The organism is Nonomuraea sp. NPDC049684 (assembly GCF_044465345.1).
Classification (GTDB): Bacteria; Actinomycetota; Actinomycetes; order Streptosporangiales; family Streptosporangiaceae; genus Nonomuraea.
Window position 1 is genome coordinate 1 of sequence record NZ_JBITLO010000005.1, and the last position, 55,045, is coordinate 55,045.

Below are 55,045 nucleotides of genomic sequence, written 5' to 3' on the forward strand. Positions count from 1 at the left end.
GTTGGTTCTTCTTGGTCGTTGAACCCTTTACCGGAGACCTCTCTGCATGTCCGGCTTCGACACGCCGTTGATCAACACTTCGAAACAGGCCCTAGAGCGCGGAAGCGGCGGAACAGCCCACAATCGAGGACTCAGGCGAACGTACGCCCTGTTCCCAGCAAACTCTTCAGTGATGCAAGCCCAGCGGAGTCGCGCGTAGGCTGACGTGTGGTTGTGGTGGTATCTAACTAAATGGCGCTCGCTCCGTGAGCGTGGATACGGCAAGATGGGTGTGTGAGCGATGACATCACTCTCCCAGGTAGTGTGCGTGCGATTGTTGTCGACACGAACGCGACAGGAAACGGGCAATTTGATATTGAGATGTTGGGCACCCTTGCCAAGGCTCTCACAAAGCTTCCAGAGATAGAGATTTGGATTCCTGAGCCCGTAATGTGGGAGTGGGCCGCTCACGCGCAACAGATTTATAACGAGTATGTCGAAAAAAATAATGCCGCCTCGAAGCGGCTTGGCCGCACCGGCATTGCTCTCCGGCTATCACGAATCCAGGATGCAGAACGACAAGACATCCAGCGAGCGATTCTCCGACGCATCGAGGAGCTTGATCACCCCTTCAGAATTTTGCAACTAAAGGACTATCCGGAGATTGCAATTACTGCATTGCAGGATCAAGTATTGTTGCGGACGCCGGCGAAACGAAAATCTGATGTAAAAACAGGAGCTGCAGATAGCGCATCCCTGCGTCTGGCGTGTACAGCGGCCGCTAATAGAGACATTGATTGGGTAATCGTCAGTGCCGATCCAGACATTTCGAGAGCGCTGCAGGAATGGCAGATATCTACTGCGAAGATTTTCCCAAACATCAAGGCACTTCGAACCGCCATCCTTGCCACTGAGCCCATAGAAATCAGATTTGTGCGCTCTATTTATCAAGGCGCATGGCAGCAGTTGGGTGACTTCGGTACGGGGGTTGTCTCTCTAGGTGAAATCCATGATGCCGGCATCTCAGACAAGGTTCTTGGCGGATCCAATCGATATCTATCCCTCGATCTACAAGTCGAATCGCTTCGCCATATTGTCTCCCTCCGTTCCGTGGAGGTTGACCACGAAGCGAACCTCGGTACGGCAGAGATCGTAGCCTTGGGCGACGTCGAAGTCGCCGGCTGGAATATGGACCATTTCGGCGACAAGCTAGTCGCCGATTATGGTACTGCGTACGATGGGTTAATTACTATCGCCATGACCTTCACTGTAGCCGCGGAAGATGCCGTCGATGTTAGAGTTGAGGATTGTCGGGTATCGCCGCGTGAGACACGCTTTATAGATGGTATTGATGCACTAGAGAACTTGTTGCGCGCGATCTCCGAGATGCCCGGTTTTGCCGAACTTCCCTCGAGTCGATCAGGAATCCTTGCTGGCCCTACCTGGGTTCGGACGATTAACGGAAAATCAGTCGCTATCATCTTTGATGGGTCTGGCGATAGGAACAATTTCTGTGAGTGGACCGTAACGTCGAAAGTAGGAAGCAGCAATATATCGATCTCCGGCCACTTTGAAGAGCCGGGGGTAAATGGAGAAATTGGAGACGAGGTGAGACCTTCATTTGTTATATCGAGTAACGACGGGCTTGGACTTCACGCCATGACGCGCTTCTTGCTTACCCGAGTGTATGATGTCCAGGACCTTCCCGAAGCCGTTATTGACGACCACGGAATGATCCTCACCATGAGCATAGATACACGTGAAGGTCCTGTTGAAGAGGACTGATTGTCCAGGACTCCACTTGCCAGGCCAAGTGCGTTGATGTTCCCAGCGCGTGCTCAGGAATCCGCCCAATCTCAACCGCCATTCGACCTTCTGATCCGTAGTCAAGCGGAGGGCTGTGGTCGAGGGCCAGCGCTGCAGTTCAACCGTGTGACGCCGTACGGGACGATCAGGCTGTGTGAGGCCGCGTTGCTGTACTTCTCTGCTGTACAGCCGAGAAGTACAGCAACCGTGTATCCGGTGGCGAGCCGACCCGTAGCGCAGGGCCGCCAGGCCCGAGCACCGGAAGCGGCGCGGCCGCCTGACCGTCCACTCTCAGGCGGAATAATCCCCCTGCTCCCCCGGTCCGCGCCGAGGTCAGCGGTGCTGCCCAGATGCCGACGTGTGCTCATGGTGGCCGACGTTGTCGTCACAGTTAGCGTCACATTAGCCGTGGGTCTCAAGTATCTCGATGGCTTGCAGTACGTCGGTAACCATGTGGTCGGCCTAGTGGTCGACTCCGCGCCAGATCCCTCGGTCGAACCAAACTGCCCGGAGGCCGCGGCTCCTCCGCCGGCTATGTCAGCGGTCAGGTTGTCACCGATCACCCATCCGCCCTCTGAGAGAGCCGCGCCGCAACGCTTGGTCACGACCTCAAACAGGCCGACGTCGGGCTGGCGGACGCCCTCCTGCCCCGACAGCGCATAGGCGTCGATAGCCTCGGCCAGCCCCGTCTGCTAGATCTTGCCGAGCTGGTTGTCCGCTGCCCTGTTGGTGACGATCGCAACTCGCCACCCGGAAGCGCGTAGGTGCGTCAACCCCTCCAGGACTTCAGGCCGACGGTGCACGAAGTGAGGCATGCGCCTCCGGTACTGGCCCGTGATCTATACGGGTTCCAACACCACAACACTTTCTCGCAAGAACTCACTATCAGCGTTTCGGCGAATAAGTTCCCTTGCGACACGAAGCTCTGCTACTCGCCAGCCAACCAATTCCGCCAATGCACCCATGACTACGTCTGCCGCAATTATAAATGAATCATCCCCCGCCCCGTGAGCGGAATTGCCTACAATAAACACCAAGTGACCCTTGGGCGCGATTGAGCGACGACAGGATTTCAAGGTTCTAAACATGTCATCAGCATAACCCTTCACCACTTCAATCCTGCCACTTCGATACCTATCGTCCGGTATCGCTGCAATGATTGGATCGATGACTGCGTCTACCTCTTCAGACACGTCGGTACTTAGGTAGGAATACCCTTGATTAAAGCGGATGCTAGGGTGGCTGCGTACCGTCAACTGTCGCTGAGCCTTCATATCATCCGGACTTTCGTAGCAGCCGAGTACCCAAGCTTCCGTCTTATAGACTTCTGTGTAGTCGATGTTATTAGGATATGGTGGAGAGAAAACAATCCAATCGTATTCGCCAGTCCCTCGGCTTCCTTCCCTGCCGTCGCCAAGGATGACAGTTCCGGATCCCTCCAGTGGCTCAGAGACCTCCATATCCTGCAGAACTGCTGCGGCACGCTCGCTGAAGGCACTCCAGGCAGTCCTTGGCTGTCGATTCGGAACGAAACGCAGCGCACGTCCATCTCTGCGGAGACGCCCGCAGGCTTCAACAGAAGCAGCAACACAGACTCTAAGAAGGGAGCGTGTCAAACCTTCCGAACAAGCATCGATCGCAAGGCGAATAGCGATGAGATCCTCGACGTTTTCCCTCGGAAAATAAGCCTCGTTCCGCAATGTAGCTTGCTCTGGCACCTGCAACGGCGAGTTCCGTAAATCGCGAAAGATCTTCTCAACTGACTCCAACGCAACTTGAAAGCTCTTGGCGGCCTCTCGCCCCGAGATCCTGCCAAGCACCTTGGCATTCGAAAGCTCCCACAAGAACGGATTTCGCTCAACGCCCCTCACATCGCTGGGGATGTTCTTATCCGCCGAGAAGTCGAGAGCGCTAAGAAGAGTAGTACCGCTACCGCTATAGGGATCGAAAACCCGCAAGGGATCCTTCGTCTTGAAACCACTGTCAGCGACCAATTGGGCAAACAGCTGCGAGGAGTAAGCCTCTTTCAGATGAAACCATCGGTGAAACGGCGTTGAAGCATTTCCGTTGGGAACGACGAGTCGCCGGTACGTCTCGCTGGATGTAACTTTCCATTCCTTTTGAAGGTTGCGGTAATGAGTGGTCAGCGCGCCGGCGCCGGCCTGAGCCATAGGTACTCCTCGTGGTCCCCGGTGGCTCCGGTTGCCTTTGTAGGCAGGGCAACAAACACCGCTGGCGCAAGCACGAGCCACACAACTAGCGGAGGGTACCACAAATAGCGCCACCTGTCTCTGTACCAGGGGCGCTGTAGGACGCAGTATGTACTAGGGCTCCAGACTGAGTCCATCGATCCGCGACTTCAGCCAGAGCGTACCTGGCGAAGGTCCCTCCAAACCAGTACAGTCACGAGGCGTGAGGGCCATTCAGGGAGGCTTGGATGAGTGAGACCGCGACCGGGATACTGCTACCGCAGGTCAAACGTCTAAAAATCTCTCATTTCTCTCTCTACCGAAACCGCATCGAAAACATAGTTTCCTTCGACAAAGACGTTTTTTGTTTGTCGGGCGCCAACGGACTTGGGAAATCTACTTTTCTTGCGATTCTGAATTTTGCTCTCACTGGAGCAGTGGCCCCTCCAGATGTCAAGGTTCTATCGCTCTCTGAGTATCGCCAAGGTGCTCGCTCCTACGCGTCTGACTACTTCACCGGAAGAATCAAGACGAGCGACCGCGAAATCGCCGACGTAACAATCGACTTCTCCGTCGGCCCATACGACTACACTGTCCGTCGCGGCTTCTTCCAAGTAGATGAGCTTAAATACCTGAGAATTCACGGGCCTGGGTACGAGGTAGAGCGGGCGGCCGAGATCGAAGAGACCGCCACTTGCAAAGAGATTTTTTATGAATATGAGTCTCATATCCTGCAGCACACTGGCCTAGCTCAATTTGACCAACTGGTATACATTCAGCATCTCTTGGTCACCTTTGATGAGCGTCGCCATTTGCTGTTCTGGGACCCCGAAGTAGCTCGATTCTCTCTCTTTCTTGCTTTCGGTCTCGACACTTCCCGCGCAGACGCAGCTGGCGAGTGGCAGAGAAAAGCAGATCGACTTGAGTCGCAAGCCAGAAACGCCCAGTATCAAGCGACATCCGCACGTTCGCAGATCCAGGACCTTCTAGAGAGGAGCGGTGCTCCAGCTGAACTGAATGAGGATCTGGAAGAGAAGCATCGCCAACTGACAAACGCTCAAGAGAAGTGCACAGCCGCCGTGAATTACAGGCTCGCACAAGAAAAAGACGCGAGACTCAACGTCGGCATCGCTGCTGCAGAGCATCATGCACTCATGGCTGAGTACGATCGTGTTTTCAACGAGCGCCTAAGTCCTCGCAGTGGCGCTATCGAGCATCCGCTGATAACGAGGCTGATGCATGAGCAAAATTGCGGAATCTGTGGCAGTACAGACATCAGTGAGCTCAGTGAGCTGGAAAGTCTTATTGCCTCAAACAAGTGTCCTCTGTGCCGAAGCGACACAACGGCGGCGACTGATACGGACGAGGACTTTGACGCCCTGCGCCAGTTGGACTTGAGGCTTCAGCAAAGCAGCACACGGTTGAAGTCTGCCCAGGAGGATCTCGAACGGACGGCACAGAAGCTTGCTTCGACGCAGGAAGAGCTTCGGGCCGCCACACGTGCCGTCGAGCAATTCGAAGAGGAAAATTCCGAGTGGATTCGGAATAAGGCAGCACACTCAGGCGTCTCGGAGGTCATCAAGCAGCTAGAAGCCGAATATCGAAACGCTCAAGAGAGAAGAGATCGGTTCCGCGAGAAGCGTGATGAATACTACGCTCTTCTTAACCCGGTTAAGCGCGAGCTTGCTGACAGGTACGCGGAAGCAGAAACTGAATTCCTGCCACGGTTCCAGAGTCTGGCGCGTGCATTCTTGGGGATGGACCTGCACTGCCGACTTGAGCCACGAGCTCGCGGGCCTGAGCTTGTAGTCACTGTCGACGGGCAGACTCGACGAGAGCAGAACATGCTCTCTGAGAGCCAACGGTACTTCATAGATATAGCCCTGCGGATGGCTCTTACAGAACACATGCTTGGAGGACGATCGCCGGCATGTCTTCTGATCGATACTCCCGAAGGCTCACTTGACATTGCCTACGAAAGCCGTGCTGGCGAAATGTTTGGGGCGTTTGTACGCCGATGCAACCGGCTTATTATGACAGCTAACTTGAACTCTAATCGCCTGGTTCTAGAGTTGGCACATGTCTGCAGTCGCGAGCTTATGCATGTTGAGCGTATGACTAACTGGTCCGTTCTTACAGAAGTTCAAGCCCGTTCCGAAGAACTTTTCGACCAATCGTATGCTGCCATTCAGGCCAGCTTGGACGGGAGAATATTTTGATCCAAGCATCACCAGAGGCGTCCTTTGATGCCTTGTTCGTGGTCTCGGAAGTTTCAGGTGAGCGAGGGGGCATCTCGCTAAGCGCAGTACAGATTTTCATATACCTGGCTTGCCTTCTTGGGCTATACGACAGAAAACCAGTGGCTAGTTGGGGATACACGTTTTTTTCTACACCTGCTTCGTCTCCCTTTAGTTTGGAACTATTCCACGCTGTCGAGTTTCTCAAGTCTCGACACCTGCTTGCATCAAACGAAGACAAGCTCCAGATCACGGAGACTGGTAAGCGAGAGCTCAAGCGGTGGCTAGAACTCGGGCGTTTCAAAGACCGCATTCCTTATTTGCGTGGATCCACCGGCGCCTCTGCTGCTATGCCCGTTTCTTCCGTCGAAGAAGGAGTCTCTCACGAACCGCACCTTGCCCGAGCTGTGCATCTCGATGTGCCGCAAGAACTTTTGGAAGATGCCAATCTGACGCAGGTTTATGATCAATTTGCAGTACTTAAAACGACGCTAGGGAACGACATTCCTGACTATATGGTTCCGGCGGTGGTATGGCTCAGTTTCTTGCTAGAGCAGGCCTCTAGCGCTGGGAGCTAGTGAGGGGATAGCGTGAACCAGACTCAACTAGAGCGGCTTGCTGAACTGGCTCGCGGGCACTACATCACGGTAGCAGCGGAGAGTCTGGGGGATTCTGCGCCAGATGTCTTACGTGATTTCCTGCCGAAACTTAAAGAGATCCATCGAGCAGTGGATTATGAATCCATCAACGTTGCTCTCACCGTCTTCTATCGCACCGACGGCAATGCGAATCCTCTTGACTACTCTCGTGCCTATAAGGTAACGGAAGTTACTAGCCTCGCCTTGCACAACGACGGCGTATTGACGGTCGAAGTTAGTGATGACGATGTGTTCTGGGTCTGGAAGGAGATGTATGGCCCGGCAGAACTCGGCCAGGGTATCGTTCTCTATCATTATGTACCTGGCAAGGGAGAAGAGTTCTGGGTTAACGGACACCTAGGCAAGGTTCCTGCAACCGTCGCCTTCACTAAAATCTTCGGCATATCTAAGTTCAGTGAACTGGCCGAGTGCCTCGATCGCTATGCAGTGCGCCTCGCCCGCTCCAGCCAATGTCATATCCTAGCGTCTCTGTGGCGTGAAGAAGCTCGGATCATTTGGCAGTCCGCACCTGAAGCTCACATGCGTGATTCGCTAGTACAGCATCTGACTAGCAGTCTGGAAGGTAATCCAGACATCAGGCCAGAGAGCAATGTAGATGACCGCAACCCGGTTGACATAGAAATTAAGTGGGAAAACTCTAATCGCATTGCTATGATTGAAATTAAGTGGCTCGGACATAGTGGTGTGCTGGGCGACAACCCAAGGATAACGAGCAGCCATGCTGAAAGTCGGGCACATGAAGGGCTCAGACAGCTGGCGGAATACCTCGACAGGACACGCGAAAGAAATGCTACGTACGATCGACGAGGTTTCCTTTTTATATTTGATGGTCGGCGAGCCAGGGTTAAAGCAGAAAGTGTCACGCTATCGGAAAAAGATGCTTGGGCCTTTCGCGACAAGCATATTGTGTTCGACGCCGCACTAGTCGGCCGAAGTGACATGGCTGATCCGATCCGTTGCTTCTGCGAGCCCCGGATTGGACGTGCGAGTAGCCCAAGTCGAGCATGACTGCAACGAGCAGAGGCCGGTAAAAGTATTTTGGCTTGAGGGGCGTTTTATGTCCTCATAAAACATTCGGCGCGTTGGGTCGGTCTACGGACCTGCTCGTCGTCTTTAACCTGCGACATGAGGACACCGGGTAATTCGGTGGCAAGCCGACCCGTACCGCAGGGCCGCTAAGGCCCGAGGAGCGGAAGCGGCGCGGCAGCCTTACGGGGGATCACATCGACTACCAGAAGGCATTCCCAGCTGTGGTAGTCCGCCTGGTGGAACTTAGCGCGTGGGCGGCGCCGGCCGGGACCGGCCGAAGAGCCGCAGCCCGGCCGGCTGGCCGACCGGCGCGCGATGCGGACCGCCGTAGGCGGGCCGCTTTAAAACCGTAGGGAAAGTTCTCATCCGGCCGTGAGGCTCTCCGTCTGACCTGCTGTTTTGTTGACTTCTCTCGTGCTGGCGATGCTGGTCAGGCTGGGGCTGGCCCCTCGGTCCCAAGCCGAGCTGACTCAGCCGGCCTCTTCGACGTGCGACGCCAGGTTGGCCAGCGAGGAGGCGATCCCGGCTTCATGCACCGCCTGGTCGATGCCGAGTGGTACGCCCGTGGCGGTGACGGTTACCTCGGTCCCTTCGCCGACGGCAGTCAGGTGCCAGGTCATCGTCATGGTGCCCGCGTACGACGGATCATCGGCCTCGAACACTGCCCGCTGCACCACGCGCTCCGGTGGAACCAGGTCGACGAACGCGACATCGACGACGTCCGTCGCGTCTGACGTCTTGCCGGGGCTGTCGGTGGGGTCGAGGTACGTGAGGACCATCCGGAACCCGCCACCAGGCCGGGGATCCCACCGCTCGATCCGCCCGCGCATGCCGTCCGGCGGCAGCCAAGCTTCGAGCGACTCCCGGTCGAGGAGGGCGCCGTAGACAGTCGCCGATGGTGCCGCGATCAGCCGGCTGGCGCGGTCAGTCCTGGCCATAGCCCGAGTCTAGGACCGAAGCTCCCCAGGTCCATCCTCGCATAACGACAGGCCGGCCCAGCGCCTGTGAAGGTGCCGTGGATAGCCCCCATCAGGTGTCGCCTCAGATGCTGCTGTTGAGGGGGCAGGCATGACTACTGTGGGGACACGATGGAGCCCTTGCCGGGCTTTGTGGTGATCAGCTCTCGTTCTCTGAGTGCTTCCATCGCCTTGCGGATGGTCACTCGTGCGACGTCGAACTCCTCCTGCAGCTTCACCTCGGAGATGAGGGTGAGGGGCGGGTAGGTGCCGTCGCCGATGCGCTCGGCCACGACGTTGGCTATCTGCTCCCACTTGTAGAGCCGCGGGTCCCATTCGATCACGGGACGACTCTAGGTATCCCTGCACCTAACGGCATAGAACAGGCATTGCTAGGAATGCTATAGACAGGTTAATATAGGCTGGGATAGGTTGCGGGCATGGCGTTGGTGAGCGGCTGTTCGGAGTCCCTCCGGGTGGGGCTCCGTTCGGGCGCTTCGGTCTGCCGCTCCACGAGGATGCGCTGTGCGACTGGAGATAGCTCCTCGCTCACCAACGCCTGTTCATCGGTCGGGACATCCGCGAGCAGTGCCGGCGCCGAGCTGGCGATCGCGCGTTACGAAGGACGGTGAGCCCGGTGGCAGACTTCGGAGACTTCCACGGTACGCACCCTGCCCCGCCTCGCCCTCATGCGGTGTCGGTGAGGTGGCTCCCGGTCGAGCGGTCTCCGGATCAGGCCCGGGTCGTGCACTACACCTGCGAATGCCTGCCGCTGGTCTTCGAGCAATGCATGGCCGGCGGCCAGGGCTTCGTCCGGCGACACGACCGGTCCGTCTTTCCCTGGGGTCTGGCAGAGAGCCCGCGCATGCGGGTCGTCGATGCCATGACGCTGTGGCGACAGCTCATGTGCGGGGAAGCGAGGTAGCGACACACAGTCCCGGCGAGTCATGCACACGTAGCGTCACTTTCTGAAGTCGATCAGTGACGAACGTTTCCGCAGGTCGACGGCCGACCTGCGGTTTCGCATGCCCTCCGACTGGCAGTTTTTCTGCCAGTGACGCAGGTCACCCGTCTTATCGTCGAAGCAGGCGACGACGAGAAGGAGGGGCGGCGACGTGGCAACAGAGTACGTGACGCAGGGCCAGCGGATCGCGCGGGCTCGTCACCGCAAGGGCTGGGATCAGGCAACCCTCGCCGAGAAGGTCGGCCGATCTGTCTCCTGGCTGTCGAAGGTGGAGAACGGGCGGATGCCGCTGGACCGGATGAGTGTCGTCGGGCAGCTCGCCGAGGCGCTCGGGGTGGAGGTCGGCGAGCTGACGGGCCAGCCGTACCAGCACGAGACGACGGAGCTCGACTCCGGGCACGCGGCTGTTCCGGGGCTTCGGCTCGCGCTTCAGCGGGCGTCGTTGCCCAGCGGGATCGGGCTGCCGGCGCGCGGGGAGCCGCGGACGTTGCAGGAGTTGGAGGCGAACGTACGCCTGGCGGAGCAGCTTCGTCAGGACGCCAAGTTCACCGCCCTCGGTGAGGTGCTGCCCAGGATCCTCATCGACCTGATCGCGATCACCAACGGTTCCTCGGCCGATCGCGACCGGGCCGAGGCGTTGATGCTACGGGCCTGCCACATGGCGCGGGTGTCGTCGAACCTGCTGGGGCACCATGATCTCGGCTGGACGGCGGTACAGCGCGAACTCGTGGCCGCGCAGCACGTGGGCTCGCCTGATCTGATCGCGGCGGCGAGCTGGGACCTGTGCGGGGTGTGGCTGCACGAAGCGCAGCTCGACCCGGCCAAGGACGCGGCTCTGTCGGCACTGGACCAGATCGAGCCGTACGTTAGCGGAGACGACACGATCAAGGCGATGTGGGGTGCCCTGCATCTGCGGGCCGCCGTGGCGTACTCCCGGCTGTGGGACCAGAGAGAGGCGGAGAGCCATCTGGACGAGGCCCGCCGCGTCGCCGAGGTCCTGCCGCGGGACGGGAACGCGTTCCAGACCCAGTTCAACCGGGTCAACACCACCATTCACGCCGTCGAGGTCAGTATGGAGCTGGGCCGGCCTCGTGAGGTCATCTCGCGGGCGGAACACGTCGAGATCGCCGAGATCGCCTCGTCCGAACGCCAAGCTCACTACTGGACCTGCACCGCGGCGGGCTACCACATGAACAGAAAGGACAACGAAGCCGCAGACGCTCTGCTCCGTGCCGACCGGATCGCGCCTCAGCACGTCCGGAACCGTCCGTTGGTCCGCAACATCGTGCGCGACCTGCGAGACAGCGGCAAGCTGCATCGTCAGCGCGAGATCCTCAACCTCGCCAAGGTGATGCGGCTGCTCTAAGTACGACAAGCGGAGGGCTATCCGCGCAATGGCTCCCCACCCAGCAGGTAACCCGGGGGCGCTTCGGCGTCCTGCCTACACGATGGGGTGATACATGGGTCTTAGCGAGACTGAACGACAGATCTTGCTTCGCGAGCTGGCGGAGATCGCGGTCGACCTGACCGAACTCCAGCGGCGTGCGACCAGGGTCTCTACTCGGCTTGATCAGGGCGAGTCCGAGCGTCCAACTCGTCCAGCCTGACCGTCAGCTTGTTCATGTGCTGACGGATCTCGCGCAACTGCTCGGAGATGATGCGGAACTCTTCGCTGTGCTCGCCAGGGGCGGGGACGGCCTCGACGTCATCAGGGGTGCGGGTGACGAAGCTGCCCGCCCCCTGGCGGGTCTCGATGAGCCCTTCGTCGCGGAGTACGGCCAGGGCGTTGCCGATGGTCATCATGGCCACGCCGTACTTCTCGGACAGCTCACGCGCCACGGGGAGCTGCTCCCCCACTGCATACCGGCCTGAGGCGATGTCGCGCCGAATGTCCTCGGCAATCCGCAGGTACGGCCGGCGCCGGTCAGTGGTTGCCATGACTCAACTTTAGCGGTTCTAGATGCCTAGGTCTCTGGGCAACCTGTAAGGAATCTCGAAGCGATTTAGCTATCTCGGTTTACAGAGCTAGTTACCTAGGTATCTTTGTAACTAGCTCAGTCACTCTGAAGGAGACCAGCTCTCATGCGCACCATCCCGATCCCCGTCGACACCTCCAAGCTCGTCATCACCTGCGTTAAGGCACCGAAGCCGCGCCTGGTCAACAAGGACACCGGCGAAATCAAGACCGACAAGAACGGCAACACCGTCTACGAGATCACCGTCTCGGTGGAAGACGAGTTCGGCCGGATCGAACTCGTCAAGATCGGCACTTCGGGGGAACCCCCGATCGCCGCCGGTCAGCAGGTCAACCCGTCCGGCATGGTCGGCTACGTCTGGGAAATCGCTGGCCGGTGGGGCATCTCCTACCGCGCCGCCGCTCTCCTACCGGCAGACACGGAGCCGCTTCGTGTCTGACACCACGCTCCTCATGCTCGGAGTCCTGGCCGCTGCGGCGGCCGGGCTCTGGGCCTGGCGCCGCTGGCACTACCCGTCGTTCTGGCTCGTGGCCGCCTTCCCGCTGGTCGCGGTGAGCGTACGGGCGAGCTGGCGCAAGGTCGCCCTCGGCTGTCACCTGACCAAGAAGCGGCAGCGCTTCTGGTTCACCACCGTCCCCGGCCTGGTCGCCTCGACCGGCGTCGTCCGCGTCCGGCGCAAGTGGCAGCGCATCGCCGTGGACACCAAGCCGTTCATGTGGCTGCCCAAGCCCACCCGCTACGGCTGGCGCGTCACCCTGCACACCCTGGAAGGGCAGATCCCCGGCGACTACGCCGACGCCGCCGAACGACTCGCCCACTCCTGGGGAGTCCACGCGATCCGCGTTTCCTCCCCTCGTCCCGGACGGGTCGTCCTGTCCGCCACCGTCCGTGACCCACTCGTCCGGGTCGAGACGCTGCCGACCTCGCCCGAACTGCTCAAGGTCACAGTGGGACGCCTGGAGACCGGCGGCCCCTGGACCATCGACTTCAGGACCGTCCCGCACTGGCTCAATGCCGGAGCGACGCAGTCCGGCAAGTCCAACCTCGCCAACGCCCTGGTCCAAGGGCTGGCTCCACAACCGGTCGCCCTGGTCGGGTTCGACCTCAAGGGCGGCGTGGAGTTCACTCCGTACAGCCCTCGCCTGTCAGCGCTGGGCACCACACGAGCCGAATGCGTCGCCCTGCTGGACGATCTCGTGGGCCTGATGACCGGCCGCATGGCTCAGTGCCGGGAGGCCGGCGCACGCAACATCTGGCAGCTCCCGGACGATCAGCGGCCCGTACCCGTCGTCGTCCTGGTCGACGAACTGGCCGAGCTGTACCTGATGGCCGACAAGTCGGAGAAGGACGAGATCGCCAAGACCTCGACGGCCCTGCTTCGGGTCGCCCAGCTCGGTAGGGCGTTCGGCATCTACCTGTTCTGCTGCGGCCAACGCATCGGCTCCGACCTCGGACCCGGCGTCACCGCTCTACGGGCCCAGTGCTCCGGGCGGATCTGCCACCGGGTCAACGATCCCGAGACCGCCACCATGACGCTCGGCGACCTCGACCCCGCCGCCCTCGCATCGGCTCGCGCCATTCCCGCCGAGACACCGGGCGTCGCCATCGTCGCCTCACAGGACGGCCAGTGGTACCGCGCCCGCTCCTACTACGTCAGCGAACAAGCCGCCGAACTCGCCGCCTCGACCTACGCCGACCGCTCGCCCGTCTGGGCCGACGTCGTCGCCGGCCACGCCGCCCACGTGAGCGACACCGACCTCGCCGAGTTCCTCAACTCCATCCCTGACCCAAGAGAGGCATGAACTCCGATGCGACGCCTCGCCCACTGGCTTCTCGACACCGGCCCCGTCCTCGTCCTGGCCCTCATCGCCGGAGCCGGGTCCTTCACCCACATCCGCGACACCGCCAGCGACCACGGACAGTCCGGCTGGATGGCCTGGGCGATCGCCGTCTGCATCGACCTCACCTGTGTCATGGCCGCCCGCGAGCGGCAACGCGACAAGAAGACCGCCCGTGAACGACGCGGCCTGATCTCCTGGCCCGTCCTCGTCCTGACCGGAGGCATCGTCCTGTCCCTGGCCGCCAACCTCCAACAAGCCGACCCGACCGCCTGGGGCTGGATCACCGCAGCCACCCCGGCAGCCGCCTTCCTCATCGCCGTCTCCATGCTCGAACGGCGGACGTCCGGCCCGCGTCCCACCTCGTCCCCAGACGTCTTCGGGACGTCCCGGAAAGACGTCCCCGCGTCCCCTCCGCGTCCCGACGCACCCGTAGCCGTCCCATCCGCAGACCGTCCCGCCCTCGTCCCCGCCCAGGACCGCCAGGACGAACACCCCGGACCGTCCCCGGCACTGGTCGACTACGCCCGCCGCGTCGCCGACGAACACCACACCCGACACGGCAAGCCCATCACCCGCGACGTTCTCCGCGCCCGCCTGGGCGTGTCCGACCAGCTCGCCTCCGACCTGCTCCACACCCTGCGCACCGTCCCTGAAACCACCTGAAAGGCGCACCACCATGAACAACGACCGAGACGCCCTCATCGCCGGACTCATCGCCATGGCGGGCTTCCTCAAGGCCCACCCTCAGATCCCGATCTCGATAGCGCCCGTCACCCTCCACGCCTTCCCCGACAACGGCTCCGACGACGACATGCGCACCGAGGTCGACAAGGTCGCCGCCCTGCTCGGCACAGAGATCGACCCCCACCACCTGCCCCATGACCACTACATGACCGGCATCGGCTTCGGACCGGTCCGCTACGAGTTCATCGCCATCCTCGCCGCCGCCCGCGCCCGTCACGCCGCCGATGACAGCTACCGCGGCTGCATCCAGATCGACACCACTCAGGAGCCCTGACCATGCGCATCCGCCTCGAAGGCAACCGCGCCGAACTCACCCTCGGCATGATCCACCTACGCCAGTTCTTCACTGTCACCAGCATGTCGCGGGCCTTCCCCGACAGAAGCCGGCCGCGGAACTACCGCCTCTACGTCACCATCACCCCGCGCAAGGACCACCGCCCATGACGACCGAAGAACCCTGGACCCACTGGCCCGCCATCCTCGCCCCCGTCCCGCTCGCCAAGAGCCGCTGCTGCACCTGCAACGGAACGGGCCTCGACGGCGACAGCGACACCTGCCGCGACTGCGACGGCAGCGGCATCGACAACCACGGCGCATAGCCGAGATCCCCTCACCTGGCCACACAACCGCCAAGTTCCGCGCCAGGTGAGGGGCCATCCCACTCCAGAACGCATCCGGACAGGACGGATCCATCTTGCACCACTCACACGCCATAGCCGGGATGATCGACCGGCTCCACCAACCCGACTACGACCGCTGGGCGCATCAGATCAAGCGCACCGGCGGCTGCCGACAGCCCATCCACCTGCGTGGCAAGGTCGAGCACTTCGACCAGGCCACCGGCCAACTGCTCCACCGCTACAGCACCAACCGCGAACCGGGCGGTGTCCTGCGCGTCCCGTGCAAGACCCGCCGCGCCTCCCGGTGTCCGGCCTGCGCCGAGGTCTACCGCGCCGACACCTACCAACTCGTCCGCGCCGGCCTCGTCGGCGGCAAGGGCGTCCCGGCGACGGTCAGCTCGCACCCGTGCCTGTTCGTCACCCTAACGGCACCATCCTTCGGGGCGGTCCACGTGCGGCGGGAGATGAACGGCAAGGTCCTGCCCTGCCACGCCCGCCGCAATGCGCACACTTGCCCGCACGGACAGCTCATGTCCTGCACCGACCGGCATCACGCCGACGACCCGCGTCTGGGCGAACCGCTGTGCCCCGACTGCTACGACTACGACGGCTCGGTCCTGTTCAACGCCATCAGCCCCGAACTGTGGCGCCGCTTCACCCTCGCCCTGCGCCGCCGCTTCGCCCGCCTCAACGGCCTGACCGTCAAAGCCCTACGCGACCAGGTGACCATCGCCTTCGCCAAGGTCGCCGAGTACCAGCGCCGCGGTGTCGTCCACTTCCATGCGGTCATCCGCCTGGATGGACCCGACGGTCCTAACGCACCTCCACCGGGCTGGGCCACCGCTGACGCCCTGGCCGACGCTGTCCAGCACGCGACAGCCGCCGTGACGGCCGAGGTCAAGCCGCTGAGCCGAACGTTCCGGTGGGGCACCCAGCTCGACGTCCGCCGCATCTCCATGGACGGCGACCTCACCGAACAGGCGGTTGCGGCCTACATCGCCAAGTACGCCACGAAGGCCGCCGAGTGCGTCGGCACTCTGGACCGGCGTATCCAGCCACTCGACAATCTCGACGCCCTCCCCGTTCGCGACCACGCCCGCCGGCTGATCGCCGCCTGCATGCGGCTGGGCAGCGACGAGGACCTGGCCGACCTACGGCTCACCCAATGGGCCCACATGCTCGGCTTCCGCGGCCACTTCTCCACCAAGAGCCGCCACTACTCCACCACCCTCGGCGACCTCCGCGCCGCCCGCGAAGAACACATGCGCACAGAAGAGATCAGCCTCGGGCGGCTGCCGCTCTTCGACGAGGACACCATCCTCGTCGTCGCTCACTGGGAGTACGCCGGACAGGGCCTCTCCCTCGGAGAACAACTCCTCGCCGCCGCCATCACAGGCCACCGCGTGCCGAACCTGGGGGAACCACATGACGCCTGAACTGCTCACGGTTCCGCAAGCCATGGCCACTTTGCAGGTCAGCCGGTGGACCCTCTACAACCTCATCCGCTCCGGCGAACTCAGCTCGATCCTCGTCGGCGTCCGCTGCCGCCGCATCCCCGCAACCGCGCTGAACGACTACATCACCCGACTCTGCGAGGAGGCCGCCTGATGCCCGCCAAGAGCACGCTCGCCTCCCCGGAGGAACCCAAGCGTTCGCGTACGAGTCGCCGTACGCGCGCCAACAACGAAGGCTCGATCTTCCCGTACAAGAACGGCTGGGCAGGCTACGTCTGGGTCACCACGCCGGAAGGCAAGAAGACCCGCAAGTGGGCCTACGGCAAGACTCGCGAGGAGACCCACGAGAAGTGGCTCAAGCTCCATGAGCAAGCCCGCAGGGGACCGGTGGCCACCAAGCACGAAACGGTGGCCGCCTTCCTCAAGCGCTGGCTCGGAGAAGTCATCGAGCCCAACAGGGAGCCCACGACCTACGTGGCGTACGAACCGCTCGTCCGGCTGTACATCGTCCCCGGCCTGGGCAAGAAGCGCCTCGACAAGCTCACCGTCCGGGACGTGCAAGCCTGGCTCAACACTTTGCCCACGCTCTGTACCTGCTGCGACCAGCGGAAGGATCACAAACGGCCGGAGCACAAGCGACGGTGCTGCTCGATCGGCAAGTGCTGCAAGGGCTACCTCTCCCGCAGCAGCATCGCGGGCATCCGGAGGGTCCTGCGCTCGGCGCTCGGCCACGCCCTGCGGGAAGAACTGGTCACGAGAAACGTCGCCTCGCTGACCACGCTCCCGAGCGCCAGCAAGACCAAGAAAAAGCGCCAGAACACGGTCTGGACTGTCGACGAGGCCCGCAGATTCCTGGAACACCTACGGGAGGTCGAAGACCCTCTCTACGCGGCGTACGTGCTCATCCTCGTCCTGGGCCTTCGTAGGGGAGAGGTCCTTGGTCTCACGTGGGACAGTGTGGATCTCGTCGGCGAACAGCTCTGGATCTCCCACCAGCTCACCAGGGTCGGTGGCCGGCTCCTCCATCGGCACACCACCAAGACAGAGGACTCGACCGCTTCGCTGCCACTCTTCGGCCTGTGCGTTTCCGCACTCAAGCACCGCCAGCGCATCCAGGAGGAGGCGCAGAAGATGGCCGGGGACGCATGGAAGACCTCGGACATGATGTTCACGACCCGTACCGGTACGCCGATCGAGCCGCGCAACTTCAACCGGGCCTTCGAGAACCACTGCCGTCGAGCGGGCGTCCCGCGCATACGTGTGCACGACACCCGGCACACCTGTGCCTCGCTCCTGGCCGCCCTCGACGTCCACCCGCGTGTGGCGATGCGCATCCTGCGGCACTCGCAGATCTCGATGACCATGGACGTCTACACGCAGATCCCGAGCCCCGAGACCCGCAAGGCGCTCGACCGGCTGAATGAGCGTCTGACCGCCGAATCAGACGGTTAGGCTCGGCGGCGTTGCTGTACAACGCTGCTGTACGCCCACGAAAAAGGCCCTCCGGGATAATCCCGAAGGGCCTTTGACCTGCTGTGCGGCCGGAGGTACTCGAAACCCCAACCTTCTGATCCGTAGTCAGATGCTCTATCCATTGAGCTACGGCCGCTCGCTGCGTAAGCAAGCATAGCGGGTTCTGTGCAGTGCATCGAACCGAATACCGCGATCACTGGCGAGCCGGCTCGTCCTTCTTGGGCCAGAGCGTGTAACTCACCGGCCAGATCAGGGCGATCAGGGGGACCTTGAGGAGGTTGAGCATGAAGTCCACCAGGGCTTTTGTGCGGGAGGGGTCGTTCACGAGCCAGATGAGGCCGAAGAGGATCAGGCATGAGATTCCGTACGCCAGGAGCATTTTCAGCCAGAACGCCCACTCGTAGCGTGTCCGGGCGGGTCCGCCTGCTGGCGGTTTCCAGGGCGGGGGGCCGCCGGCGAAGCGGTGGTGGAAGCGGGCGTCGGCCCAGCGCATCGTCCGGTGGCCGAAGACGATCGAGTAGGCCAGGTAGGCCGCAGCCAGGCCGTGGCGCAGGTCTGCCGTGGCGCCGCCGCGCATGTCGATGACCGCCGCGGCCAGGAGGACCACGTCGAGGAGCGGGACGCAGAGCAGCAGGGCTGTGCTCAGCCGTCGGCGCTTCCAGAGGTAGCGGCAGGCCAGGCCGAGGCCCAGGAGGAGCCAGAAGCCGATTTCGCAGCCGATGAGGATGGCGACAATCACGTGTACCAGCTTGCGGCGATTCGTGGCCCGGCACATCGTCGGCGAAAACGAGCCTGTGGATACATCGAAAGGTGTATCCACAGGCTGACCCTCGGAGGACGGCGGCGGCGTCCGGGAGTGGTGAGATGAGGACATGACACGAGCGGCGGTGAGGGGCTGTGGCGCCGGGGCGCGGGCGGTGGCGGGTCGGGCGACACTGTCCGGGGCGCCGCTGGGGGCCGGCTTCGGCGGTTCTGGGTGTGGGCGGGGCCGGAGCAGGCCGGGTGGTCCGGGTGCGTAGGGGCGCTGACCGGCCGCCGGCCTTGACGCGGTCGGTGTCGGCCTGGTGGCGGTCGGTGTCGCTGCCGTGGCGGGCCGGGGCGCCGGTGGGTTCGCGGTGGTTGAGGCGGTTCGAGGCGCGACGGGCCTCCGGGGGCGGCGGTCAGGAGAAGGGCAGGGTGCCGCCTGGGGTGGCGGCCGTGGGGGCCTTCGTTCTGGGGGCGTTGCTGATTCTGGCCGGTGGATACCTGCGCCGTGGCGTGCCGGTGTGGGTGTTGCTGGTGCCGTTGGCGATCACCTGTTCGGCCGTGTTGCTGCGGCAGCGCGCCCCGTTGTGGTCGCTGGCGCTGGGGGTGGCGGCCGTCACGATCGACGCGCTGGTGGGGCCGTCGCTGGCGACCGTGCTGGTGTTCACCGACAATCTTTACGCCGCGGCGCTCTACGGGCCGGTGCGGCTCGCTCGGTGGCTGCTCGGGATCACGACGGTGCTGGCCGTGGTGGGCGGGGCGGTGGCGGCGTTCATCGCGGCGGACTGGCGGTTGCTGGCCGTCATGGGGATCCAGGCGGGGCTGGTGCTGGTCACGCCGGTCACCACGGCCTGGGTGCTGCGGGAGCAGCGCGACCGGGCGGCCGCGGAACGCGCGCGGGCCGAGCAGGTCGCGCATCTGGCCGAGCTCGATCGGCAGGCCGCGATCGCGGCCGAGCGTACGCGGATGGCTCGTGAGCTGCATGACATGATCGCGAACCATTTCAGTGCCATCGCCATCCAGTCGACGGCTGCTCTGTCCCGTAAGGACCTGGATCGGGAGACGGTTCGCAAGGTCATGGAGTCCGTACGGGAGAACAGCGTCAAGGGCATGGCCGAGATGCGGGACATGATCGGGCTGCTGCGGGACGCCAACGGCGGGCGCGAGGGGGACGGGCCGGAGCTTGAGGCCACCCGGCCTCGGCTGGCCGACGCGGAGAGCCTGGTCGAGCGTACGCGGCGGGCTGGGATGGAGGTCGAGCTGCGGGTCGACGGGGAGGTGCGTGAGGTTCCGGCTTCGGTGGATCTGGCCGGATATCGCATCCTTCAGGAAGGGCTGACGAACGCGCTCAAGCATGGTGAAGCGCCGGTCGTCGTCTCGCTGACGTACGAACCTCGGGAGGTTCTCCTGACGGTCGAGAACCGGGTCGGGCGGCGGGGAGCTCGGCTGCCAGGTTCGGGGGCGGGGCTGATCGGCATGCGCGAACGGGCTTCGCTGGTCGGAGGGTTCTTCGAGGCTGGGCGGTCGGGGGAGGGGTGGCGCATCGCGGCGGCCTTTCCGACGTCGCTCAACCCGGGAACACAGTCGCTTGACGCCCGCCCGTCGGACGGTCGCGCGTCAGGTGGCCGGCCTGTGGGTGGGCGTGCCCCGGGTGATGGCGCTTTGGGCGGTCGTGTCTCGGGTGACCGTCCTGGGGAGGGGCGTGGTTCTGGGGAGCGGGCTTCGAGCGGGCGGGGTGCGGGGGTGCCGGTGCCGGTGTCGGTGCCGGAGGCTGGGGTTGTGGATGGGCGGGGGGTGCGGTGGCGGGCGGTTGGAGGGGCGGCGTTGGCGCCGGTGGAGGAGTGCGCTGGTGATGACGGTGAACATCTCGGGGATGGTGGTGGTGAACGTCCCGGGGAGGGGGAGTGGTCCAGGAATGGCGATGGCGGAACGGGCGTGGCATGAGCATCAGGGTGTTGGTGGCTGACGATCATGCGGCCGTACGGGCCGGGATCGTGATGATTCTGGACGGCGCCGACGACGTCGAGGTCGTGGGTGAGGCGGCCGATGGTGAGCAGGCGGTTCGGTTGGCTCGCGATCTGCGCCCTGACGTCGTCCTCATGGACATCCGCATGCCTCGTCTCGACGGCATCTCCGCCACCAGGGAGCTGGCGGGGGTGAGTGACGTCCTGATCCTCACGACGTTCGACGTCGACGAGTACGTCTTCGGTGCTCTCCGGGCGGGGGCGGCCGGTTTCCTGCTCAAGAACACCGAGGCCGACGCCCTGGTGGAGGCCGTGAGGCTGGTGGCGGGTGGTGAGGGGATGATCGCGCCGGGCGTCACCAGACGGTTGATCGCCGCCTTCGCCGACCAGCCGCCCCGCCGTGAGGCGCCCGAGCCGGAGGCCCTGACCCCGCGCGAGCGTGAGGTGCTGGCCTGCATCGGTCGCGGCCTGTCCAACGCCGAGATCGCCAAGGAGCTCGACATGGCGGAGGCCACCACGAAGACGCATGTCAGTCGGCTGCTGAACAAACTGGGGCTGAAGAGCCGTGTGCAGGCGGCGATTTACTACTCAGAGTCGCTTTAGCCCCGTAGGGTGAACGCCGTGACCATGCCGCCGCCCCCTCCAGCCGGGGAGCCGCCCTCCGAGTGGCCTCCGTCGCCCTCCGAGCGGCCTCCGTCCGGGCAGCGTCCGCTCGGGCCGCCCGGCAGCCAGCCTGCGTCCGGGCAGCCTGCGTCCGGGCAGCCTTCGCCTGGACAGCCGCCTTCCGGGCAGCCCTCCGCCGGGCAGCCTTCGTCTGGGCAACCGTCGTCTGGGCAGCCCTCGTCCGGGGTTCCGGGACAGCCGCCGTCTGGGCAGCGTCCCTCTGGGGCGTCTGGGCAGCCGTCGTTCGGGCAGCCTGTGTCCGGGCCAGTTGGGCAGCCGCCTCATGGGCAGCCTTCGTTCGGGGGGCCTGGGCAGTTTTCGGCTGGGCAGCGTCCGCCTGGGCCTCCTCCTCCCGGGCAGCCGCCGTTCGGGCCGCCGACCGGGCCTCCGGTGGGGCCGTCGCAGCCGAGGCGGCAGGCTGGGCTGACCGTGGCGTTGGCGTTCGCCGGGAGTTTCGCTTACCTGGTGATCAACCTGGTGGTGGGGCTGCTCGCGTTGAGCTTGGAGTCCTCGGCGGCGATCGGTGTCGCGGCGGGGTTCCTCTTGCTCCTGGGGCTCGGGGTGGGCATCGTGCTGGTCGTTCTGCGCAAGCCGTGGTCGTTCGGGCTGGGGCTCGGGTTGATGATCGGGTGGTCGTTGGCGTCGATCGTCTCGGCCGGATATTGCACGGGGCTGAACCCCAGCCTGTACGCATAGGTGACGGCATTGATCGTTCGGCACGTAGCGTCCCCGGCCGGCCAGAGGTAGCGGGATGACGACACCACCGCCACAGGGTTCACCGCGGCCGTACGAGAACTGGCCACCGCCACTGTCGCCGTCACAGCTGGGATCGATGTCGTCACCGCCGGAGCCGTTGCCGCTGCCCGTGTCCCAGCCAGGCTCGTCTCAGGTGGGGCCGTTGCCGTTGCCCGTGTCGCAGGCGGGATCGTTGCCTCTGCCGTCGTCTCAGCTGGGGATGTTGTCACCGTCCCTGTGGCAGCCGGGATCGTTGCCGCCGCCACCGTCACGGTCGCGGGCGGGGAACTCCTCGCCGCTCCCGTCGCCACCGCAACGACCGTCGCCGTCAAGGCATCCACAGTCACCACCATCCAGCAGCAGTCGCGGCTCCACGATCCTTCTCGGCGCGGTGCTGGTCGTGGGCGTGGTCACCTACACCGCCGTCAACGGCACGAACAAGGGAAGCATGCTCGTCGCCGCGGAATTGCTGGCCCTCGTCGGCCTGGGGGCCGGTCTGGTCCGTAGGTCGGGGTTGCGGGCGCCAAGGCTCGCGATCGGCTGGACACCGTGGTCGATGCTGACGGCCGGAAGCCGTACCGCCCTCAACCCCAGCCGGTACGGCTGAGCCATGCCCTACCACGAGATATTCGTCGGCTTGGGCGTCCTGGTGGCCTCGGTGGTCTTCGTCCGTGAGGCCAGGGCCAGGGGCGCGCTCAACGAGCAGTCACTGGTCGCCGTCACCGGAGCCCTGGTCGGAGGCGCGATCGGCATGCGGCTGGCGGGCTGGCTGGACACGCTCGACCTCGCCGACCTCTGGCTCTACGGCTCCCGCAGCATCCTCGGCGGCCTGACCGGCGCATACGTCGGCGTGCTGGTCGCCAAGAAGGTCATCGGCTACAAGGAGCGTACCGGTGACCTGTTCGCCCCGGCGGTGGCGCTCGGCATGGCGATCGGCCGCATCGGCTGTCACCTGACCGAGGCCCCCGGCAGGCCCACGGACCTGCCCTGGGGGGTGCACGCGCCGCCGTCCACCCCGGAATGTCCGGGATGTCTGACGGGTCAGGCCATGCATCCGTCGTTCGTGTACGAGATCGTCTTCCAGCTCGCCGCGTTCGTCGCGCTGCGGTGGGCGCGCAAGCGGCTGACCGAGCCCGGGGAACTGTTCACGCTCTACCTCGCCGGATACGCGGTCTTCCGGTTCCTGGTCGAGTTCACCAGGGCGAACGAGACGTTGTGGCTCGACCTCACCGGGCCGCAATGGTTCCTGGTCCCCGGCCTGACGTTGCTCGCGCTCAGGCTCGCGTACGGCTGGCGTCGAGGCCACTACGATGCCCTTTTCGGACGGAAGGTCACGACATGAGTGCAGGGATGGGGCTACGGGGAGACCGCATCCTCCGGTACGTCAACGCGTTCTGCCCGAAGTGCCACGGCCAGGACCTCGACCGGGTCGAACGGCTGAGCGGCCGGCTGGCCGAACGCGACGGCAGGGTGTGGCTGGAACGCGGCTGCCGCGAACACGGCCTGATCCGCACGCTGTACGACGAGGACCCGGAGATCCTCTCCTACCTGGAGGAGTGGACCGCTCCCACCAAGCAGCACATCCCCGACGTGTCCGGAAACTTCGCCCCGATCCCCGGCGCGTACCTCAACGGCCTGCCCGAGATGCAGACCCAGCACACCTGCATCCTGCTGGAGGACATCGCCGAGGCGTGCAACCTGCGCTGCCCCACCTGCTTCGCCGACAGCTCGCCCGACCTGACCGGCGTCGTCCCGGTGGCCGACGTGCTGGCGAACGTCGACCAGCGTCTGGCCAGGGAGAACGGCAAGCTCGACGTCCTGATGCTGAGCGGCGGCGAGCCCACGCTCCACCCCGAGCTGAAGACCCTCCTCGCCGAGCTGGTGAGCCGGCCGGTCACCCGCATCCTGATCAACACCAACGGCGTGCTCGTCGCCAGGGACGACGCCCTGCTCGACCTGCTCACCGAGCACCGCGACCGGGTGGAGGTCTACCTCCAGTACGACGGCTCCTCGGCCGAGGCGTCCAGGCACCACCGCGGCGGCGACCTGCGCCGGATCAAGGCGGAGGCCGTACGGCGGCTGTCGGAGCGGGAGATCTTCACGACCCTGGTCATGACCGCGGCCCTGGGCGTCAACGACGGCGAGATCGGCGACGTCGTGCGCCTCGCGCTCGACACGCCGTTCGTCGGCGGCGTGTCGCTGCAACCGCAGTTCGGCTCGGGCCGGTCGGGCGTCATCGACCCGTCCGACCGGCTCACCCACACCGGCGTGCTCAAGCGGCTCGGCCCGCAGACCGGCGGCCTGGTGACCTGGCGCGACCTGACCGCCCTGCCCTGCTCGCACCCCCACTGCTGCTCGGTCGGCTACCTGATCCGCGACGACGCCCAGCAGTGGCGCTCGCTGGTCGCGCTGATCGGCCACGACCGCCTCAAGGAGAACCTGGGCCTGGTCTCCAACCGCATCGCCGACACCGAACTGCCGCGCGAGCTGCGGATGGCCGTCCAGGAGTCGCTGCTCGGGCTGCTGTCGGAGCAGTCGTCGCTGTCCCACCCGCAGATCGGCGACCTGTGGCGGGACATCTGCGAGAACTGCGACCTCGGCGTCGCCACGCTGCTCACCCTCGCCTCCTCGGCGCTGCCGGGCCGGCGGAAGAAGCTGCGCAGGATGCTGGGCGAGCGGGTGGTGCGGATCACGATCAAGCCGTTCATGGACATCTCGACCATGATCGAGGAGCGGCTCACGCAGTGCTGTGTGCACGTCGGCACGCGTGCCGAGCAGGACCAGTGCGCGCCGTTCTGCGCCGTGCAGGCCTGGCCGCAGCTGTCGCGGCAGCGGCTGTCCGCGGTGGCCGCCGAGCCGGGGCTGGTGATCCTCTGAAAGGCCAGCCGTACGATCCGCTCCGGTTGTGCGTGTACGCCACCGTGGCGCTGCTGGCCTGGCTGCTCGGGCCTTGGGCGGTGCTCGGCTTCGCGGCGCTGGGGTTCGCGGGCTACTGGAAGGCGCGGCGGGCCGGGTTGACCCGGAGCAAATGCCTGCTCAGGGACACCCGGCTCGTACTGGCCTATCTCGGGCTGATCGGGATCGCCGCGGTGGTGGGAATCGTCGTGTCGCTGCGGTGATCAGCTCGCGGGGACGTACAGGATGAGCGACTCGGCGATGCAGGCGGGCCGGCGCTCGCCCTCGATCTCGATCGTCACCTTCAGGTTGGCCAGGTAACCGGCCGGGGTGCCCTTGACGTCGGTGAGCTCGCCCACGGCCCTGACCCGCCCGCCCACGGGCACCGGCCGCGGGAAGCGGACCTTGTTCAGCCCGTAGTTGACGCCCATCGCGATGCCCTCGACGCGCACCATCTCGAACATGAACGTCGGCAGCAGCGACAGGGTCAGGAAGCCGTGGGCGATCGTGCCGCCGAAGGGCCCCTCCTTGGCGCGCTCCACGTCCACGTGGATCCACTGGTGGTCGTCGGTGGCGTCGGCGAAGAGGCCGACCTGCTCCTGGGTGACGGTGCGCCACTCGGTCGGGCCGAACGTCTCGCCCACGGCCGCCTTGAGTTCCTGTACGTTCGCGAAGGTCCGCATGGCCACGAACGCTATTGCGCGGGCGGGACGGCTGCCAAGTTGAGCACCCGGTACCCGTCGCGCAGGCTTTCGCCCCAATACACGATCGCGGCCGGTTCGGCGGACCATTCGTTCCCCCACCAGATGCCCGGCCGGTCCGACGCGGCCAGTGTGCCGGTCCGGACGTCGTACACCGCGCGGCCGGTCACCACGAAGCGGTCGAGGGCCGGGTAGTCGCCGAGCTTGGGGACGAGGCCGAGCCCCTGGGGTTCGGCCGCGCCGCCGCCGTCCGGGCGCTGCAGGTACGTGCGCCCGCCCCGCACGCCCTGGCACCAGGACGGGCCGCAGCGCAGCCTCAGGACGTCCAGGGGCGCGACGACGTCCTTGGTGGAGGGGCGGCCGATCGCCAGGTTCACGAGCCTGGTCGGGTTCCGGTCCTCGCCGTCGGCGACGTCGCTCGCCCACGGCCATGCGACGAGGTGCAGGCCGTCGCTGCCCGGGAAGCGCGTCGGGGCGCCGCCCGCGATCGGCATCCACCACACGCCGCCGGTCCGTTCGGACCAGATGATGCGGTCACCGTCCAGGGCGATCCGCTCGATCCGCAGGTGCTCTCCCGTCATCGCGGCGACCAGCCGGGGCGGGCCGCCGGCGAGCGGGACCGTCCAGATCTCGCGCACCTGCGTGCCGTCCTTCCGTACGGCGTTCACGTGCCAGGCGAGGTTCGGCCCGTCCAGCGCCGGCGGCTGGGGGCGGTAGGTCCGCATGCCGGGCGGCACCGAGATGCCGGTGATCTCGCGGAACGTCCGGGTGGTGGTGTCGTAGACCTCGATCGCGCGGATCGTCGCCATCCCAGGCCCGGCGACGACCAGGATCCGGGTGGCGTCGAGCGCGGTGACCGGGAAGCGGAACAGGCCGTCTGCGCGCATGCCGGGCATCGTGACGACGGCCTGCGGCCACGCCCGCTCCAGGGGCACGGCCACCGCCCGCGGGAGGGGCCGCGCCGCCGGGGACGGCGCGGCCGCCTGCCGTCCGTTCGCGGCCATGACCGTGCCGGTCGCGAGCACGGCCGCCACCGCCGTCGCGACGGCCAATCCTCGGGTACGCCGCCTCCGCCTGCGCCGTCGCCGCCCCGCCGAGGATGTCGGCGATCTCCTGGTCCGACAGGTCCTCGTAGTAGCGCAGCGCCAGGACCACCCGCTGCCTGCGCGGCAGCGTCGCCAGCTCCCGCCACAGCTCGCCGGAGGAGTGGCTGTCGGTGTGCGCCCCCTCGGGCACCTCGCCCGTGAGCTGCTCCCTGCGCCGCCGGCGCCACCAGCTCACGTGCTGACGGGTCATGATCGCGCGTACGTAGGACTCCGGGTCGTCCTTGTTGCGCGCCTTGCGCCAGGTGTCGCCGAGCTTGAGCAGCGCCTCCTGGACGAGATCGGCGGCGTCGTCGGGGTTGCCGGTGAGCACGTATCCGTACCGGAGCAGGGCGGCGCCACGCGCTTGCACGAACTCCTCGAACTCCACAACACCCAGACGCACGGGCGTCCCGGACTGTTGCAAAGATCTTTTACTCGAAACCATCGCATGCATGTTCGAGTCCGCGCTACAGTTCTGGGTATCGAAATCGAACAAGGGTTCGGCCTGGTGAGAGGGGGTGTGTCCGATGACGATGCTCGCCACGGCCCCTGCTCGGACACGCCGTAGCACTTTCTTCCCAAATCTAAGACGGCCGCTATATCCGGCAATAAAGTCCGAGAGCGTGGACCCTGTGCGCAATCCCTACGCCCCCGGCGCCGGGCAGCGTCCGCCGGAGCTGGCCGGGCGCGACCGTGAGCTGCAGCAGTTCGAAGTGGTGCTGGAGCGGGTCGCCCGAGGCCGCCCCGAGCGCAGCATGGTCGTCACCGGCCTGCGCGGCGTCGGCAAGACCGTCCTGCTCAACACGTTCAAGTCCATGGCCATGCAGCGGCTGTGGGGCACGGGCAAGATCGAGGCCCGGCCCGACCAGTCGATCCGGCGTCCTGTGGCGGCCGCCCTGCACATGGCCATCCGCGAGCTGGCTCCGCGCCACCGCGCGCCCGAGCGCATCGAGGAGTTCCTCGGCGTGCTGAAGGCGTTCGCGATGCGCGACCCGTCCGCGGCCAAGGGCACCTCCCACTGGTCGCCCGGCATCGAGGTGCCCGCCAGCCGCGGGCGCGCCGACTCGGGCGACCTGGAGATCGACCTCACCGAGCTGTTCGTCGACGCCGCCGGCGTGGCGACCGACCTCGGCGTGGGCATCGCGCTGTTCATCGACGAGATGCAGGACGTGCAGCCCGCCGACGTCTCCGCGCTCTGCGCCGCCTGCCACGAGCTGTCCCAGTCGGGGGGGCCGCTGATCGTGGTGGGCGCGGGGCTGCCGCACCTGCCGAGCGTGCTGTCGGCCAGCAAGAGCTATTCCGAACGGCTCTTCCGCTACGCGCGCATCGACAAGCTCGACCGTGAGGCGGCCGACCTGGCGCTGATCCTGCCCGCGCGGGAGGAGAAGGTCGAGTTCACCCAAGAGGCCCTCGACGCGCTCTACGAGGCCGCCGACGGCTATCCCTACTTCGTCCAGGCGTACGGCAAGGTCGCCTGGGACCTCGCGCTGCGCAGCCCGATCACGCTCGACGACGTCAAGGTCTCCGCGCCCGAGGCCGAGGAGGAGCTCGCCGTGGGCTTCTTCGGCAGCCGCTACGAGCGGGCCACCCCCGCCGAGCGCGACTACATGCACGCCATGGCCCAGATCGGCGACGAGCCGGTCGCCACCGCCGACGTGGCCGACGCCCTCGGGCGGAAGCCGTCCAGTCTCTCGCCCGCCCGCGACAGTCTGATCAAGAAAGGGCTCATCTACAGCGCCGAACGCGGTCTGATCGCGTTCACGGTGCCGCACTTCGGTAGGTTCCTGCGGTCTCAACCCATTTGAGCGCCGCCCCTAGACCTCTATTGGGCTGTCTAGTGGGGAAGCTAGACAGCCCAATAGAGCTGTATCGCCATGCCCGGATAGAGAAATCTAGGGCTCTCTAGCGTCACGCCGATACTGACGTATATTCCGGCAGAGAGTCGCTGTCGTCGCTGCTCACGACCGCCACGCGCACCGCCGGACGCCGTCCGCTCAGGTAGACCGCGAAGACCACGTCGTCGCGGTCGTGGCCGGTGAAGACGAAGAAGCGCCAGCACAGCTCGCGCCAGCTGTCGTACGGTTCGGGCGAGGCCAGCGCCTCCCGGTACGTCCGCCACGCGCCGCTCGACCTGAGCCTGGAGAGCATCACCTGCTCGGCGGGGCCGGGGCGCTGCTCGCAGGGGGCGCGGTACCGTACGCGATCGATCAGCTCCTCGATCTCGGGGGAGAGCAGCGCGATCACCGCCACCCCCGCGGCCGTGAACCAGGTCGGATGGGTCATCGCCGCCCAGCCCGACGCCGGGGAGGCGACCGACAACGCCGACATCCCGGTCAGCGCGACGGTCCGGCCGATCGAGCGCATGCCGACCGGCGCCGAGCTGACCTCGCCGAAGCAGCCGCAGCCCGCGTCCGGACGACGCCTGCGCAGCTCGATCAGCACGTACGTGGACAGAGCGAAGAAGCAGACCGTCCCCCACCTGAAGATCGGCGCGGTGGTGACCAGCAGCCCTACGGCGAGCACCAGCTCGCCCGCCGCGCAGACCAGCAGCGAGGGCGCCTGCAATCGGCCGGGCATGAGCACGGCCGGGCCCAGCCTGGACAGGGCGCCCGGCTCCCCGCCCCCGCGGACCGTGATCACCTTCGCGCCGGTGCCCATGACCAGCAGCACGATCAGGAACGGCAGCTGCGATTCCAGCACGCCCGTCACCCCAATCCGATCTGAGCGTTGAAGCACCCTTTGATCAACTCGCCGCCCAGCTCGACGAACGAGGCCGGCGACAGCTCGGCCACGCGGCCGCGCGGCGAGGTCTCGCACTCGACGCAGCGGTCGCAGAACCGCCCGGCCAGGCAGCCGCAGGCGACCACCGGCAGGTTGGCCGCGCGGTCGGCGCACGTGTTCCTGATCTGCAGCAGCGAGCCGATGGCCAGGTAGGGCAGGCCGGCGCAGGACAGCCCGGCGTCGGGGCAGCCGGTGTCCACGCGCTCCAGCATCGGGTACGCCGCGCCGCGCTCCTCCTCGTCGAACGCGTCGGACCAGGTGGCGGTGCCGGAGATGCGCGCCTGCGCCCCGGCGTAGACCGGCGGCGGGGCCGGGACGCTGCCCGACCGGTGGGCGGGCTGCGAGGTCGCCGGCAGCAGCGCCAGGGCGGAGCCGTCGCGCCTGATCCCGATCGCGTCGAACAGGTAGCCCGGCTCGAACTTCGGATGCCGCACCTGCAGCCGTCCGGTGGCCGGGTAGGGGATGACGATCGTGCGGGGGCCGCGGTGGGGGCCGCAGTCGAGCTCGACCGTCAGCTCCCTGCGCCCCTCGATCGAGACGATCGTGCCGGTGAGGCGGGTGGTGTCGGCCCAGATCCGCTCGACCACGCGGCCTTCGCGCAACGTGCGCATGAGCACCATGGAGCCCACCGGGAGGTCGGCGGGCGCGATCTCCGCGCCGTGCCAGGCCGTGGCCCAGGGGGCGATCACCAGCCGCTCCTCGGCGCCTTCGGGGGTCTCGATGGCGATGAGATGCGGGCTCACGTCAAGGATCTCGCCGGTGACGGCGCATAAAGGCGCGCCGCCGGCCGGGTCGGGGCCGGCGATGCCCGGGGCGCGGCCCAGCGCGGCGGCCGCGAGCAGTCTGCGGCGCTCGACGTTCGGATAGCCCATCCGCCCTCCCTCGTCAGGTACTAGGTTCACATGACTCGGGAGCGGCTCGTGCCGCGGCGAACAGATGGGAGCAAAATACGCATCCCTGGGGAAGGTAGCTGACACCCGCCTTCGAACAATCTGCCACCGACCTTGACTGACCTTTGTCTTCGTCGGGCCGAAACCTGAATTGTGGCTCAGTCGCAAAAGGGCATCAGGCTGCGATTCTGGCCACGATGCAGACCACCGGGTGGGAAGAGGAGTTCCGCGAGTACGTCATGGCCCGCGGTCCCGCGCTGCTGCGCGCCGCCCGTCAGCTCACCGGGCATCCGCTGGACGCGGAGGACCTGTTGCAGAGCGCCCTGGCCAAGACGTACCTGGCGTGGGACAAGATCGAGGATCGGGGGGCGCTGGACGGGTACGTCCGCCGGGCGATGGTCAACATCAACATCTCGCAGTGGCGGCGGCGCAAGCTGGAGGAGTACCCGTCGGACGAGCTGCCCGAGGTGGCCACGGCGGACCCGCCGGCCTGCGGGGAGGTGCACGAGCTGCTGGAACAGGCGCTGGAGGGGCTGCCCGAGCGCATGCGGGCCGCGATCGTGCTGCGGTACTACGAGGACATGACCGAGCCGGAGATCGCCAGGACGCTCGGGATCAGCGTCGGCACGGTCAAGAGCACGGTGTCACGGGCGATGGGCAAGCTCAGGAGCGCCCTGGGGATCTCCGCGGAGGCGGGCGGCCCGGGGATGCCGGAGACGTCCTCGTAGGATCGCTCCAAGGATCAGTTGAGCGAGGGGGTGGTCTCCTCGGCGCCGGCGGTCGCGCAGGGGCGTACGACGTCTCTGATCTTGCGGAGCGTCCGCAGGAACGCGGCGAGCTCGTCCGGGCTCAGGAGGCCGGTGAAGGTGTCCTCGATGTCCTGAAGGTGTTGGGGCAGGACGCTCGCCAGCCGGTCGCGCCCCTCGTCCGTGAGCGCGGCGTAGGAGGCCCTGCGGTCGGTGGCGCACGCCTGCCTGGTGACCAGGCCCTCGCGTTCGAGCCGGTCGACGACCCGGGTCACGCCGCTGGTGGACAGGCCCGTCTGGGCGGCCAGGTCGGTCATCCGCAGCGCCTGCCGCGGTGATCGCGCCAGGCGGATGACGGTCTCGAAGTCGATGCCCGACAGCCCCGCCGTGCTGAAGACGGGCTGCATCCGGGCCGTCAGACCTGCGTGAACCTCGGCGAGCAGGCCCATCGCCGTCAGCCTGGGGTCATCGATGTGCTTCACGTCCATACCTTAACCGACGTTAGTTGACTTGCGGAATATTCCTCGTGTAGACATTTGTTGCCGCAGACATCCGCACAGCAACGTTCCCAAGGAGAACCCGATGAGCACCCGCACCTGGGAGTCCCTGACCATCCCCGCCGCCGGCACGTACAACCTCGACGTGGCCCACACCCGCATCGGGTTCGTGGTCAAGCACATGATGGTGAGCAAGGTCCGCGGCCGCTTCGGCGACTTCAGCGGCACCGTGACGATCGCGGAGAACCCGCTGGAGTCCACGGCCGAGCTGACGATCAAGACCGCCAGCATCGACACCGGCGTCGGCGACCGCGACGGCCACCTGCGCAGCGACGACTTCCTCGCCGTGGACAAGTTCCCCGAGATCACCTTCCGCAGCACCCGCGTGGTCGGCCACTCCGGCGACGAGTTCACCGTCGTCGGCGACCTGACCATCCGCGACGTCACCAAGGAGGTCGAGCTCACGGTCGAGTACGGCGGTGCCGGCACCAACCCCTGGGGCAACTCGGTCTGGGGCTTCTCCATCAACACCGAGTTCGACCGCGAGGAGTTCGGCCTGACCTGGAACCAGACCCTGGAGGCCGGCGGTGTGCTTGTGGGCAAGAAGGTCAAGATCGAGATCGAGGGCGAGGCCAACCCCGCCTGACCTGGGTTATCCACACCCCGGAAGCCCGCCCTGACATGGGGCGGGCTTCATCCACAGGTGGTTACCCACAGGCTGTTGATAACTCTTGGTGAAGGCACGACGCGCAACCGCTTTGCCGCCTCGGCAGAAGGCCGGTACGCTGTGCTGAGCCGCGATGGCTTCCAGGAGGATTCGCCTAGTCAGGTCTATGGCGCCGCACTGCTAATGCGGTTTGGTGGCAACACCATCCGGGGTTCAAATCCCCGATCCTCCGCCAGGTAGAAGGCCCTTCCCCGATCTTCGGGGGAGGGCCTTTTTCGATCTCTGGGGGCCCTGTGGGTTGCAGTTGGCCCGTCAGCCCCAGAGGGCCGAGCCCATGCGGTCGCTCGCGTCCTTGGGAGGTGGCGACGGGTGTACCGCTCAGTGGTGGTCACCCGCGTGTGGCCGAGGATTTCTTGGGCGACGCCGATGTGGACGCCCTGCTCTGTCAACAGCGTCGCAGCGGTGTGGCGGGCATCGTGAGCGCGAGCGACGCAGCCGGCCGCCACGGGGCCGCGTTCGCCTACATGGGAGCCTGGGAGCGCCACGGGATCATCATGAGCACGCAGAATCACCGGTTCCTGGGGACGTATGCGAGAGCGTCGCCGAGCGCACCTTCGACCTTCCGGGCGGCGCGACTCGCACAGTCAAGGCGGGCACCCCTCTGGTGTGGACCGCACAGATGACCGCCAAGGTCGTCGACAAGCCCGACGCCCAGAAGCCGCCACGTCGCAGAACGATGCGGCTCGACTCCTCAAGCCGGAGCGGAGCGGATCGCGGCAATCGCGCAGCACGTCAAAGATCCGACCGACGAGCCGCTCCGGCATGCCTCTGAAGCCACCAACTGATCCAAGTACGGCCGCCGACGCGCCTACCGCAATGGCGCCGACGGCATCATCTCGGGTTGCAGCTCCGCACCGTGCCACCTTGTTTCGGGGCGTTCGTTCCACCGCATCGGTCGGTGTTGAACGCGCCTCCGAGCTGCTGATGCGGTTCGGTGGCAACACCATCCGGGGGGCAAATCCCCGGTCCCCGCAAGCGAAAGGCCCTCTTCCCGACTCCGGGGGAGGGCCTTGCGGTCTTTCGGATGGTGTTGCAGCGGCTGCGCGTCCCCCGCGTTGTGCATCCGAGGCTCTTAGCCCAACGATGTCCTCAAGTGCATCGGCGACTTCTGCGTCTGTCGGTGTGGCCTTTTGTGGGCGGCGTCCTCGGTCCGTCGGCGTAGGGGTCAGAACTGGACGTTGGTCATCGTGTACCAGGTCGGGGCGAACGTGAGCAAAACCATGGCGACCAGGACGGCGAGTGCGGTCAGTACGCGGGAAGTGGTGAGGGGCGCGGGGGAGAGGGGGCGTTGCTTCCAGCGTCCGGCCGTGAGGAAGGCGGCGACACCGCCCAGGACGATGTTGGCGGGAACGAGTTCGTACTCGCCGCGCAGGATGTGGAAACCGGCCGCGAGGATCATGGTCAGCGTCAGGCCGGCGGCGGCGAGCGGCGTCAGCATCGGCTTGAACCGGGTCATCGCCGGCAGGATCAGGCCGACGCCGCCGAGCACCTCGACGATCCCGATGAAGACGATCAGGGACTGCGGCACCGCCGCGTACCAGGCCACCGCCCGGGGCGCCGTCGCGAACAGGGCGTCGTCGTACAGCAGCACCTTGCCGAAGCCGCTGCCGGCGAAGAAGAAGCCCCACAGCGCCTGGAGTGACCAGAGTGCGCCGTTGAGGGTGAACCGCATACTGCGCGTCCGGGGCTGCTGCTCGATGTCCGTGATGCTGACGTGGTGGCTCATGTCCTGTCACTGCCTTTTCTGATCGGATTCGCGGGGGATCTCGCCGGTGCTTCGGGCCTTCGTCAGTACGTGGTGATCGGTGCGTGCTGACGGGGCCTATCGGAGCACGGGAGCGAGGTCGTGCGCATCGTCCGTGGGACAGGGTGGGACACGTGGTAGGCGGTCTGCCTGCGGAAACGTGAATTGGGTCGTGACCGCGGGATGGGACGGTGCCTGCGCGGCCGGGCAGCGCGGCGTCGCGGAGCGAGCTTGTGGATGCACCGCTCGGCGGGCGCCGCAGGGTGGGGAAGGTGTTCCTGCGGCGCCGAACCGCGGCCCGGCTGCTCCCGGGCGTCAGCCCTGGAGGACTGACAGGACGTTTCCCGCCGGGTCGGTGAACCAGGCGATCAGGGGGCCGCCGCCGCGGAAGATGCCCTTCTCGTCGGTCTGCAGTTGGTCGTAGCGCTGGAAGCGCACGCCGCGGGCCGTCAGGGCGTCGACGGCCTGCTCGATGTCCTCGACCGGGAAGTTGAGGATGGTGAAGGTCGCGGGGACGTGGTCGGGTTTGGGGTAGACCAGGATGTCGGTGCCGCCGGCGATGTGCAGGGTGAGCAGGCCGTTCGACTCCGACACCTCCAACCCCAGGGTGTCGCCGTAGAACGCCTTCGCGGCGGCCAGATCGTCGACGGAGAATCCGCTGAACGCCTTCGTCTTGCCGAACATCGTCACATCGCCTTCCGGTGGTCCTCGCTGAGCTGGATGATCTGGACGTAGTTGCCGTCGGGGTCGATCGCCGTGGCGAACAGGCTGCCCTCGCGGTCTTCGAGCTCGGCCAGCCAGGACACGCCCGCCTCCTCCATCCGGGCGACGATCGCGCGTGCGTCGGGGACGTCGAAGTTGAGTATCACCCGTCCGGGCTCGGGATTCTTGTCCGCCACGTCGGCCCGGGTGTCGATGATCAGGTGGAAGTCGCCGAACGTCAGCACGCCGTAATGGGTGACGTCGGTGTCGGACTCGGGGTCGAGCACGGCGGCGTACCAGGCGCGTAGCCGGGCCGGGTCGGTGCTGGCCAGGAGCAGGCTGTTCAGGTTGGGGCGCGTCATCGTTGCCTCCCGATGGTCGGTGCGGCGGAGGGGATCTGCTGTCGGGAGGGCAGACTCGGCCGGGCCGGAGAACTCATCGGTGGCGCGCGAACGGATTTCCAGAGGGGGGCGGGCGTCCTGGAGGAGGGGGTCAGGCGGTGCGGAGGGTCAGGCCGTACGCGCTCAGGATCTCGTTGACCGGCTGGTAGTACGTCGTGCCGCCCGTGCTGCAGTTGCCGGAGCCGCCCGAGGTGACGCCCTGGGCCTGGCCGCCCGAGATGAACGGTCCGCCGGAGTCGCCGGGTTCGGCGCACACGTTGGTGCGGGTGAGGCCGTACACGGTGCCCTGGGCGTAGGTGACGGTGGCGTTGTGCTGCTGGACGGTGCCGCAGTGCCAGCCGGTGGTCGGGCCCGCGCGGCAGACGGACGCGCCCACCGTCGCCTGGACCGAGCCGCGTACGGTCACCAGCGTCCCGCCGGGACCGCGGACGTACGGCTGCGCGGTGTACCCGGGGGTGGCGACCCACGCGTAGTCGTTGCCCGGGAAGGACGAGCCCTGGACGGTCCCGGCCGGCGACTTGACCAGGTCGCCGGTGTGCCCGCAATGTCCCGCCGTGACGAAGCCCGGAATGCTGCCCTTGGTGACCGAGAAGCCGATCGTGCAGCGCATCGAGCCGATGTAGAAGGGGTCGCCGCCGATGATGTCGGCGTACGTGCGGGGCAGCTCGGCGGCCGGCGCCACCACGACGGCCGCACTTCCCGCCGCCGCCACCAGGGCCGCAGCCGGGGAGGACGGGGAGGGCGCCTGGAGGACGACCCGGTTCGCGCGGACGTCGGCGTACCAGAGGGCGGGACCCGTCCGGATGCGGCGGGCGGCCCGGTCCAGGCGGCGGACGACGGCGTCCAGCTCCGCCAGCGAGTGCCGCACGACGACAGGGCGCGCCCCCCGGGCCGAGATCGCGGCGGTCCGAGCGGGGTCGGTGGTGGCGACGACGAGGGCGGAGGCGTCCTCGGTCAGCCACGACCCGCCGTAGGAGTCGCCCAGGGAGGTGGCCAGTTCGGCCTCCAGGGCGGCGGCACGCCGCTCGTCCGCCAGCCGGGCGACCACTGCGGGTTCCGAGAGGCCGAGGTCGCGCGAGAGCGCCTCGATCACGGGGTCGGACGCCGCGTGGGCGGGGGTGGCCAGGCAGGCGGCCACGAGGGTGACGCCTGCCACTGCACAGCGAAACATGCCGCCGCTCCTCGATGGGGGGTTCTGTCACGGTAACGGCTGACAGACAAATGAGGAGATACCAAATATTTCCTATTAAGGCGATATGCCCGTCCTTCCGGCCACCGGCCACAAATGGAGATTTTTCGACCTAAAGTTGTAACTAGTGGTATGTCGGTATCGTATTGGGCCTGGAGGTGTTCCCTATGGGTAATGGTGTTCGTCATTTCGCCGGGGCCGCGGCGGGGGTCGCCGCGATCCCGTTGATCGCGGCCGGTCTCCTGTACGGACCCCGCGCGACCACGTCCGTCCCCGACTGGACGGCGACGGCGGCGCTGGCCGGGACCGCGGTCCTCATCGGAATCCTGGCCGGTTCCCGGATTTCTCCGGTCGCCTCGCTGCTGCCCGGCCTGGCTTTCACGGCCCTGGCCGGGGCGACGGTCGCGCGGGCCGCCGCGGGAGGCGACCGGAGAATGGGATTCGACCTGGTTCCCGCCGATTATCTGGACGCGTACGCGGCGTTGCTGAATACCTGGTCATTGGTGGTCGGCGGCATTCTGCTCACCGCTTCGGTGTTCCCGTCCCGCTGGCGGGCGCGCCGGGGCGGGGGGCCGGCTCCGGAGAAGGAGGGGGAGGAGCCGCCGCCGCTGCCCAAGCGCGTCCCGTTCGCGTCGAAGCGGATCACATCGGCGCGACCCGCTCCCGGGCCAGCCACAGGGCGATGACCACGTAGGGCAGGACCAGGAGGGCGAACGTCGTGCCGTGGGACAGGAACGGCGATCCCGCGCCGTAGGCCGTGTAGACGGCCAGGGTGACCACGTTCGTCCCGAGCCCGGCCATCGACGTCACGGTGGCCCGCTGACCGCCCGAGACCCGTTCCTGCAGCCGCGTGTCGGCCACCACGCCGGCCATCTGGAACGCCCCGAAGGACCCGGCGACCAGCAGGAACCCGGCCGGATGCGGAACCAGCGCGCCCGCCGCCATGGCCAGCGCGGCCAGCGCCAGGACCAGCGCGAACGACCGCTCGCTCAGGCGGCGGGCAGGCCCCGCCAGCAGGCCGCCCGCCGCCGCCCCGACCCAGACGGCCAGCACGAGCAGCGGAACGGCCGTCCTGGGCGCGCCGGTCTCGGCGGCCAGGAAGGGCACGTACTCCTCCAGAGCGCCCCAGATCGCCGTCACGACGGAGATCAGCACGATCGCTTCGAGCACGTTCCGATCGGTACGGGCCTCCGCCACACCGGCCCGCAGAACCGCGAGATACCGCCCACCCGAATCACCGGACGACTCGTCGGACGACTCAGTGGACGACTCGGTGGACGACCCGATGACACCGGGACGCCGCTCGGGCAGCGTCAGAGCGGTGGCGGCGCACAACAGGCAGGCCGCCACGCTGGCCACCCCCACCGCCGGATAGCCGCCGACCGCGAAGACGGGCGTGGCGAGGGCGATCGCCGACGCGGCGGCGGCGATGCCGATCGAGTGGGCCCGGCCCATGATGGCGGCGTACCGGCTCTGGAGGCCCCGGCGTTCGAGCTCCTCGTACGCGAGCGCCTCGAAGGCGCCCGAGACGAGCGCGCCCTCGGCCCCCCACAACACGAAGCCCAGCGCGAAGGCCCAGTAGGACGGGAACAGCACCCACAACGCGAAGCCGGCGCCGGCCAGCAGCGGGCCCAGGAACAACAGCAGACGGCGGGACACCGCGTCGGCCCAGGCGCCGGAGGGGACCTCCAGCACCATGCCGGTCACGGACCAGATGACGAACAGCGAGGACGTCTCGGCCACCGAGAGCCCGGAATCGGTGAACAGCAGCGTGTACACCGGGTAGAGCAGGACGAACTCGCCGAGGAACGTGTAGACGTAAAGCTTGGGGACGAACATGCGGCCCTCTCGGAAGGGGCGGACAGGGACTCCGTCTGGTGCTCGGCACCTCGGAGGCCCGCGCGCGCTCCTGCCGCGTCGGCCGCTGGTGGTTCATCAATGTCGCCAGTGCATGCCCGGAGTCTAACCCCGGCCCGCCTGCCCGCGCTCGCCCGTACGCGCTAGGCGGATCTGGCCGGCTCCTCGGGCCGCGGGATCCACTTGTGCGCCCAGGTGACCAGCTCGTCGAGCACCGGGCGCAGCTCCTGGCCCATCTCCGTCAGGTGGTATTCGACCCGCACCGGCGACGTGGCCAGCACGCGCCGCTCGACGAGCCCGGCCGTCTCCAGCTCGCGCAGCCGGCGGGCCAGCATCGTGTCGTTGATGCCCGGGATGGCCGCCTTGAGGTCGGCGTAACGATGGGCGCCCTTGAAGATCATGTGGATCACGGCTCCCGACCACCGGCCGCCGATCAGTTCGAGGGCGACGTGGAACCGGACGCAGACGGAATGGGGGCTCACGGGGATGATCCTAGCATTTGCTAAGAAATGTTTAGTTACTCAATAATGTTGAGGTATCAACTACCTGAGGAGGAACCCCATGGACAAGCCGGTCCTGCAGATCATCGTCGCCAGCACCCGCCCCGGCCGCGCCGGGCGCGAGGTCGCCGAGTGGTTCAGGAGCCGGGCCGTCGCCGCCGGCCACTTCGACGTCGAGCTGGTCGACCTCGCCGAGGTGGGCCTGCCGTTCCTCGACGAGCCGAACCACCCCAAGCTCAAGCAGTACGTGAACGCCCACACCAAGGAGTGGAGCGCCACCGTCGACCGGGGCGACGCCTTCGTGTTCGTGACCCCCGAGTACAACCACAGCTTCACGGCCGTGCTGAAGAACGCCCTGGACTACCTGCACCACGAGTGGCAGCACAAGGCGGCGGGCTTCGTCAGCTACGGCGGGATCTCCGGCGGCACCCGGGCGGTGAACGGCCTGCGCCAGGTCGTCAGCACGCTGAAGATGATCCCCGTGGTCGAGGCCGTCAACATCCCCTTCTACCAGCAGTTCATCGCCGAGGACGGCACCGTGGCGGCCAACGACATCATGATCGCCGCCGCCGACGCCATGCTCGCCGAGCTGGCCAAGCTCACCGGCGCGCTGCGTCCCATGCGGCTGGCCTCCGCCTGAGCTACGCTGCCGGTCGTGGCGCTGGCAGTGGATGTGGTGGTCCGTTACCGCAAGGCCGTGACGTACGGCGTGCACGCGGTGCTCGCCGCCCTGGAGACCTCGGGCGTGGAGCACCGGCAGCTGCTGGGCGCCACCCCGGAGGAGACGGCGGCCCACGTCGCGGCGAGCCGGGCCGACCGGGTGCTCGTGCTCTGGTCGTTCTACTCGCCCGACGCCGAGGCCATGGCCGCCGAGCTGGCCGCCGTCAGGTCGCTCAGCGACGGCCGGGGGCTGCACATCGCCGGCGGCGTGCACGCCACCGCCGAGCCGCAGCAGGTCCTCGACGCCGGCTGGGACCTGGCCGCGATCGGCGAGGGCGAGTCCACGATCATCGCCCTGGTCGAGGCGCTGCGGCGGGACGAGCCGCTGACGACCGTCCCGGGCCTCGCGGTCAAGGACGGCGACGGCGTCGCGCTCAGGACGCGCCCGGCCCCGCAGCTCCCGCTCGACGCGTTCCCGTCGTTCCTGGGACGCAAGGGGCCGATCGAGATCACCCGGGGATGCCGGTACACGTGCCGGTTCTGCCAGACGCCGTTCATGTTCGGCGGCCAGTTCCGCCACCGGTCGGTGGCCGGCGTGCGCGAGCACGTCAAGGGCATGGTCGAGCAGGGCCTGCGGGACGTGCGGTTCATCACGCCGACCTCGCTCTCCTACGGCTCGCCGGGCCCCGACCCCGACCTCGGCGCGGTGGAGGAGCTGCTGGCGGGGGTCAAGGAGGAGCTGCCGCCGCACGGCCGGGTGTTCTTCGGCAGCTTCCCCTCGGAGGTGCGGCCCGAGCACGTCACGCCCGAGGCCATGCGGCTGCTCAAGCGGTACGTCGCCAACGACAACCTGATCATCGGCGCCCAGTCGGGGTCCGACCGGGTGCTGGCCGCCTCGGGCCGCGGGCACGGCACCTCGCCGGTGCGCGACGCCGTCCGGATCGCCGTCGAGCACGGCTTCAGACCGAACGTCGACTTCATCTTCGGCATGCCGGGGGAGTCGGAGGAGGACCAGCGCCAGTCGCTCGCGCTGGCCGGCGACCTGGCCGAGCTGGGCGCCCGCATCCACACGCACACGTTCATGCCGCTGCCCGGCACGCCCTGGCGGGACGCCGAGCCCGCGTTCATCCCGCTCACGACCATGCGGGAGCTCGACCGGCTGGCCCAGCGCGGCGACGCGTACGGCCACTGGCGCCGGCAGGCCGAGCATTCGGCCCGGCTGGCGGAGACGGCCAAGGCCTATCCGCGCCGCACCCGCCGCCGCAGGACGGACTGACGGCCACGAGACGCTGCGCGCCAGAGCCACGAGACGCTGCTGCGGCCAGAGCCACGAGACGCTGCTGCGGCCAGAGCCACGAGACGCTGCTGCGCGCCGGAACGGGCCGGTCAGTCGTCGTCGCTGAGTCGTTCGAGCGCGCGGTTGATGGAGTCGCCGAGCGGCCGCAGAACCTCGGAGAGCGCCTCGGCCAGCGGTCTGAGGATCTCCGTCGCCTCGTCCAGCAGGTCGGGCGACTTGTGCTCGGGAGGCGCCCAGCGCATGGCGTCCGCGCTCAGCGTCTCCCATTCGTCCACGACGCCGTCGATGGCGTCGAGGACGTGATCCGGATCGTTTGGCATGACCCTCTCCGGAACAAATCGGTCGGATACCTGCCACGGTACCTTCAGGCCGGGATCGACACCCCTACCCCGCCCCGCGTCCGGGCCCCGTACCGCTCCTTGTCGGCGGCCAGGTCGAGCGGGCGGATGGCGGACCGGGCGGCCAGGGTCTCGTCCGTGATCAGCGAGGCGGGCACGAGCCAGGAGACCTCGAACTCCAGCCCGTCGGGGTCCTTGGCGTACAGCGCCTTGGTCGTCCCGTGGTCGGAGGCGCCGACGAGGGAGCCGAGCTCGCTCAGGGTGACCGCGATGCGCTCCAGCTCGTCGAGCGTGTCGACCTCCCACGCCAGGTGGTAGAGCCCGACGGCGGTGCGCCCGGCGGGCGAGGGACCGGCGCCCGCGCCGATCTCGAACAGCCCGAGGTCGTGGTCGTTGCTGGAGCCCGGGGCCTGGAGGAACGCGGCGCCGCGCATGCCCATGACCACCTCGAATCCGAGCGCCTCCCGGTAGAAGGCCACGCTGCGCTCCACGTCACGGACGTAGAGGACCGCGTGATTGAGCCTGTGGACCGGCATGGTCGTCCCCTTTCACCTGTTTCTCCCGGTCAGAGTATATGAGAGTTCAACTAAAATGAGAGGGTGACGCGATGGCTGGATCCGGACGAGCAGCAGACCTGGCGTGACTTCCTGGCCGCCGGTCAGCTCATCAACGAGGCGCTGGACCGGCAGCTCCAGCGCGAGGCGGGCATGCCGCACACGTACTACATGATCCTGGTGGCGCTGTCGGAGGCGCCGGGCCGGTCGATGCGCATGAGCGAGCTGGCCGCCAGGGCCCAGAGCTCCCAGAGCCGCCTGTCACACGCCGTCGCCCGCCTGGAGGAGCGCGGCTGGGTGCGCCGTGAGCGCTGCCCGGCCGACGGCAGGGGCAGCCTCGCCGTCCTGACGGACGAGGGCTTCGCCACGCTGGCCGCCGCCGCCCCCGGCCACGTCGAGGAGGTGCGCAGGAGCCTGTTCGACGTCCTCACCCCCGAGCAGGTCCGCGAGCTCGGCGCGATCTGCTCGGCCGTGCGGGACACGCTGGAGCGGTAGCGAGCGAACTGTCGTGCCCAGGCCGTAGCCTCTCCCGGTAGCCGAACGAGGGGATTGCCGATGCACGACACCGAAGAGGCACTGTTCCGGACGGTCCACGGCATCGCCGGGCTGATGGCGGGCCAGCCCGTGCCCGTCGTGATGGAGGCGTTGCTGCGCCACCTGCCCAAGGCTCCAGGTCTCGAGGTGACGGAGATCCGCAAGATCGCGGAGGAGATCAGCGTCGGCCGCGACCCCTCCGGGTTGTGATTCACCCCAATTGCCCCTGAACGTCGCTCCCGAGCGGGGATACCATCTCAACCATCTCGCGCGGGAGCACGCATTAGGAGTTCGGGTGACGCTGGTCGCTGGGGTTGATTCCTCCACGCAGAGCTGCAAGGTCGTCATTCGCGAGGCCGAGACGGGCGCGCTGGTCAGGCAGGGCCGCGCCGCCCATCCGGCCGGCACCGAGATCCACCCCTCCCACTGGTGGACCGCGCTGCTGCGGGCCGTCGAGGAGGCCGGCGGGCTCGCCGACGTCGCCGCCGTCAGCGTGGCCGGGCAGCAGCACGGCATGGTCTGCCTCGACGAGGCGGGCGAGGTCGTGCGCGACGCCCTGCTCTGGAACGACACCCGTTCCGCCCGAGCCGCCGCCGACCTGGTGGCGGAGCTGGGCGGGCCAGGGGCCTGGGCCGACGCGGTCGGCTCGGTGCCCGTGGCCGCGTTCACCGTGGCCAAGCTGCGGTGGCTGGCCGAGCACGAGCCGGACAACGCCCGCCGCACGGCGGCGGTCTGCCTGCCGCACGACTGGCTGACCTGGCGACTGGCGGGCGCGCTCGCCCTGGGCGGCGGCTCCGGGGCGGGGTCCGATCTCGCGGCCTGGCACGACGCGCCCTCGCCGTCGCTCGACCTGCTCACCACCGACCGGGGCGACGCCTCGGGCACCGGCTACTGGTCCCCGGCGACCGGCGCCTACCGCACCGACCTGCTCAAGGCCGCCTTCGGCGCCGTCCCGCTGCTGCCCCGGGTGCTGGGGCCCGCCGACCGCGCGGGCGACCCCGCGTCGGCCGGGCCGCTGCTCGCGCCGGGCACCGGCGACAACATGGCGGCCGCCCTCGGCGTCGGGGCCGGCCCGGGTGACGTGGTGGTCTCGCTCGGCACGTCCGGGACGGTGTTCGCGGTCGCGGAGACGCCCAGCGCCGACCCCACCGGCGCGGTCGCCGGGTTCGCCGACGCCACCGGGCGTTTCCTGCCGCTGGTGTGCACGCTGAACGCCGCCCGGGTCCTCGACGCCGCCGCCGGGCTGGCCGGGGTGGGCCTCGACGAGCTGAGCGACCTCGCGCTCCGGGCTCCGGCGGGGGCCGGCGGGCTGACGCTGGTGCCGTACCTGGAGGGCGAGCGCACCCCCAACCGGCCCACCGCGACCGGCTCGGTCCTCGGGCTCACGCTGGCCACCTCGACCCCGGCCCACCTGGCCCGCGCGGCCGTCGAGGGCATGCTGTGCGGCCTGGCCGACGCCCTCGACGCGCTCGGCACCCGTCCCGAGCGGGTGCTGCTGATCGGCGGCGCGGCCCGCTCGGAGGCCGTACGCCGCGTCGCGCCGACCGTCTTCGGCGTGCCGATCGCGGTGCCGCCGCCCGGCGAGTACGTCGCCGACGGCGCCGCCCGCCAGGCCGCCACCCTCCTCACGACCCCCGACTGGCGGACCGAGGACACCGAGACCTACGACGCCCCGGCCGTCCCGGAGATCCGCGCCCGCTACGCCAGGGCCACGGCCCACGTGCTCGACTGAGGGCTCTGGTATCGGGTGAAAAAGCCTCGCAGTTGACAATTCCTTAGAAGTCCGGATGCGTGTCGGACGTACTGATCGCGGCCGTGCGGAGCGATGCTGCGATCAGTGTGACATCCGCGACCACGGGTGTCTGTCCTGCGAGAGGGAAACCGGCGATGAGACGCGCACCGCATCCGGTCACAGCGGCGCCCCCCTCCGGCCGGTCCTCCGTCGGCGGGACTCAGGGATGGACTCAGGGACGGCTCGGGGCTGCCACCGGATGTGCCGGCACGCCTGGGAGCGCGAGAGTTGGGCACATGACCGCAGTGCCGAACAGCAGAGTGAGAGTCGCGAGAGCGCCCTGGAGCGCGAACCTGAGGGCCCTCATGACCCCGGGGAGGACCTACCCCCTGATCGCCTGCGCGTCGATCGTGTTCTCGGTGGTCGCGATCCTGGTCGGCCACTTCGGGCCCGACCCCTACCTCGACCCCATGAACGTGACCATCAGCGAGTACGCCGTGACCGACCGCGGGGGCGTCACGGAGATCGCGATGGCGGTGCTCGGGATCGGGTCGCTGGCGTTGCTGGCCGCGCTGAGGAGGATGGGGGCGCCGATCCGGGGGCTGCCGGAGAAGCTGCTCATGCTGTGGTCGGCGGCGCTGGTCGTGGTGGCGGTCATCCCGACCGTCCCCCTCGGTCTCGATCTCGATCTCGCGGCCCAGGTGCACCGGTACGTCTCGATCGCGGCGTTCGTGAGCCTGCCGGCCGCCGGGGCCCTGCTGGTGCCCAGGCTGACCGCGGACGCCCTCTGGAAGCCCGTCGCGCGGGCCGTGGAGTGGGTGGCGCTGGCGGGCGGGTTCGGGCTGCTGGCGATCACGTACGTGGCCCTGCCGGGGGAGCGGGTCATGATCGGCCTGGTCGAGCGGCTGCTGCTGGGCGCCGAGGTGTCGTTGCTCGGCCTGCTGGCGGCCTGGGCGCTGTGGCTGACGTGGTCGCCGCTCCGCGCCTCGAAGCACCCAGTAGACGCAAATTTCCCGACATATCACAGATTTATCGCTAGTCGATCTTAATCTCGTCTGTTTCGATGCTATTCTCTCCCGCGATCTTCTATGCGGGAGCAGGTGTCATGGCATCGGGCAGATCCATCCGATTCAAGATCTCGACGCTGCTCGTCATCCCCTTGATCTCCCTGATCGCGCTCTGGGGCTTCGCCGCGAGCACGACCACGGGTGAGGCGCTGAACCTCTTCAAGGTCGACGCCATCTGGTCGGGAGTGATCAACAACGCCGACGGCCTGGTCTCCAACCTCCAGGTCGAACGCCTGGCCTCCGCCGAACGCCTCGCCGGCACGGCGACCGAGGCCGGAGCCCTGGCCAAGGCCCGCGCCAAGGTGGACGCCAGCAGGAAGAACCTGCGCGAGCAGGCCCTGTCGGAGGACGCCCAGTCGGCGATGACCGACGACATGAAGAAGCAGTTCCAGGTCGTGCTGGACACCGTGGACCGGCTCCCTGAGGTCAGGCGCAAGGTCGACGACCGCAGGCTCACCCCCGGCGCCCTGGTCACCGAGTACGCCAAGGTCTCCGACGAGGTCCACCTGCTGTACTCCAGGCTGACCGTCAGCACCGACCTCCAGCTGTCCCTCCAGGCCCACGGCCTGATCGCGGCCGACGAGGTGCGCGAGCTGCTCAGCCGCGAGAACGCCCTGGTCGTCGCCTCCAACGGCCGCCCCTCGATGCACGACGTGCACCTGCTGGCCGGCATCGACGGCACCCGCACGTTCCTGTTCCCGAAGGCGCTGGCCAACCTCGACACCGAGCTGCGGGCGCCGTTCGAGAAGCTGTTCTACTCCTCCAGGTACATCACCATGGAGAGCCTCCTGAGGAGCTTCGTGGCCGGCCAGCCGGCCGACATGGACCTGTGGCGCGGCATCGCCGACCAGGTGCTCAAGGAGTACAGCGAGGCCGTCTGGGACACCGGGGACAAGCTGCTGGGCCGGATGCAGCCGGCCGGCGTCGTCATCGTGGTCAGGGCCGCGATCGCGGGCGCGCTGGGGCTCATCGCGGTGGCCTTCTCGATCTTCATCTCCGTCCGGGTGGGCCGCCGGATCACCCGGGAGCTGGCCACCCTCCGCCGTACGGCGCTGGACCTGGCCGAGGTCAGGCTGCCGGACGTGGTGTCGAAGCTGCGTACCGGCGAACGGGTGGACATCGAGGCCGAGGCGCCGCCTATCAAGGTCGGCGACAACGCCACCAGCGAGGTCGCCGACCTCGCCGCGGCCTTCGACAGCGTGCAGAGCACCGCCGTGGACGCCGCCGTCGAGCAGGCCAGGCTGCGCGAGGGCGTGTCCGAGGCGCTGCGGAACCTGGCCAGGCGCAGCCAGTCGCTGCTCCAGCGCCAGCTCAGGATGCTGGACGAGATGCAGCGCCAGACCGAGGAGCCCGAGGCCCTGGAGCGCCTGTTCCGGCTCGACCACCTGACCACCCGCATGCGCCGCCACGCCGAGGGCCTGGTGCTGCTCTCGGGCGGCACGGCGGGCCGCAGGTGGCGCGGCGTCATCCCGGTCGAGGACGTGCTGAGCGGCGCCGCCGCCCAGGTCGAGGAGTACACCCGGGTCCGGGTCTACCCGATGCCCGAGTGCGGCGTGTCCGGCTCGGCCGTGGCCGACCTCATGCACCTGTTCGCCGAGCTGATCGAGAACGCGACGTCGTTCTCCTCGCCCGCCAACGAGGTCTCGGTGCGCGGCGAGATGGTCGGCAGGGGCTTCGCGGTCGAGATCGAGGACCGCGGCCTCGGCATGGACGAGGAGACCCGCAAGGCCATCAACGACCGCCTGGCCAGCCCGCCCGAGTTCGACCCCGCGCAGACCGAGCGGCTGGGGTTCGCGGTGGTCGGCATGCTGGCCGCCCGGCACGGCATCAAGGTGACGCTGAAGCTGTCCCCGTACGGCGGCACGACCGCCATCGTGCTCGTGCCGGGATCGCTGGTCGAGCCCATGGCGACGCCGGTGCGGCCGATGGAGTTCGAGCCCGTGTCCGTCTCCGTCGTCCGGTCCGAGCGGCCGCTCGACGCGGGGGAGGCGACCGGGCCGGGCGAGCTGCCGCGCCGGGTGCGCACGAGCAAGCGCGCGGGGCCCGCGCCGGGCGAGGGGCAGGATCTGCCGCGCCGCGACCGGCCGACGGGCCTGCCGCAGCGGCAGCGGCTCCGGCAGGCGCCCCTGGCCGCGCCGACGCCACCGGCGCCCGTGACGCCCGTGGCCGACGAGCGTTCTCCTGAGGAGACCAGGGCGCTGCTCTCCTCACTCCAGTCCGGATGGCAGCGGGGGCGGCAGGAAAGCGACCAGGATGGGGGTTCCCGAGCGTGAGCGGCGAGCACGAGTGGGTTGACGAGGAGGCCGGGCCCGTCGTCCGGCCGTACGCCGTGGCGCGGGGGCGCACCAGGCCCTCGTCCCCGGCCCTCGATCTGCTGGCGACCGTCGTCTCGACGGGACGGCCCGCGCCGGCCAAGGCCGAGCTGAGCGGCCAGCACCGGCGGCTGATGAGCTGCCTGTCCGGTCACTCCAGGCCCGTCGCCGAGGTCGCCTCGGAGCTCGGGCTGCCCGTGGGCGTGATCCGGGTGCTGCTCGGCGACCTGCTGGAGTACGACCTGATCGACGTGCGCCCGCCGCGCGACAAGACCGCCACCCCGACGGAGAGCCTGCTCCGCGAGGTGATCAACGGGCTGCGCGCGCTCTAGCCCGGCGGCGGGCCGCGCGCGGCGCTTCGCGGCGGCGGGCCGCGCGTCCTAGTTGGCGGCGGTGAGCGTCCGCAGGGAGTGCTCGACCAGGGTGATCATCACTTCCTTGGCCGAGGCCCTGCGCCGCACGTCGCACAGCATCACCGGGACGTCGTCGTCGAGGTCGAGCGCGATGCGCACGTCGTCCACGCTGTGCTGGGACGCGCCGTCGAAGCAGTTGACGGCCACCACGAACGGCGTGCCGCGCTGCTCGAAGTAGTCCACCGACGGGAAGCAGTCGGTCAGCCGCCGGGTGTCGGCGATCACGACCGCGCCCAGCGCGCCGTAGGACAGCTCGTCCCACATGAACCAGAACCGTTCCTGGCCGGGGGTGCCGAACAGGTAGACGACCAGTCCGTCGCGGATCGTGATGCGGCCGAAGTCCATCGCCACGGTGGTGGTCGTCTTGGCCTCCACGCCGTCGAGGTCGTCGACCCCGATCCCGCGGTCGGAGAGCACCTCTTCCGTGCGCAGCGGTTTGATCTCGCTGATCGACCCGACCAGGGTGGTCTTGCCGACGCCGAACCCGCCCGCGATGAGGATCTTCAGCGCGACGGGGTCCTCAGAGAGCACGGAGTCCATTGATCACTTCCTTGAGAATGCGCTCATTCGAACGCGACCCCGTTGCCGAGGGCGACGTCACCGAGATGAGGCCGTGGTCACGCATGTCGCCGAGCAGCACCCGGACGACGCCTACGGGCAGGTCGAGCTCGACGGCCAGGTCGGCCACCGAGATCGGGCTCCGCGCCGCCCGCAGGATGAGCTGCTGTTCCGGACCGAGGTCGTCCGCCTGGTCGGCGAGCGCGCGCACGGACGCGACGAGGTCGAAGGCGTCTCCCGACGAGCGCGTCCGGCCTCGGATGAGGGCGAAGGGCCGGACGACTGGCCCGGCCTCCTCGTCGTACCAGCGGGGGGCGTCGGTCATGCCGTTCCCGCGCGCGGGTTGGTGGTGATGTGCTGGCCCACCCGCTTGACCAGCATCGCCATCTCGTACGCGATGTGCCCGACGTCGACGTTCGCCTCGGCGATCACGGCCAGGCAGGTGCCCTGGCCGGCCGCGGTGACGAACAGGAACGCGCTCTCCATCTCCACGATGGTCTGGCGCACGTCGCCGCCGCCGAAATGGCGCCCGGTGCCGCGGGCCAGGCTCTGGAAGCCGGCGGCCACGGCCGACAGGTGCTCGGCGTCCTCGCGGGTCAATCCCTTGGAGTACCCGACGGCCAGGCCGTCGGTGGAAAGGATGACCGCCTGGCGGACGGCGGCGACCCTGCCTGCCAGGTCGTCGAGCAGCCAGTTCAGCTCACCGGTGTTGGTGGTTTGCGCAGTCATGCGTCCCCCTTGCTCATGGGCTCCTCCTCGGAGGCTTCTTCTCGGGCACGTTGGGTTCCCCGCTGGAACGCGGAGAACAGATCGCGTACCTCGTCGGGAGAGCGTTCGGCCTGCGGCTCCGGCTCCGGCGGTTCTTCCTTGAGCTGCGGCGCCAGGTTCGCCTGGCGCACGCGCCTGGGCAGTCCGGCGTGGGTGCCCGAGGTGACCACCGCGAGGGCCTTCTTCGTACGGCTCGGCAGCTCCGCCGGCCGGCCGTCGTCGTCGCCGGCGGTCAGCGCGGCCTGGTCGGCGACCAGCGAGCGCGGCACGAGCACGATGGCCGCGGTGCCGCCGTAGGGCGAGCGGCGGAGCTGGACCTTGACGCCGTGGCGCTCGGCCAGCCTGGCCACCACGAACAGGCCCAGCCGGTCGCTGTCGGCCAGGTCGAACTCGGGCGGCGCGGCCAGCAGCTTGTTGATCGCGGCGTACTCGACGGCCGACAGGCCGAGCCCCTTGTCCTCGATCTCGACGGCGTAGCCGTTGCTGACCACGTCGCCGCGGATCTGGACCACGGTGTCCGGCGGTGAATAGATGGTGGCGTTCTCGATCAGCTCGGCCACGAGGTGCGTGAGGTCGGCCGCGGACCCGCCGTCGACCGCGCTGACCGGCATGGCCTCGACGTTGACCCGCGTGTAGTCCTCGACCTCGGCGACCGCGGCCCGGACGATGTCGATCACCGGCACCGGTCTGCGCCAGGCCCGCGCCGGGGGCGCGCCCGACAGGATCATCAGGCTCTCGGCGTGCCGCCGCATGCGGGTGGTCAGGTGGTCGAGGCGGAAGAGCTCCTCCAGCCGGTCGGGATCGTGCGTGCGGCGCTGCATGCCGTCGAGCAGCCCGAGCTGCCGGTGCAGCAGGCCCTGCTTGCGCCTGGCGAGGTTGAGGAAGACCTGTCCGACCCCGCGGCGCAGCGCGGCCTGGCCGACGGCCGCCGTCACCGCCGTGCGCTGCACGGACGCGAAGGCCCGGCCGACGTCGGTGATCTCCGCCGATCCGCTCACCCTGATGGCCCTGGCCTCCTTCCGCACGTCAACGTCCTCGCCCTTGCGCAGCCTGTCCACGACGTCGGGCAGGCGCACCTCCGCCAGCTCGATCGCGGCGGTACGCAGCCCGTACAGCTCGCCCGCCAGACGGCGACCGAAGCGTACAGAGATGATGATCGACGCGAGCACGGCTATCAACCCGAGGCCGCCCGCGACGGAGATCTCGACGACCGTGCCGGTCGCGGCCCGCGCGGTCCGGCCGGCCAGCGCCTTGGCCGCGGCGGCGCTGTCGCGGTCCAGTTCGGTGGTGAGCCGGTCCACCGCGCTCTTCCACGCCTCGGCGTCGGCGGGCGGCGAGCCGGTCTTGACGACCCTGGACTCCAGCGCGGAGAAGGTCAGGAACGGCTGGGACGCGAAAACCTGCTCGAACGGCCTGCGCAGCGGCACGTCGAGCCCGGCCAGCCCGCGGGCGTGCAGGAACTTCCTGGAGGCCGCGTACTCGGTGAAGGCGGCCCGCTCGGGCTCGGTCAGCCGCTTGTCCACCAGCGCGCCGACGATGAGGGCGTGCTCCCTGGCGATGTACTCCCGGGCGCTGCCCATGGCGTGCAGGGAGGTGGCCTGCTGGAAGACGGTCAGGTCGGAGACGGAGATCAGGTGGTCGTAGAGGGCGAAGACGGCGTCGAGCACCTGGTTGTAGGCGTCCACGCCGGCCAGGCGGGAGCTGATGCCGCCGTCGATGTCGGCGCGGATGGAGCCGAGCCGGTCGAGGTGGGCGGTGAGGGCGTCGAGCGGCATCCGCAGGTCGTCGCCGACCGCGTCGCCCGCCTCGGTGACGGCGTGCTCGAAGTCGGCCGCCGCCTTGTCCGTACGGGCCCGCTGCGCGCCCAGGACCTCGGTGAGTTCACGGGTGGTGAGCGCCTCGGCGGAGCGCACCCGCTCGGCCTGGAGCTGTACGCCCAGCTCGGTGGAGGTGACCCCGAGGGTTTCGTAGAGCGTGTCGGCCCGGAGGAGTGACTGTGCGTCGCCCATGGTCAGGTTGAGGACGAAACCCCACAGCGCGCTGAGAGACAGGAGGGGTAGCAGCAGCAATAAAAAGATCTTGAACCGAATTGACCGGTTTCGCGAGCCCATGTCCCAACCTCGAGTCGGGGGCATTTCCACACCTTGTGTAAATACACCTCCGGAAGATCGCACAGGAGACTAGCATCGTTTATGGTTCCGGCGCAGTGGGAGGAACAGGATGATTACCGTGATTATTGGGGCATGATCTCAGTCTCCCGGCGGGCCGCGCGCAGCACCCGCCAGAGCCACCCCAGCGCGACCAGCGAGATCACGATGAGTCCGGCCCAGTTCACCAGCGTGTACACGTGCACCTGCCCTTCGGTCACGTTCGGCACCCGGCCGATCCGCAGCAGCTCGAACTGCCACGACCGCCCGGTCAGGACCAGCGTGATCGCGATGGCGATGGCGCTCATCGAGTCCCACAGCGCGTGCAGCAGCGAGACGCCGAGGTAGCACCACACGACGTGCCCGGTGAGGCGTCCGTGGGCGGCGAACAGCACGCCGCCGAGTATCGCGGTCCACAGGCCGTGGCCCACCGGCGCCAGGATGCCGCGCAGGATCTCGGTCTCGACGAGCTGCGCCAGCGACAGGCCGTCGGCGGTGAACAGGGCGTTGAAGGCGTAGCCGGAGCTCTCGAAGGCGGCGAAGCCGAAGCCGACCGTCGCGCCGAGCACCACGCCGTCCCTGGACGAGCGCCGGACCGCGTGCCGGGTGACGTACATCAGCGCGGCCAGCTTCACGCCCTCCTCGATCAGGCCGACCAGCGCGTACATGAGGAGCGAGGGCCGGATCAGCCAGCTCTCCAGCAGCGACGCGCCGAGCACCCCCAGCACGCCGCCCACCACGAACGCCCGGAACTGCAGCTCGACCGTGACCACCGGCGAGCGGTCGCGCCCGTGCGCCCACACCACGAACGTCACCGGGATCAGGAAGCTGCCGAACAGCACGACGGTCGGCACCAGGTTGGAGTTGGCCGTCCAGGCCGTGACGGCGACCGTGGCCAGCCACAGGACCAGCCCGCCGAGGAAGACCCGCAGCCAGGGCCTCATGCGGTGAGCTCGCGCACGGCCCGGTGCGCGGCCACCACGGCCGCGTCGCCGCCGGCCGCCGGTTCGGTGTCCGACCCGGCGATGGCGATGCGGCCGAACCTCCTGCGGGCGACGTCGGCGGGGAAGGGGCCGTCGGGGTAGAAGGGGTGCCAGGGCCTGCAGTACGCCACCGGCAGCCCGTGCCCCCAGCGGTGGACGGTGACCGCCTCGACGCCGGCCCGGGGGCCCAGCAGCCGGGCCACCTGGTCGCGCACGCCGTCCGCCAGCCGGTCGTACGGCGTCGCCATCATCTCCCGCCGGCCCGCCGCCGCCCCCGCCACGGGCCCCAGCTCCGACCGGCACGGCGTGGCCAGCAGGCGCAACCCCTCGGGCGCGGGCTCGCTCAGGCACCAGAACGCGCCCGTCCAGCGGGTGCGCCCGATCCGCGCCCGGCCCCCGCGCAGCCGCACATCGGCCTCCAGGACCGGCAGCCGGGCCGCCTGGCGCAGCGCCCGCCGCTGCTGCTCGGGCAGGTCGGGCACCAGGTCCGGCACGACCGCGCTCCAGCAGGCCATGATCACCGACTCCGCGCCGACCGTCCTGACCCGATGCCCGTCGAAGTACGCGACCACCACGGACGCGTCCCCGTGCCGCACCGAGACCACCGGGCTGGACGGCCGCAGCACCGCCCGCGCGGCCCCGGGCGGGCCAGCGGTCGCGGGCCCGGCCGCCGAGGCGTAGCGCGAGGGCTTGTCGAGGCCCAGGCCGCCGAACCCCGGGTAGCCCGCGGCCCAGGCGTCCACCGCGCCGAGCGCCCGGCCGTCGTAGGCCCGTTCGGCGCACGGCAGCGTCCGGCAGAAGCGTTCCGCGTCGGGATGCACGCCGCAGACCTCCAGCAGGAACCCGGAGTAGGTCAGCCCGGCCAGGCGCTCCTGCTTGTCCTCCTGCGACAGCCCGGGGAACCAGTCGGGCGGGTCGTCGCGCAGCATGCGCAGGTCATCGACGGCCCGCGCGGCGAGCGGCAGCCCCTCCAGCCGGCCGGCCGTGACCAGCGTGTCGGCGCCGAAGCTCTCCCTGTCGCACATCACGCGTACGGCCTGGCCCGCGCCGAACCCCGCCGGGCCGCCGTGCTCGCCGGGGTCGCGGTTGTCCAGCACGAGCACGCGGGCCCTCGGCTCCCGGCGCAGCCACTCCGCCGCCGCGCTGAGGCCGCTGCGACCGCCGCCCACCACCACGAGGTCGTAGCTCTCGCCGGTGGGCTCGGGCGGGCCCGCGTGCCGCCAGAAGCGGCCGTCGCGCAGCGCGTGCGGCACGGCGACCGCCTGCGCGGTGTCCCCGCGCAGCCCTCCGGCCGGTTCCGCGGCATTGACAACGGCCTTCGCCGCCGAGCAGCCCAGAGCGCTCACCGCAATCCCGTCGAACAAGTCACGGCGGGAAATGGGCACATCCATCCCGAGGTTGCGCGGATTCCTGCTCATGAGGGCGATCATCAGCACTTGCGCCAAAAGCCCCACAGGGGCGCGCAGCGGTTCGAGAAACATTTTGCGTGGCCTATTACCGCGAATGCCCGTTTGGAGTAGCGTCCGGAATGCATGCGAGCGGGGGGAGCAGGGTGGTCGGCAAGCAGGGCAGGGTCACCGGAAGGATCGGCCCAGGGCTCGTCGGCGAGGTCATGATCCCGGTCAGGGGCGGGGTGGAGGCCTTCTACGCCCACCCCAGCGTGCCCGACGAGGAGTTCGGCCTCGGAACCATCGTGGTCGTGGTGGACTACTTCCCCCCGCGGACGGTTTACGTGGCCAGAGCACTCGTCTAGGGAGGGCCGGATGTCCCCCGAGGTCTTCATCGTCGCCGGAGCCGCGGTCGTCGCGGTCGTCATCGTGATTCTGCTGTTCAAAGCCGTCTGGCGGGTCGCCGAGCCCAACGAGGCGCTGATCATCTCCGGCCTGGGGGCGCGCCGCCGGGGCGAGGGCGTCGACAGCCTGGGCTTCAAGATCATCACAGGCAAGGGCACGGCCGTGCTGCCCGGCTTCCAGGCCGCCCGGCGGCTGCGCCTGGACACCAGGGCGGCCAATCTCCAGGTCTCCTGCGTCACCCAGCAGGGCATCCCCGTGCACATCCGCGGCGTGGTCATCTACAAGGTCGGCGACGACCTGTCCTCGATCGCCAACGCCGCCCGCCGCTTCCTCGACCAGCAGGACTTCATGACCAGCGCGATCCACGAGCTGTTCACCGGGCACCTGCGCTCGATCATCGGCAACCTCACCATCGAGGACCTGATACTCAACCGCGAGCGCCTGACCAGCGAGACCAGGGCCTCGGCGGCCGACGAGATGAGCAAGCTCGGGCTGATCGTCGACTCGCTGCAGATCCAGGAGATCGACGACGAGACCGGCTACATCGCCAACCTCGGCAAGCCGCACGCCGCCAGGATCGCCGCCGTCGCCCGCATCGCCCAGGCCCAGCGCGACCAGGAGGCCACGGAGGCCGAGCAGATCGCCGAGGCCAACAAGGCCGCCGCCCAGCGCGACGCGCAGATCAAGCGGGCCGCCTACCAGGCCGAGATCGACCGGGCGCAGGCCACGGCCCGGCAGGCGGGGCCGCTGTCGGAGGCCAGCGCCCGGCAGGAGGTCGTCGTCCAGGAGACCAGGGCGGCCGAGCTGGAGGCCCAGCTCGCCGAGCAGCGGCTCCAGTCGCAGGTGCGCAAGCCCGCCGACGCCAAGGCGTACGAGACCGTCACGCTCGCGCAGGCCGACCGGGACGCCCGGATCGCCCAGGCCCAGGCCGAGGCCGAGGAGACCGAGCTGCGCGCCGGGGCCCAGGCGAGCCAGGTCAAGCTGGCCGCCGCCGCCGAGGCCGAGTCCGTACGGCTGCGCGGCGAGGCGGCCGGCGCGGCCACCAAGATCGCGGGTGAGGCGGAGGCCCAGGCCGCCCAGGCGCGCGGGCTGGCCGAGGCGCAGGCGGCCAGGGCGCTGGGCCTGGCCGAGGCCGAGGCGA

Annotated in this window: 59 protein-coding genes, 2 tRNA genes and 2 pseudogenes (1 of these 63 cut by a window edge); 36 read left to right on the forward strand and 27 right to left on the reverse strand. The window is 67.9% G+C overall.

The window, feature by feature from the left end; all coding sequences use genetic code 11:
* Positions 1–273: 273 nt before the first annotated feature.
* Complete coding sequence (locus ACIBST_RS17000) at positions 274–1,764, forward strand: hypothetical protein (protein ID WP_397172598.1); 1,491 nt, start codon at positions 274–276, stop codon at positions 1,762–1,764.
* Positions 1,765–2,624: 860 nt separating this feature from the next.
* Here ACIBST_RS17000 and ACIBST_RS17005 read toward each other — a convergent pair.
* On the reverse strand, positions 2,625–3,956 hold the full coding sequence (locus ACIBST_RS17005; protein ID WP_397172599.1) for a hypothetical protein: 1,332 nt from the start codon (positions 3,954–3,956) through the stop codon (positions 2,625–2,627).
* 266 nt (positions 3,957–4,222) lie between these two features.
* On the opposite strand from ACIBST_RS17005, the gene ACIBST_RS17010 reads away from it, so the two are divergent.
* Genes ACIBST_RS17010 through ACIBST_RS17020 form a run of 3 tightly spaced genes read left to right on the forward strand, consistent with a single transcriptional unit; the run spans position 4,223 to position 7,878 of the window.
* Complete coding sequence (locus ACIBST_RS17010; RefSeq protein ID WP_397172601.1) at positions 4,223–6,193, forward strand: AAA family ATPase; 1,971 nt, start codon at positions 4,223–4,225, stop codon at positions 6,191–6,193.
* Positions 6,190–6,789, forward strand: coding sequence for a hypothetical protein (locus ACIBST_RS17015; protein ID WP_397172602.1), 600 nt, complete (start codon positions 6,190–6,192; stop codon positions 6,787–6,789). Before ACIBST_RS17010 ends, ACIBST_RS17015 begins: the two co-directional genes overlap by 4 nt.
* A gap of 12 nt (positions 6,790–6,801) precedes the next feature.
* Entirely contained in the window at positions 6,802–7,878 is a 1,077-nt protein-coding gene (locus tag ACIBST_RS17020; RefSeq protein WP_397172604.1) for a hypothetical protein, read from the forward strand.
* 491 nt (positions 7,879–8,369) lie between these two features.
* Here ACIBST_RS17020 and ACIBST_RS17025 read toward each other — a convergent pair whose 3' ends face one another.
* Both ACIBST_RS17025 and ACIBST_RS17030 read right to left on the reverse strand, forming a co-directional pair.
* Entirely contained in the window at positions 8,370–8,837 is a 468-nt protein-coding gene (locus tag ACIBST_RS17025) for an SRPBCC family protein (RefSeq protein WP_397172605.1), read from the reverse strand.
* Between the two features lie 134 nt (positions 8,838–8,971).
* Entirely contained in the window at positions 8,972–9,199 is a 228-nt protein-coding gene (locus tag ACIBST_RS17030) for a winged helix-turn-helix domain-containing protein (protein WP_363943795.1), read from the reverse strand.
* A 771-nt stretch (positions 9,200–9,970) separates the two neighbouring features.
* On the opposite strand from ACIBST_RS17030, the gene ACIBST_RS17035 reads away from it, so the two are divergent.
* Positions 9,971–11,185 (forward strand): helix-turn-helix domain-containing protein, encoded by a 1,215-nt coding sequence (locus tag ACIBST_RS17035; RefSeq protein ID WP_397172606.1) that lies wholly within the window; start codon positions 9,971–9,973, stop codon positions 11,183–11,185.
* A 191-nt stretch (positions 11,186–11,376) separates the two neighbouring features.
* Here the strand turns inward: ACIBST_RS17035 and ACIBST_RS17040 are convergent, their stop codons facing one another.
* On the reverse strand, positions 11,377–11,757 hold the full coding sequence (locus ACIBST_RS17040; protein ID WP_352365802.1) for a winged helix-turn-helix domain-containing protein: 381 nt from the start codon (positions 11,755–11,757) through the stop codon (positions 11,377–11,379).
* A 144-nt stretch (positions 11,758–11,901) separates the two neighbouring features.
* On the opposite strand from ACIBST_RS17040, the gene ACIBST_RS17045 reads away from it, so the two are divergent.
* From ACIBST_RS17045 to xerC, 9 genes are all read left to right on the forward strand, one after another.
* Positions 11,902–12,234, forward strand: coding sequence for a hypothetical protein (locus ACIBST_RS17045; protein WP_189653360.1), 333 nt, complete (start codon positions 11,902–11,904; stop codon positions 12,232–12,234).
* A gap of 13 nt (positions 12,235–12,247) precedes the next feature.
* Complete coding sequence (locus ACIBST_RS17050; protein ID WP_397173521.1) at positions 12,248–13,597, forward strand: FtsK/SpoIIIE domain-containing protein; 1,350 nt, start codon at positions 12,248–12,250, stop codon at positions 13,595–13,597.
* 6 nt (positions 13,598–13,603) lie between these two features.
* Positions 13,604–14,299, forward strand: coding sequence for a DUF2637 domain-containing protein (locus ACIBST_RS17055; RefSeq protein WP_397172608.1), 696 nt, complete (start codon positions 13,604–13,606; stop codon positions 14,297–14,299).
* 13 nt (positions 14,300–14,312) lie between these two features.
* Entirely contained in the window at positions 14,313–14,654 is a 342-nt protein-coding gene (locus ACIBST_RS17060) for a hypothetical protein (protein ID WP_397172610.1), read from the forward strand.
* 2 nt (positions 14,655–14,656) lie between these two features.
* The gene (locus tag ACIBST_RS17065) at positions 14,657–14,824 is read left to right on the forward strand and encodes a hypothetical protein (RefSeq protein ID WP_397172612.1); all 168 of its coding nucleotides are present in this window, start codon (positions 14,657–14,659) and stop codon (positions 14,822–14,824) included.
* The gene (locus ACIBST_RS17070) at positions 14,821–14,979 is read left to right on the forward strand and encodes a hypothetical protein (protein ID WP_397172613.1); all 159 of its coding nucleotides are present in this window, start codon (positions 14,821–14,823) and stop codon (positions 14,977–14,979) included. Before ACIBST_RS17065 ends, ACIBST_RS17070 begins: the two co-directional genes overlap by 4 nt.
* Before the next feature lie 122 nt (positions 14,980–15,101).
* On the forward strand, positions 15,102–16,436 hold the full coding sequence (locus ACIBST_RS17075) for a replication initiator (protein ID WP_397172615.1): 1,335 nt from the start codon (positions 15,102–15,104) through the stop codon (positions 16,434–16,436).
* A complete protein-coding gene (locus ACIBST_RS17080) occupies positions 16,426–16,608 on the forward strand; it encodes a helix-turn-helix transcriptional regulator (RefSeq protein ID WP_397172616.1) in 183 nt (60 codons plus the stop codon). Before ACIBST_RS17075 ends, ACIBST_RS17080 begins: the two co-directional genes overlap by 11 nt.
* Positions 16,608–17,906 carry a tyrosine recombinase XerC gene (gene xerC / locus ACIBST_RS17085; RefSeq protein WP_397172618.1) on the forward strand — a complete coding sequence of 433 codons (1,299 nt, stop codon included), beginning with the start codon at positions 16,608–16,610 and terminating at the stop codon, positions 17,904–17,906. The genes ACIBST_RS17080 and xerC overlap by 1 nt, the downstream gene beginning before the upstream one ends.
* 84 nt (positions 17,907–17,990) lie before the next feature.
* On the opposite strand, the gene ACIBST_RS17090 is transcribed toward xerC, so the two are convergent.
* Both ACIBST_RS17090 and ACIBST_RS17095 read right to left on the reverse strand, forming a co-directional pair.
* A tRNA-Arg gene (locus tag ACIBST_RS17090) sits at positions 17,991–18,063 on the reverse strand.
* Between the two features lie 57 nt (positions 18,064–18,120).
* Positions 18,121–18,747, reverse strand: coding sequence for a hypothetical protein (locus ACIBST_RS17095; protein ID WP_397172620.1), 627 nt, complete (start codon positions 18,745–18,747; stop codon positions 18,121–18,123).
* 377 nt (positions 18,748–19,124) lie between these two features.
* On the opposite strand from ACIBST_RS17095, the gene ACIBST_RS17100 reads away from it, so the two are divergent.
* The 7 genes from ACIBST_RS17100 to ACIBST_RS17130 all read left to right on the forward strand — a co-directional run bounded on the left by ACIBST_RS17100 (position 19,125) and on the right by ACIBST_RS17130 (position 25,152).
* Positions 19,125–20,615, forward strand: a complete 1,491-nt coding sequence (locus ACIBST_RS17100) for a histidine kinase (RefSeq protein WP_397172621.1) — start codon at positions 19,125–19,127, stop codon at positions 20,613–20,615.
* Complete coding sequence (locus ACIBST_RS17105) at positions 20,612–21,238, forward strand: response regulator (protein ID WP_397172623.1); 627 nt, start codon at positions 20,612–20,614, stop codon at positions 21,236–21,238. The genes ACIBST_RS17100 and ACIBST_RS17105 overlap by 4 nt, the downstream gene beginning before the upstream one ends.
* 489 nt (positions 21,239–21,727) lie before the next feature.
* Positions 21,728–21,994, forward strand: coding sequence for a hypothetical protein (locus ACIBST_RS17110; protein ID WP_397172625.1), 267 nt, complete (start codon positions 21,728–21,730; stop codon positions 21,992–21,994).
* Between the two features lie 430 nt (positions 21,995–22,424).
* Positions 22,425–22,640 carry a hypothetical protein gene (locus tag ACIBST_RS17115; protein WP_397172627.1) on the forward strand — a complete coding sequence of 72 codons (216 nt, stop codon included), beginning with the start codon at positions 22,425–22,427 and terminating at the stop codon, positions 22,638–22,640.
* Between the two features lie 3 nt (positions 22,641–22,643).
* Positions 22,644–23,375: a prolipoprotein diacylglyceryl transferase gene (locus ACIBST_RS17120; RefSeq protein ID WP_397172629.1), complete on the forward strand. Its 732-nt coding sequence runs from the start codon at positions 22,644–22,646 to the stop codon at positions 23,373–23,375.
* On the forward strand, positions 23,372–24,910 hold the full coding sequence (locus ACIBST_RS17125) for a radical SAM protein (protein WP_397172630.1): 1,539 nt from the start codon (positions 23,372–23,374) through the stop codon (positions 24,908–24,910). Before ACIBST_RS17120 ends, ACIBST_RS17125 begins: the two co-directional genes overlap by 4 nt.
* Positions 24,911–24,942: 32 nt before the next feature.
* Positions 24,943–25,152, forward strand: a complete 210-nt coding sequence (locus ACIBST_RS17130) for a hypothetical protein (protein ID WP_397172632.1) — start codon at positions 24,943–24,945, stop codon at positions 25,150–25,152.
* Here ACIBST_RS17130 and ACIBST_RS17135 read toward each other — a convergent pair whose 3' ends face one another.
* The 3 genes and pseudogenes from ACIBST_RS17135 to ACIBST_RS17145 all read right to left on the reverse strand — a co-directional run.
* Entirely contained in the window at positions 25,153–25,611 is a 459-nt protein-coding gene (locus ACIBST_RS17135) for a MaoC family dehydratase (protein ID WP_397172633.1), read from the reverse strand.
* An 11-nt stretch (positions 25,612–25,622) separates the two neighbouring features.
* Positions 25,623–26,681, reverse strand: coding sequence for a TolB family protein (locus ACIBST_RS17140; RefSeq protein ID WP_397173555.1), 1,059 nt, complete (start codon positions 26,679–26,681; stop codon positions 25,623–25,625).
* Positions 26,682–26,733: 52 nt separating this feature from the next.
* Positions 26,734–27,168: pseudogene (locus ACIBST_RS17145) on the reverse strand (SigE family RNA polymerase sigma factor); the annotation flags it as partial.
* A gap of 169 nt (positions 27,169–27,337) precedes the next feature.
* Between ACIBST_RS17145 and ACIBST_RS17150 the strand changes: the two are divergent.
* Positions 27,338–28,519 carry an AAA family ATPase gene (locus ACIBST_RS17150; RefSeq protein WP_397172635.1) on the forward strand — a complete coding sequence of 394 codons (1,182 nt, stop codon included), beginning with the start codon at positions 27,338–27,340 and terminating at the stop codon, positions 28,517–28,519.
* Positions 28,520–28,622: 103 nt separating this feature from the next.
* On the opposite strand, the gene ACIBST_RS17155 is transcribed toward ACIBST_RS17150, so the two are convergent.
* Together ACIBST_RS17155 and ACIBST_RS17160 are read right to left on the reverse strand one after the other, a co-directional pair.
* Positions 28,623–29,414, reverse strand: a complete 792-nt coding sequence (locus ACIBST_RS17155) for a MauE/DoxX family redox-associated membrane protein (RefSeq protein WP_397172636.1) — start codon at positions 29,412–29,414, stop codon at positions 28,623–28,625.
* Positions 29,415–29,419: 5 nt separating this feature from the next.
* Entirely contained in the window at positions 29,420–30,367 is a 948-nt protein-coding gene (locus tag ACIBST_RS17160) for a hypothetical protein (RefSeq protein WP_397172637.1), read from the reverse strand.
* 215 nt (positions 30,368–30,582) lie between these two features.
* On the opposite strand from ACIBST_RS17160, the gene ACIBST_RS17165 reads away from it, so the two are divergent.
* Entirely contained in the window at positions 30,583–31,113 is a 531-nt protein-coding gene (locus ACIBST_RS17165; protein WP_397172639.1) for a SigE family RNA polymerase sigma factor, read from the forward strand.
* A gap of 14 nt (positions 31,114–31,127) precedes the next feature.
* Here ACIBST_RS17165 and ACIBST_RS17170 read toward each other — a convergent pair whose 3' ends face one another.
* Positions 31,128–31,619, reverse strand: coding sequence for a MarR family winged helix-turn-helix transcriptional regulator (locus tag ACIBST_RS17170; RefSeq protein WP_397172641.1), 492 nt, complete (start codon positions 31,617–31,619; stop codon positions 31,128–31,130).
* 94 nt (positions 31,620–31,713) lie between these two features.
* Here ACIBST_RS17170 and ACIBST_RS17175 point away from each other — a divergent pair, with 94 nt between their 5' ends.
* Positions 31,714–32,274 (forward strand): YceI family protein, encoded by a 561-nt coding sequence (locus ACIBST_RS17175; protein ID WP_352318104.1) that lies wholly within the window; start codon positions 31,714–31,716, stop codon positions 32,272–32,274.
* Positions 32,275–32,438: 164 nt separating this feature from the next.
* Positions 32,439–32,530: transfer RNA gene (locus ACIBST_RS17180), tRNA-Ser, on the forward strand.
* A gap of 142 nt (positions 32,531–32,672) precedes the next feature.
* On the opposite strand, the pseudogene ACIBST_RS17185 reads toward ACIBST_RS17180, so the two are convergent.
* From ACIBST_RS17185 to ACIBST_RS17205, 5 genes and pseudogenes are all read right to left on the reverse strand, one after another.
* Positions 32,673–32,867, reverse strand: a pseudogene (locus tag ACIBST_RS17185) (tyrosine-type recombinase/integrase); the annotation flags it as partial.
* Between the two features lie 653 nt (positions 32,868–33,520).
* Positions 33,521–34,081 carry a DoxX family protein gene (locus ACIBST_RS17190; protein WP_397172642.1) on the reverse strand — a complete coding sequence of 187 codons (561 nt, stop codon included), beginning with the start codon at positions 34,079–34,081 and terminating at the stop codon, positions 33,521–33,523.
* 333 nt (positions 34,082–34,414) lie between these two features.
* Complete coding sequence (locus ACIBST_RS17195) at positions 34,415–34,783, reverse strand: VOC family protein (RefSeq protein ID WP_397172644.1); 369 nt, start codon at positions 34,781–34,783, stop codon at positions 34,415–34,417.
* Positions 34,784–34,785: 2 nt separating this feature from the next.
* Complete coding sequence (locus ACIBST_RS17200; protein ID WP_358290716.1) at positions 34,786–35,163, reverse strand: VOC family protein; 378 nt, start codon at positions 35,161–35,163, stop codon at positions 34,786–34,788.
* A 130-nt stretch (positions 35,164–35,293) separates the two neighbouring features.
* Complete coding sequence (locus ACIBST_RS17205; RefSeq protein WP_397172645.1) at positions 35,294–36,373, reverse strand: S1 family peptidase; 1,080 nt, start codon at positions 36,371–36,373, stop codon at positions 35,294–35,296.
* 164 nt (positions 36,374–36,537) lie between these two features.
* Here ACIBST_RS17205 and ACIBST_RS17210 point away from each other — a divergent pair, with 164 nt between their 5' ends.
* Positions 36,538–37,077, forward strand: a complete 540-nt coding sequence (locus ACIBST_RS17210; RefSeq protein WP_397172647.1) for a hypothetical protein — start codon at positions 36,538–36,540, stop codon at positions 37,075–37,077.
* Here ACIBST_RS17210 and ACIBST_RS17215 read toward each other — a convergent pair.
* Entirely contained in the window at positions 37,034–38,230 is a 1,197-nt protein-coding gene (locus ACIBST_RS17215) for an MFS transporter (RefSeq protein WP_397172649.1), read from the reverse strand. The genes ACIBST_RS17210 and ACIBST_RS17215 overlap by 44 nt on opposite strands.
* Positions 38,231–38,391: 161 nt before the next feature.
* Positions 38,392–38,730, reverse strand: a complete 339-nt coding sequence (locus tag ACIBST_RS17220; protein WP_397172650.1) for a winged helix-turn-helix transcriptional regulator — start codon at positions 38,728–38,730, stop codon at positions 38,392–38,394.
* A gap of 79 nt (positions 38,731–38,809) precedes the next feature.
* On the opposite strand from ACIBST_RS17220, the gene ACIBST_RS17225 reads away from it, so the two are divergent.
* Both ACIBST_RS17225 and ACIBST_RS17230 read left to right on the forward strand, forming a co-directional pair.
* Entirely contained in the window at positions 38,810–39,388 is a 579-nt protein-coding gene (locus ACIBST_RS17225; protein WP_397172651.1) for an NADPH-dependent FMN reductase, read from the forward strand.
* A 15-nt stretch (positions 39,389–39,403) separates the two neighbouring features.
* Positions 39,404–40,684 carry a TIGR04013 family B12-binding domain/radical SAM domain-containing protein gene (locus tag ACIBST_RS17230; protein WP_397172652.1) on the forward strand — a complete coding sequence of 427 codons (1,281 nt, stop codon included), beginning with the start codon at positions 39,404–39,406 and terminating at the stop codon, positions 40,682–40,684.
* 110 nt (positions 40,685–40,794) lie between these two features.
* Here ACIBST_RS17230 and ACIBST_RS17235 read toward each other — a convergent pair whose 3' ends face one another.
* The gene (locus ACIBST_RS17235; protein WP_397172653.1) at positions 40,795–41,025 is read right to left on the reverse strand and encodes a hypothetical protein; all 231 of its coding nucleotides are present in this window, start codon (positions 41,023–41,025) and stop codon (positions 40,795–40,797) included.
* Between the two features lie 44 nt (positions 41,026–41,069).
* Positions 41,070–41,579, reverse strand: a complete 510-nt coding sequence (locus tag ACIBST_RS17240) for a VOC family protein (RefSeq protein ID WP_397172654.1) — start codon at positions 41,577–41,579, stop codon at positions 41,070–41,072.
* Positions 41,580–41,642: 63 nt separating this feature from the next.
* Between ACIBST_RS17240 and ACIBST_RS17245 the strand changes: the two genes are divergently transcribed.
* The 6 genes from ACIBST_RS17245 (at position 41,643) to ACIBST_RS17270 (ending at position 47,574) form a co-directional block, all read left to right on the forward strand.
* Entirely contained in the window at positions 41,643–42,092 is a 450-nt protein-coding gene (locus ACIBST_RS17245; RefSeq protein WP_397172655.1) for a MarR family winged helix-turn-helix transcriptional regulator, read from the forward strand.
* Between the two features lie 60 nt (positions 42,093–42,152).
* A complete protein-coding gene (locus ACIBST_RS17250) occupies positions 42,153–42,341 on the forward strand; it encodes a hypothetical protein (RefSeq protein WP_352318071.1) in 189 nt (62 codons plus the stop codon).
* Between the two features lie 85 nt (positions 42,342–42,426).
* Positions 42,427–43,863, forward strand: coding sequence for a xylulokinase (locus tag ACIBST_RS17255; RefSeq protein WP_397172657.1), 1,437 nt, complete (start codon positions 42,427–42,429; stop codon positions 43,861–43,863).
* Between the two features lie 365 nt (positions 43,864–44,228).
* Positions 44,229–44,912, forward strand: coding sequence for a DUF998 domain-containing protein (locus ACIBST_RS17260; protein ID WP_397172658.1), 684 nt, complete (start codon positions 44,229–44,231; stop codon positions 44,910–44,912).
* Between the two features lie 56 nt (positions 44,913–44,968).
* Positions 44,969–47,203 (forward strand): nitrate- and nitrite sensing domain-containing protein, encoded by a 2,235-nt coding sequence (locus tag ACIBST_RS17265; protein ID WP_397172659.1) that lies wholly within the window; start codon positions 44,969–44,971, stop codon positions 47,201–47,203.
* The gene (locus ACIBST_RS17270; RefSeq protein ID WP_358290686.1) at positions 47,200–47,574 is read left to right on the forward strand and encodes a DUF742 domain-containing protein; all 375 of its coding nucleotides are present in this window, start codon (positions 47,200–47,202) and stop codon (positions 47,572–47,574) included. The genes ACIBST_RS17265 and ACIBST_RS17270 overlap by 4 nt, the downstream gene beginning before the upstream one ends.
* Positions 47,575–47,622: 48 nt before the next feature.
* On the opposite strand, the gene ACIBST_RS17275 is transcribed toward ACIBST_RS17270, so the two are convergent.
* The 6 genes from ACIBST_RS17275 to ACIBST_RS17300 form a co-directional block, all read right to left on the reverse strand.
* Positions 47,623–48,195: an ATP/GTP-binding protein gene (locus ACIBST_RS17275; RefSeq protein ID WP_352318064.1), complete on the reverse strand. Its 573-nt coding sequence runs from the start codon at positions 48,193–48,195 to the stop codon at positions 47,623–47,625.
* Entirely contained in the window at positions 48,176–48,538 is a 363-nt protein-coding gene (locus ACIBST_RS17280; RefSeq protein WP_352357593.1) for a DUF742 domain-containing protein, read from the reverse strand. Before ACIBST_RS17280 ends, ACIBST_RS17275 begins: the two co-directional genes overlap by 20 nt.
* The gene (locus tag ACIBST_RS17285) at positions 48,535–48,942 is read right to left on the reverse strand and encodes a roadblock/LC7 domain-containing protein (RefSeq protein ID WP_352318060.1); all 408 of its coding nucleotides are present in this window, start codon (positions 48,940–48,942) and stop codon (positions 48,535–48,537) included. Before ACIBST_RS17285 ends, ACIBST_RS17280 begins: the two co-directional genes overlap by 4 nt.
* Positions 48,939–51,050, reverse strand: coding sequence for a nitrate- and nitrite sensing domain-containing protein (locus ACIBST_RS17290; protein WP_397172660.1), 2,112 nt, complete (start codon positions 51,048–51,050; stop codon positions 48,939–48,941). The genes ACIBST_RS17285 and ACIBST_RS17290 overlap by 4 nt, the downstream gene beginning before the upstream one ends.
* Before the next feature lie 164 nt (positions 51,051–51,214).
* Positions 51,215–52,072: a PrsW family intramembrane metalloprotease gene (locus tag ACIBST_RS17295; RefSeq protein WP_397172662.1), complete on the reverse strand. Its 858-nt coding sequence runs from the start codon at positions 52,070–52,072 to the stop codon at positions 51,215–51,217.
* Positions 52,069–53,457 (reverse strand): hypothetical protein, encoded by a 1,389-nt coding sequence (locus ACIBST_RS17300; RefSeq protein ID WP_397172663.1) that lies wholly within the window; start codon positions 53,455–53,457, stop codon positions 52,069–52,071. The genes ACIBST_RS17295 and ACIBST_RS17300 overlap by 4 nt, the downstream gene beginning before the upstream one ends.
* 206 nt (positions 53,458–53,663) lie before the next feature.
* Here ACIBST_RS17300 and ACIBST_RS17305 point away from each other — a divergent pair, with 206 nt between their 5' ends.
* The gene (locus ACIBST_RS17305; RefSeq protein ID WP_397172665.1) at positions 53,664–53,864 is read left to right on the forward strand and encodes a hypothetical protein; all 201 of its coding nucleotides are present in this window, start codon (positions 53,664–53,666) and stop codon (positions 53,862–53,864) included.
* A 10-nt stretch (positions 53,865–53,874) separates the two neighbouring features.
* Positions 53,875–55,045, forward strand: partial view of an SPFH domain-containing protein gene (locus ACIBST_RS17310; RefSeq protein ID WP_397172666.1) — the 5' portion only. Its footprint extends 317 nt past the window's final position; the window shows 1,171 of its 1,488 coding nt (coding positions 1–1,171); the start codon lies at positions 53,875–53,877; the stop codon falls past the right edge of the window.

What these genes read in the sequence shown, in the direction of transcription:
- ACIBST_RS17005 (WP_397172599.1), bottom strand. Translation starts at nt 3,956, where the DNA reads ATGGCTCAGGCCGGCGCCGGCGCGCTGACCACTCATTACCGCAACCTT.
- ACIBST_RS17010 (WP_397172601.1), top strand. Translation starts at nt 4,223, where the DNA reads ATGAGTGAGACCGCGACCGGGATACTGCTACCGCAGGTCAAACGTCTA.
- ACIBST_RS17025 (WP_397172605.1), bottom strand. Translation starts at nt 8,837, where the DNA reads ATGGCCAGGACTGACCGCGCCAGCCGGCTGATCGCGGCACCATCGGCG.
- ACIBST_RS17040 (WP_352365802.1), bottom strand. Translation starts at nt 11,757, where the DNA reads ATGGCAACCACTGACCGGCGCCGGCCGTACCTGCGGATTGCCGAGGAC.
- ACIBST_RS17045 (WP_189653360.1), top strand. Translation starts at nt 11,902, where the DNA reads ATGCGCACCATCCCGATCCCCGTCGACACCTCCAAGCTCGTCATCACC.
- ACIBST_RS17050 (WP_397173521.1), top strand. Translation starts at nt 12,248, where the DNA reads ATGCTCGGAGTCCTGGCCGCTGCGGCGGCCGGGCTCTGGGCCTGGCGC.
- ACIBST_RS17055 (WP_397172608.1), top strand. Translation starts at nt 13,604, where the DNA reads ATGCGACGCCTCGCCCACTGGCTTCTCGACACCGGCCCCGTCCTCGTC.
- ACIBST_RS17060 (WP_397172610.1), top strand. Translation starts at nt 14,313, where the DNA reads ATGAACAACGACCGAGACGCCCTCATCGCCGGACTCATCGCCATGGCG.
- ACIBST_RS17065 (WP_397172612.1), top strand. Translation starts at nt 14,657, where the DNA reads ATGCGCATCCGCCTCGAAGGCAACCGCGCCGAACTCACCCTCGGCATG.
- ACIBST_RS17070 (WP_397172613.1), top strand. Translation starts at nt 14,821, where the DNA reads ATGACGACCGAAGAACCCTGGACCCACTGGCCCGCCATCCTCGCCCCC.
- ACIBST_RS17075 (WP_397172615.1), top strand. Translation starts at nt 15,102, where the DNA reads ATGATCGACCGGCTCCACCAACCCGACTACGACCGCTGGGCGCATCAG.
- ACIBST_RS17080 (WP_397172616.1), top strand. Translation starts at nt 16,426, where the DNA reads ATGACGCCTGAACTGCTCACGGTTCCGCAAGCCATGGCCACTTTGCAG.
- xerC (WP_397172618.1), top strand. Translation starts at nt 16,608, where the DNA reads ATGCCCGCCAAGAGCACGCTCGCCTCCCCGGAGGAACCCAAGCGTTCG.
- ACIBST_RS17105 (WP_397172623.1), top strand. Translation starts at nt 20,612, where the DNA reads ATGAGCATCAGGGTGTTGGTGGCTGACGATCATGCGGCCGTACGGGCC.
- ACIBST_RS17120 (WP_397172629.1), top strand. Translation starts at nt 22,644, where the DNA reads ATGCCCTACCACGAGATATTCGTCGGCTTGGGCGTCCTGGTGGCCTCG.
- ACIBST_RS17125 (WP_397172630.1), top strand. Translation starts at nt 23,372, where the DNA reads ATGAGTGCAGGGATGGGGCTACGGGGAGACCGCATCCTCCGGTACGTC.
- ACIBST_RS17135 (WP_397172633.1), bottom strand. Translation starts at nt 25,611, where the DNA reads ATGCGGACCTTCGCGAACGTACAGGAACTCAAGGCGGCCGTGGGCGAG.
- ACIBST_RS17160 (WP_397172637.1), bottom strand. Translation starts at nt 30,367, where the DNA reads ATGGGCTATCCGAACGTCGAGCGCCGCAGACTGCTCGCGGCCGCCGCG.
- ACIBST_RS17165 (WP_397172639.1), top strand. Translation starts at nt 30,583, where the DNA reads ATGCAGACCACCGGGTGGGAAGAGGAGTTCCGCGAGTACGTCATGGCC.
- ACIBST_RS17170 (WP_397172641.1), bottom strand. Translation starts at nt 31,619, where the DNA reads ATGGACGTGAAGCACATCGATGACCCCAGGCTGACGGCGATGGGCCTG.
- ACIBST_RS17175 (WP_352318104.1), top strand. Translation starts at nt 31,714, where the DNA reads ATGAGCACCCGCACCTGGGAGTCCCTGACCATCCCCGCCGCCGGCACG.
- ACIBST_RS17190 (WP_397172642.1), bottom strand. Translation starts at nt 34,081, where the DNA reads ATGAGCCACCACGTCAGCATCACGGACATCGAGCAGCAGCCCCGGACG.
- ACIBST_RS17195 (WP_397172644.1), bottom strand. Translation starts at nt 34,783, where the DNA reads ATGTTCGGCAAGACGAAGGCGTTCAGCGGATTCTCCGTCGACGATCTG.
- ACIBST_RS17200 (WP_358290716.1), bottom strand. Translation starts at nt 35,163, where the DNA reads ATGACGCGCCCCAACCTGAACAGCCTGCTCCTGGCCAGCACCGACCCG.
- ACIBST_RS17205 (WP_397172645.1), bottom strand. Translation starts at nt 36,373, where the DNA reads ATGTTTCGCTGTGCAGTGGCAGGCGTCACCCTCGTGGCCGCCTGCCTG.
- ACIBST_RS17215 (WP_397172649.1), bottom strand. Translation starts at nt 38,230, where the DNA reads ATGTTCGTCCCCAAGCTTTACGTCTACACGTTCCTCGGCGAGTTCGTC.
- ACIBST_RS17225 (WP_397172651.1), top strand. Translation starts at nt 38,810, where the DNA reads ATGGACAAGCCGGTCCTGCAGATCATCGTCGCCAGCACCCGCCCCGGC.
- ACIBST_RS17235 (WP_397172653.1), bottom strand. Translation starts at nt 41,025, where the DNA reads ATGCCAAACGATCCGGATCACGTCCTCGACGCCATCGACGGCGTCGTG.
- ACIBST_RS17240 (WP_397172654.1), bottom strand. Translation starts at nt 41,579, where the DNA reads ATGCCGGTCCACAGGCTCAATCACGCGGTCCTCTACGTCCGTGACGTG.
- ACIBST_RS17250 (WP_352318071.1), top strand. Translation starts at nt 42,153, where the DNA reads ATGCACGACACCGAAGAGGCACTGTTCCGGACGGTCCACGGCATCGCC.
- ACIBST_RS17260 (WP_397172658.1), top strand. Translation starts at nt 44,229, where the DNA reads ATGACCCCGGGGAGGACCTACCCCCTGATCGCCTGCGCGTCGATCGTG.
- ACIBST_RS17265 (WP_397172659.1), top strand. Translation starts at nt 44,969, where the DNA reads ATGGCATCGGGCAGATCCATCCGATTCAAGATCTCGACGCTGCTCGTC.
- ACIBST_RS17275 (WP_352318064.1), bottom strand. Translation starts at nt 48,195, where the DNA reads ATGGACTCCGTGCTCTCTGAGGACCCCGTCGCGCTGAAGATCCTCATC.
- ACIBST_RS17280 (WP_352357593.1), bottom strand. Translation starts at nt 48,538, where the DNA reads ATGACCGACGCCCCCCGCTGGTACGACGAGGAGGCCGGGCCAGTCGTC.
- ACIBST_RS17285 (WP_352318060.1), bottom strand. Translation starts at nt 48,942, where the DNA reads ATGACTGCGCAAACCACCAACACCGGTGAGCTGAACTGGCTGCTCGAC.
- ACIBST_RS17295 (WP_397172662.1), bottom strand. Translation starts at nt 52,072, where the DNA reads ATGAGGCCCTGGCTGCGGGTCTTCCTCGGCGGGCTGGTCCTGTGGCTG.